This is a genomic window from Acidovorax sp. PRC11, assembly GCF_031844105.1.
Lineage (GTDB): Bacteria > Pseudomonadota > Gammaproteobacteria > Burkholderiales > Burkholderiaceae_C > Paracidovorax.
This window is the reverse complement of record NZ_JAUZUQ010000011.1, coordinates 1-54,702: the sequence shown is the minus strand read 5'-3', so window position 1 is coordinate 54,702 and position 54,702 is coordinate 1. Positions and strand designations below refer to the sequence as shown.

The 54,702-nt window shown below is 69.0% G+C and carries 54 protein-coding genes, 1 tRNA gene and 1 pseudogene (1 of these 56 only partly in view); 13 read left to right on the top strand and 43 right to left on the bottom strand.

The annotated features are described in order from the left end of the window. The 3 genes from Q9R47_RS14080 to Q9R47_RS14070 form a co-directional block, all read left to right on the top strand. A protein-coding gene (locus Q9R47_RS14080; RefSeq protein ID WP_311233922.1) for a glycosyltransferase crosses the window boundary here: on the top strand, positions 1-753 show its 3' portion. Its footprint begins 297 nt before the window's first position; 753 of the gene's 1,050 nt are visible here — the last part of the coding sequence; the start codon falls outside the window, past its left edge; its stop codon occupies positions 751-753. Between the two features lie 61 nt (positions 754-814). After that, positions 815-1,912: a PLP-dependent cysteine synthase family protein gene (locus Q9R47_RS14075; RefSeq protein WP_311233822.1), complete on the top strand. Its 1,098-nt coding sequence runs from the start codon at positions 815-817 to the stop codon at positions 1,910-1,912. 38 nt (positions 1,913-1,950) lie between these two features. Further along, entirely contained in the window at positions 1,951-3,090 is a 1,140-nt protein-coding gene (locus tag Q9R47_RS14070; protein ID WP_311233821.1) for a carotenoid 1,2-hydratase, read from the top strand. A gap of 13 nt (positions 3,091-3,103) precedes the next feature. Here Q9R47_RS14070 and Q9R47_RS14065 read toward each other — a convergent pair whose 3' ends face one another. The 6 genes from Q9R47_RS14065 to Q9R47_RS14040 all read right to left on the bottom strand — a co-directional run bounded on the left by Q9R47_RS14065 (position 3,104) and on the right by Q9R47_RS14040 (position 9,092). Then, entirely contained in the window at positions 3,104-4,084 is a 981-nt protein-coding gene (locus Q9R47_RS14065) for a branched-chain amino acid ABC transporter permease (RefSeq protein WP_311233820.1), read from the bottom strand. Between the two features lie 19 nt (positions 4,085-4,103). Beyond that, complete coding sequence (locus tag Q9R47_RS14060; protein ID WP_311233819.1) at positions 4,104-4,988, bottom strand: branched-chain amino acid ABC transporter permease; 885 nt, start codon at positions 4,986-4,988, stop codon at positions 4,104-4,106. Positions 4,989-5,038: 50 nt separating this feature from the next. Continuing rightward, on the bottom strand, positions 5,039-6,244 hold the full coding sequence (locus Q9R47_RS14055) for an ABC transporter substrate-binding protein (protein ID WP_311233818.1): 1,206 nt from the start codon (positions 6,242-6,244) through the stop codon (positions 5,039-5,041). Positions 6,245-6,307: 63 nt separating this feature from the next. Continuing rightward, a complete protein-coding gene (locus Q9R47_RS14050) occupies positions 6,308-7,528 on the bottom strand; it encodes an ABC transporter substrate-binding protein (RefSeq protein ID WP_311233817.1) in 1,221 nt (406 codons plus the stop codon). Positions 7,529-7,608: 80 nt separating this feature from the next. After that, a complete protein-coding gene (locus tag Q9R47_RS14045) occupies positions 7,609-8,319 on the bottom strand; it encodes an ABC transporter ATP-binding protein (RefSeq protein ID WP_311233816.1) in 711 nt (236 codons plus the stop codon). Continuing rightward, positions 8,319-9,092: an ABC transporter ATP-binding protein gene (locus tag Q9R47_RS14040; protein ID WP_013593748.1), complete on the bottom strand. Its 774-nt coding sequence runs from the start codon at positions 9,090-9,092 to the stop codon at positions 8,319-8,321. Before Q9R47_RS14040 ends, Q9R47_RS14045 begins: the two co-directional genes overlap by 1 nt. Positions 9,093-9,452: 360 nt before the next feature. Here Q9R47_RS14040 and Q9R47_RS14035 point away from each other — a divergent pair, with 360 nt between their 5' ends. After that, the gene (locus tag Q9R47_RS14035) at positions 9,453-11,288 is read left to right on the top strand and encodes an ABC transporter transmembrane domain-containing protein (RefSeq protein ID WP_311233815.1); all 1,836 of its coding nucleotides are present in this window, start codon (positions 9,453-9,455) and stop codon (positions 11,286-11,288) included. A gap of 104 nt (positions 11,289-11,392) precedes the next feature. On the opposite strand, the gene Q9R47_RS14030 is transcribed toward Q9R47_RS14035, so the two are convergent. The 23 genes from Q9R47_RS14030 to Q9R47_RS13920 all read right to left on the bottom strand — a co-directional run bounded on the left by Q9R47_RS14030 (position 11,393) and on the right by Q9R47_RS13920 (position 33,517). Then, positions 11,393-11,902: a DUF1178 family protein gene (locus Q9R47_RS14030; RefSeq protein ID WP_311233814.1), complete on the bottom strand. Its 510-nt coding sequence runs from the start codon at positions 11,900-11,902 to the stop codon at positions 11,393-11,395. Positions 11,903-11,954: 52 nt separating this feature from the next. Continuing rightward, positions 11,955-12,260, bottom strand: a complete 306-nt coding sequence (locus Q9R47_RS14025; protein ID WP_160046475.1) for a DUF2818 family protein — start codon at positions 12,258-12,260, stop codon at positions 11,955-11,957. Between the two features lie 93 nt (positions 12,261-12,353). Beyond that, on the bottom strand, positions 12,354-13,847 hold the full coding sequence (gene nuoN, locus Q9R47_RS14020; RefSeq protein WP_311233813.1) for an NADH-quinone oxidoreductase subunit NuoN: 1,494 nt from the start codon (positions 13,845-13,847) through the stop codon (positions 12,354-12,356). Between the two features lie 24 nt (positions 13,848-13,871). Beyond that, positions 13,872-15,347, bottom strand: a complete 1,476-nt coding sequence (locus Q9R47_RS14015) for an NADH-quinone oxidoreductase subunit M (RefSeq protein WP_311233812.1) — start codon at positions 15,345-15,347, stop codon at positions 13,872-13,874. A 13-nt stretch (positions 15,348-15,360) separates the two neighbouring features. Continuing rightward, a complete protein-coding gene (gene nuoL / locus Q9R47_RS14010; protein ID WP_311233811.1) occupies positions 15,361-17,391 on the bottom strand; it encodes an NADH-quinone oxidoreductase subunit L in 2,031 nt (676 codons plus the stop codon). 28 nt (positions 17,392-17,419) lie between these two features. Next, on the bottom strand, positions 17,420-17,728 hold the full coding sequence (nuoK, locus tag Q9R47_RS14005) for an NADH-quinone oxidoreductase subunit NuoK (protein ID WP_011794416.1): 309 nt from the start codon (positions 17,726-17,728) through the stop codon (positions 17,420-17,422). Next, complete coding sequence (locus Q9R47_RS14000) at positions 17,725-18,396, bottom strand: NADH-quinone oxidoreductase subunit J (protein ID WP_311233810.1); 672 nt, start codon at positions 18,394-18,396, stop codon at positions 17,725-17,727. Before Q9R47_RS14000 ends, nuoK begins: the two co-directional genes overlap by 4 nt. Positions 18,397-18,434: 38 nt before the next feature. Continuing rightward, entirely contained in the window at positions 18,435-18,950 is a 516-nt protein-coding gene (gene nuoI / locus Q9R47_RS13995) for an NADH-quinone oxidoreductase subunit NuoI (protein WP_311233809.1), read from the bottom strand. Between the two features lie 12 nt (positions 18,951-18,962). Then, a complete protein-coding gene (gene nuoH / locus Q9R47_RS13990) occupies positions 18,963-20,039 on the bottom strand; it encodes an NADH-quinone oxidoreductase subunit NuoH (RefSeq protein WP_311233808.1) in 1,077 nt (358 codons plus the stop codon). Continuing rightward, entirely contained in the window at positions 20,036-22,201 is a 2,166-nt protein-coding gene (gene nuoG / locus Q9R47_RS13985) for an NADH-quinone oxidoreductase subunit NuoG (protein WP_311233807.1), read from the bottom strand. Before nuoG ends, nuoH begins: the two co-directional genes overlap by 4 nt. A gap of 17 nt (positions 22,202-22,218) precedes the next feature. Continuing rightward, positions 22,219-23,577 (bottom strand): NADH-quinone oxidoreductase subunit NuoF, encoded by a 1,359-nt coding sequence (gene nuoF / locus Q9R47_RS13980; protein WP_311233806.1) that lies wholly within the window; start codon positions 23,575-23,577, stop codon positions 22,219-22,221. Next, positions 23,574-24,101: an NADH-quinone oxidoreductase subunit NuoE gene (gene nuoE, locus Q9R47_RS13975; protein WP_311233805.1), complete on the bottom strand. Its 528-nt coding sequence runs from the start codon at positions 24,099-24,101 to the stop codon at positions 23,574-23,576. Before nuoE ends, nuoF begins: the two co-directional genes overlap by 4 nt. Further along, a complete protein-coding gene (locus tag Q9R47_RS13970) occupies positions 24,098-25,351 on the bottom strand; it encodes an NADH-quinone oxidoreductase subunit D (protein ID WP_311233804.1) in 1,254 nt (417 codons plus the stop codon). Before Q9R47_RS13970 ends, nuoE begins: the two co-directional genes overlap by 4 nt. Positions 25,352-25,379: 28 nt before the next feature. Further along, complete coding sequence (locus tag Q9R47_RS13965) at positions 25,380-25,988, bottom strand: NADH-quinone oxidoreductase subunit C (RefSeq protein WP_311233803.1); 609 nt, start codon at positions 25,986-25,988, stop codon at positions 25,380-25,382. 11 nt (positions 25,989-25,999) lie between these two features. After that, entirely contained in the window at positions 26,000-26,479 is a 480-nt protein-coding gene (locus Q9R47_RS13960) for an NADH-quinone oxidoreductase subunit B family protein (protein WP_311233802.1), read from the bottom strand. 24 nt (positions 26,480-26,503) lie between these two features. Then, on the bottom strand, positions 26,504-26,863 hold the full coding sequence (locus Q9R47_RS13955) for an NADH-quinone oxidoreductase subunit A (protein ID WP_011794406.1): 360 nt from the start codon (positions 26,861-26,863) through the stop codon (positions 26,504-26,506). A gap of 78 nt (positions 26,864-26,941) precedes the next feature. Then, positions 26,942-27,026 (bottom strand) — tRNA-Leu (locus tag Q9R47_RS13950). A gap of 116 nt (positions 27,027-27,142) precedes the next feature. After that, a complete protein-coding gene (gene secG, locus Q9R47_RS13945; protein WP_295986935.1) occupies positions 27,143-27,532 on the bottom strand; it encodes a preprotein translocase subunit SecG in 390 nt (129 codons plus the stop codon). Between the two features lie 35 nt (positions 27,533-27,567). Continuing rightward, positions 27,568-28,323 (bottom strand): triose-phosphate isomerase, encoded by a 756-nt coding sequence (gene tpiA, locus Q9R47_RS13940; RefSeq protein WP_311233801.1) that lies wholly within the window; start codon positions 28,321-28,323, stop codon positions 27,568-27,570. After that, complete coding sequence (locus Q9R47_RS13935; RefSeq protein WP_311233800.1) at positions 28,320-29,324, bottom strand: NAD(P)H-quinone oxidoreductase; 1,005 nt, start codon at positions 29,322-29,324, stop codon at positions 28,320-28,322. The genes tpiA and Q9R47_RS13935 overlap by 4 nt, the downstream gene beginning before the upstream one ends. A 91-nt stretch (positions 29,325-29,415) precedes the next feature. Further along, positions 29,416-31,683 carry a polyribonucleotide nucleotidyltransferase gene (gene pnp / locus Q9R47_RS13930; protein ID WP_311233799.1) on the bottom strand — a complete coding sequence of 756 codons (2,268 nt, stop codon included), beginning with the start codon at positions 31,681-31,683 and terminating at the stop codon, positions 29,416-29,418. Positions 31,684-31,899: 216 nt separating this feature from the next. Next, positions 31,900-32,166 (bottom strand): 30S ribosomal protein S15, encoded by a 267-nt coding sequence (gene rpsO, locus Q9R47_RS13925; RefSeq protein WP_019703748.1) that lies wholly within the window; start codon positions 32,164-32,166, stop codon positions 31,900-31,902. Positions 32,167-32,293: 127 nt separating this feature from the next. Further along, positions 32,294-33,517 (bottom strand): pyridoxal phosphate-dependent aminotransferase, encoded by a 1,224-nt coding sequence (locus Q9R47_RS13920; protein WP_404977150.1) that lies wholly within the window; start codon positions 33,515-33,517, stop codon positions 32,294-32,296. Positions 33,518-33,559: 42 nt separating this feature from the next. On the opposite strand from Q9R47_RS13920, the gene Q9R47_RS13915 reads away from it, so the two are divergent. Together Q9R47_RS13915 and Q9R47_RS13910 are read left to right on the top strand one after the other, a co-directional pair. Next, positions 33,560-33,871: a hypothetical protein gene (locus tag Q9R47_RS13915; RefSeq protein ID WP_311233797.1), complete on the top strand. Its 312-nt coding sequence runs from the start codon at positions 33,560-33,562 to the stop codon at positions 33,869-33,871. A gap of 176 nt (positions 33,872-34,047) precedes the next feature. Beyond that, positions 34,048-35,892, top strand: a complete 1,845-nt coding sequence (locus Q9R47_RS13910) for a phospholipase D-like domain-containing protein (RefSeq protein ID WP_311233796.1) — start codon at positions 34,048-34,050, stop codon at positions 35,890-35,892. 121 nt (positions 35,893-36,013) lie between these two features. On the opposite strand, the gene Q9R47_RS13905 is transcribed toward Q9R47_RS13910, so the two are convergent. After that, positions 36,014-36,985 carry a tRNA-dihydrouridine synthase gene (locus Q9R47_RS13905; protein ID WP_311233795.1) on the bottom strand — a complete coding sequence of 324 codons (972 nt, stop codon included), beginning with the start codon at positions 36,983-36,985 and terminating at the stop codon, positions 36,014-36,016. Positions 36,986-37,150: 165 nt separating this feature from the next. Between Q9R47_RS13905 and Q9R47_RS13900 the strand changes: the two genes are divergently transcribed. Continuing rightward, positions 37,151-37,720, top strand: a complete 570-nt coding sequence (locus Q9R47_RS13900; RefSeq protein WP_311233794.1) for a hypothetical protein — start codon at positions 37,151-37,153, stop codon at positions 37,718-37,720. 45 nt (positions 37,721-37,765) lie between these two features. On the opposite strand, the gene Q9R47_RS13895 is transcribed toward Q9R47_RS13900, so the two are convergent. The 7 genes from Q9R47_RS13895 to Q9R47_RS13865 all read right to left on the bottom strand — a co-directional run bounded on the left by Q9R47_RS13895 (position 37,766) and on the right by Q9R47_RS13865 (position 45,142). Then, positions 37,766-38,947 (bottom strand): class I SAM-dependent methyltransferase, encoded by a 1,182-nt coding sequence (locus tag Q9R47_RS13895; protein WP_311233793.1) that lies wholly within the window; start codon positions 38,945-38,947, stop codon positions 37,766-37,768. Positions 38,948-38,957: 10 nt separating this feature from the next. Continuing rightward, a complete protein-coding gene (locus Q9R47_RS13890) occupies positions 38,958-39,491 on the bottom strand; it encodes a GNAT family N-acetyltransferase (protein WP_107171861.1) in 534 nt (177 codons plus the stop codon). A 206-nt stretch (positions 39,492-39,697) separates the two neighbouring features. After that, on the bottom strand, positions 39,698-41,134 hold the full coding sequence (locus tag Q9R47_RS13885) for a coniferyl aldehyde dehydrogenase (RefSeq protein WP_311233792.1): 1,437 nt from the start codon (positions 41,132-41,134) through the stop codon (positions 39,698-39,700). A 121-nt stretch (positions 41,135-41,255) separates the two neighbouring features. After that, a complete protein-coding gene (locus tag Q9R47_RS13880) occupies positions 41,256-41,609 on the bottom strand; it encodes a hypothetical protein (protein WP_311233791.1) in 354 nt (117 codons plus the stop codon). Between the two features lie 66 nt (positions 41,610-41,675). Next, positions 41,676-44,285: an ATP-dependent chaperone ClpB gene (gene clpB / locus Q9R47_RS13875; protein ID WP_311233790.1), complete on the bottom strand. Its 2,610-nt coding sequence runs from the start codon at positions 44,283-44,285 to the stop codon at positions 41,676-41,678. A 90-nt stretch (positions 44,286-44,375) separates the two neighbouring features. Continuing rightward, the gene (locus Q9R47_RS13870) at positions 44,376-44,891 is read right to left on the bottom strand and encodes a molybdenum cofactor biosynthesis protein MoaE (protein WP_311233789.1); all 516 of its coding nucleotides are present in this window, start codon (positions 44,889-44,891) and stop codon (positions 44,376-44,378) included. Positions 44,892-44,905: 14 nt separating this feature from the next. Continuing rightward, positions 44,906-45,142: a hypothetical protein gene (locus Q9R47_RS13865; RefSeq protein ID WP_311233788.1), complete on the bottom strand. Its 237-nt coding sequence runs from the start codon at positions 45,140-45,142 to the stop codon at positions 44,906-44,908. A 156-nt stretch (positions 45,143-45,298) separates the two neighbouring features. Here Q9R47_RS13865 and Q9R47_RS13860 point away from each other — a divergent pair, with 156 nt between their 5' ends. The 3 genes from Q9R47_RS13860 (at position 45,299) to Q9R47_RS13850 (ending at position 46,670) form a co-directional block, all read left to right on the top strand. After that, complete coding sequence (locus tag Q9R47_RS13860; protein WP_311233787.1) at positions 45,299-45,553, top strand: hypothetical protein; 255 nt, start codon at positions 45,299-45,301, stop codon at positions 45,551-45,553. Positions 45,554-45,611: 58 nt separating this feature from the next. Continuing rightward, positions 45,612-45,938, top strand: a complete 327-nt coding sequence (locus tag Q9R47_RS13855) for a hypothetical protein (RefSeq protein ID WP_311233786.1) — start codon at positions 45,612-45,614, stop codon at positions 45,936-45,938. Positions 45,939-46,094: 156 nt separating this feature from the next. After that, positions 46,095-46,670, top strand: a complete 576-nt coding sequence (locus Q9R47_RS13850; protein ID WP_311233785.1) for a hypothetical protein — start codon at positions 46,095-46,097, stop codon at positions 46,668-46,670. Between the two features lie 15 nt (positions 46,671-46,685). Here Q9R47_RS13850 and Q9R47_RS13845 read toward each other — a convergent pair whose 3' ends face one another. From Q9R47_RS13845 to Q9R47_RS13820, 6 genes are all read right to left on the bottom strand, one after another. Then, entirely contained in the window at positions 46,686-46,979 is a 294-nt protein-coding gene (locus Q9R47_RS13845; RefSeq protein WP_311233784.1) for a MoaD/ThiS family protein, read from the bottom strand. Beyond that, a complete protein-coding gene (glp, locus tag Q9R47_RS13840) occupies positions 46,976-48,238 on the bottom strand; it encodes a gephyrin-like molybdotransferase Glp (protein ID WP_404977147.1) in 1,263 nt (420 codons plus the stop codon). The genes Q9R47_RS13845 and glp overlap by 4 nt, the downstream gene beginning before the upstream one ends. After that, on the bottom strand, positions 48,235-48,789 hold the full coding sequence (gene mobB, locus Q9R47_RS13835; protein ID WP_311233782.1) for a molybdopterin-guanine dinucleotide biosynthesis protein B: 555 nt from the start codon (positions 48,787-48,789) through the stop codon (positions 48,235-48,237). The genes glp and mobB overlap by 4 nt, the downstream gene beginning before the upstream one ends. A gap of 94 nt (positions 48,790-48,883) precedes the next feature. Then, positions 48,884-50,329, bottom strand: a complete 1,446-nt coding sequence (thrC, locus tag Q9R47_RS13830) for a threonine synthase (RefSeq protein ID WP_311233781.1) — start codon at positions 50,327-50,329, stop codon at positions 48,884-48,886. After that, on the bottom strand, positions 50,329-51,663 hold the full coding sequence (locus Q9R47_RS13825) for a homoserine dehydrogenase (RefSeq protein WP_311233780.1): 1,335 nt from the start codon (positions 51,661-51,663) through the stop codon (positions 50,329-50,331). Before Q9R47_RS13825 ends, thrC begins: the two co-directional genes overlap by 1 nt. A 102-nt stretch (positions 51,664-51,765) precedes the next feature. After that, positions 51,766-53,007, bottom strand: a complete 1,242-nt coding sequence (locus Q9R47_RS13820; RefSeq protein WP_311233921.1) for a pyridoxal phosphate-dependent aminotransferase — start codon at positions 53,005-53,007, stop codon at positions 51,766-51,768. 203 nt (positions 53,008-53,210) lie between these two features. Between Q9R47_RS13820 and Q9R47_RS13815 the strand changes: the two genes are divergently transcribed. The 3 genes and pseudogenes from Q9R47_RS13815 to Q9R47_RS13805 all read left to right on the top strand — a co-directional run. Continuing rightward, positions 53,211-53,588, top strand: coding sequence for an Mth938-like domain-containing protein (locus Q9R47_RS13815; RefSeq protein WP_311233779.1), 378 nt, complete (start codon positions 53,211-53,213; stop codon positions 53,586-53,588). Positions 53,589-53,760: 172 nt separating this feature from the next. Beyond that, the gene (locus tag Q9R47_RS13810; RefSeq protein ID WP_311233778.1) at positions 53,761-54,246 is read left to right on the top strand and encodes a peroxiredoxin; all 486 of its coding nucleotides are present in this window, start codon (positions 53,761-53,763) and stop codon (positions 54,244-54,246) included. A 173-nt stretch (positions 54,247-54,419) separates the two neighbouring features. Next, a pseudogene (locus Q9R47_RS13805) lies at positions 54,420-54,702 on the top strand (PhoH family protein); the annotation flags it as partial.

The window sequence follows — 54,702 nt, the reverse complement described above, 5'->3', positions numbered from 1 at the left end:
GGCTACATGTTCACCTGCCGCATGAACGATTGCGAGTACCAGCGCAACGCCATGGTGGCCGCGCGCGTGCCGTGGCGCTGGGAGGGCGTGCTGCATGAATACCTGTCCGCGCCCGCGCACGGCGCCTGGCAGTCGCTGCCGGGCCCGCTGATCGACGTCTCCCACGACGGCGCCCGCGCCCGCGATCCGCAGACCTACCAGCGCGACATCGCCGTGCTCGAAGCGGCCCTGCGGGACGAGCCCGGCAACACGCGGTACGCGTTCTACCTCGCCCAGAGCCTGCGCGACGCAGGCCGCCTGCAGGAGTCGCGCGAGGCCTACCGCCGGCGCGCGGCGATGGGCGGCTGGGACGAGGAGTGCTGGTACGCGGTGCTGCAGGTGGCGATGCTCACGGAGCGCCTGCAGGACCCGCCGCAGGAGGTGCGCGAGACCTACCTCGCCGCCTATGCGCAGCGCCCGGCCCGCGCCGAGCCGCTGTGCGAACTGGCCCGCTACCACCGGCTGCGCTCGGAGTTCGCGCTCGCGCACCTCTATGCGCAGCAGGCCGCCCGCATACCGCGTCCCGCGGACATCCTCTTCGTCGATGCGGCCGTGTACGAGTGGCGCGCGCTCGACGAACTCACCGTGAGCGCGTTCTACGTGCGGGCCTTCGACCAGGGGCGCGAGGCCCTGCAGCGGCTGCTGCGCGAACGGCGCTTCCCGGCCTCGGAAGCCTCGCGCATCGAGTCGAACCGGCCCTTCTTCGGGCTGTAGCGCAGGCTGCGGCAGGCACGGTGCCGGCGGTACCGGTACCCGTGCCTGCGATACTTCCCGCATGACTGCCCCCTCCTCCAGCGGCGCCGCCGCCCCCTCGCCCGCGTCCGCGGGCGGCTGGCTGCACGAAGCCATCGCCCGGATCGAAGCCGACTACCACCGCAGCGCCGACACGCACCTCATCCCGCTCAACCTGCCCGCCTACGCGGCCCACGGCATCGACCTCTACCTGAAGGACGAATCCACCCACCCCACGGGCAGCCTCAAGCACCGCCTCGCGCGCTCGCTGTTCCTCTACGCGCTGTGCAACGGCTGGCTGCACGAGGGCTCGACCATCGTCGAATCCTCCAGCGGTTCCACCGCGGTGAGCGAGGCGTATTTCGCGCGCCTGCTCGGCCTGCCGTTCGTGGCCGTCATGCCGCGCGGCACCTCCGCTGAAAAGGTGGCGCTGATCGAGTTCCACGGCGGCCGCTGCCATTTCGTGGACAGCGCGGCCGAGGTGTACGACGCGGCGCGCGCGATCGCCGCCGATACCGGCGGGCACTACATGGACCAGTTCACCTATGCCGAACGGGCGACGGACTGGCGCGGCAACAACAACATCGCCGAGAGCATGTTCCTGCAAATGCAGCGCGAGCGCCATCCCGTGCCGCGCTGGATCGTGGTGGGCGCCGGCACGGGCGGCACCAGCGCCACCATCGGCCGCTACATCCGCTTCCAGCGGCACGCCACGCAGGTCTGTGTCGCGGACCCGGCGGGATCGGTGTTCGCCGCCTACTGGCGCACGGGGGACGGCACGCTCACGGCGACGGGCTCGCGCATCGAAGGCATCGGCCGCCCGCGCGTGGAGCCCAGCTTCGTGCGCACGCTCGTGGACCGGATGGAGGAAGTGGCGGATGCCGAATCGGTGGCCGCGATGCAGGTGCTCTCCACCCTGCTCGGGCGGCGCGTGGGCCCCTCCACCGGCACGAATTTCGCGGCCATGCTGCGCCTGGCGAGCGGCATGCGCAAGCGCGGCGAACGGGGCTCGCTGCTGTCGCTGCTCTGCGACTCGGGCGAGCGCTACCTGCCCACCTACTTCGACGACGCGTGGGTGGCCGGCACCATCGGCGACTGCAACGCGGCCCGTGCCGGCATCCAGGCCCGCATGGACGCCTGAGACGCAGGCCGCGCCACGCCCGCCCACCCGCCCGCGCGATGCCCCCGCGACCGATTCCCTCCCCCTTCGCCACGCGCCGCGCCTGGCTCGCCGCGGCGCTCGGCGCCGGTGCGCTCGGTGCATGGCCGCTGGCCGCCAGGGCCCTGCCCGCACGCACCCTCGTCTTTCCGCGCGACCACGGCAGCCATCCGGAGCTGCGCACGGAATGGTGGTACATCACCGGCCACGCGCATGCGGACGGGCAGGACTGGGGCTTCCAGGTCACCTTCTTCCGCTCGCGCGTGGACGAAACCCGCACGCTGCGCTCGGCGTTCGCGGCGCGCCAGCTGCTGTTCGCGCATGCCGCCGTGACCGACGTGCGGGGCCGCACGCTGCTGCACGACCAGCGCATCGCGCGCGCGGGCTTCGGCATCGCGCGGGCTGATGAAGCCGACACGGCGGTCCGGATCGGTGACTGGTCCCTGGTGCGGGAAGGCACCCCGCAGGGTGGCGGCCGCTACACGGCCCGCATCCCGGCCGGGCCGTTCAGCCTCGACCTGCAGTTCGACACCACCCAGCCGATGATCCTGCAGGGCCGGCACGGCCTGTCGCGCAAGGGCCCGCAGCCGGAGCAGGCCAGCTACTACTACAGCCAGCCCCAGCTGGACGTGCGCGGCACCATCGCCCTGCCGGACCGCCGCATCGCCATCGCGCCGGCGGGCGCCACGGGCAGCCCTGCGGCCCGCGCCTGGCTCGACCACGAATGGAGCGAGGCCCTGATGCACCCGGAGGCCGTGGGCTGGGACTGGATCGGCATGAACCTCGACGGCGGCGGCGCCCTCACCGCCTTCCGGCTGCGCCGCCGGGACGGCAGCACGCTCTGGGCCAGCGGCTCGTTCCGCGCGGGCGCGGCCGCCGCACTGCAGGTCTTCGAGCAGGCCGAGGCCATGGCCTTCACGCCCCTGCGCCACTGGACCAGCCCGCGCACCGGCACGCGCTATCCCGTAGCCTGGCGCATCGACACGCCCGCCGGCCGCTTCGAGGTCGACGCCCTGATTGACGACCAGGAACTGGACAGCCGCGGCTCCACCGGCGCGATCTACTGGGAGGGCCTCAGCACGCTGCGCGACGCCGCCGGCCAGGGCGTCGGCCGCGGCTACCTCGAACTCACCGGCTACGCGGGCGCGCTGCGCCTGTGACGGCGCGGCAGGCTCAGCGGGTCTTCCTGAGCTTTTCGATGATTTCCCCCATGATCCCGCGGCGGAAGGCCAGCACGCAGACCACGAAGATCAGGCCGGTGACGATGGTCACCGACTCGCCCAGGGTGCGGAACCAGTCCACGCCCGTGAGGGACGCGAGCAGGTTGCCGAATTCGCCGATCTTGTTCTCCAGCAGCACCACCACGGCGGAGCCGACCAGCGGGCCGGACAAGGTGCCCAGGCCGCCGACCAGCGTCATCAGGATCACCTGGCCCGACGCCGTCCAGTGCACGTCCGACAGGGTGGCGAAACCCAGCACCAGCGTCTTGAGCGAGCCGGCCAGGCCCGCGATGGCGGCCGAGATCACGAAGGCCAGCAGCTTGAAGCGCTGCGTGTCGTAGCCCAGCGAGATCGCGCGCGGCTCGTTCTCCTTGATGCCCTTGAGCACCTGGCCGAACGGCGAATGGATGGTGCGCACGATCAGCAGGAAGGCCGCGACCACCACGGCCAGCGCCACGTAGTACATCGTCACGTCGCTGGAGAGATCGATCACGCCGAACAGCTTGCCGCGCGGCACGCCCTGCAGCCCATCCTCGCCGCCCGTGAACGGTGCCTGCAGGCAGGCGAAGAACAGCATCTGCGCGAGCGCCAGCGTGATCATCGAGAAATAGATGCCCTGGCGGCGGATGGCCAGCCAGCCGAACAGCAGGCCCAGCAGCGCGCCGCCGGCCGTGCCCAGCAGCAGCCCGACCTCGGGCGTGAGCCCCCAGACCTTGATCGCATGGCCCGCGACGTAGGCCGCGCCGCCGAGAAACGCCGCGTGGCCGAAGGACAGCAGCCCCGTGTAGCCCAGCAGCAGGTTGAAGGCGGAAGCGAACAGTGCGAAGCACAGCAGCTTCATCACGAACACGGGATAGGCGCCGAGGAACGGCGCGGCGATCAGGCCCAGCAGCAGCAGGCCATAGCCGAAGGTGGCGAGATTCTTGTGGTGCATGTGCGCGGCCCCGTCCTGGTCACTTTTCCTTGCCGAACAGGCCGGCGGGGCGGATGAGCAGCACCACCACCATGATGACGAACACCACGGTGGACGATGCCTCGGGATAGAACACCTTGGTGAAGCCCTCGACGACGCCCAGGCCCAGGCCGGTGAGGATGGAGCCCATGATCGAGCCCATGCCGCCGATCACCACCACCGCGAACACCACGATGATGAGGTTCTGGCCCATGAGCGGCGTGACCTGGTAGACCGGTGCGGCCAGCACGCCCGCGAAGGCCGCCAGCGCCGCGCCGAAGGCGTAGGTGAGCGTGATCATCACCGGCACGTTGATGCCGAAGGCTTCCACGAGGCGCGGGTTCTCGGTGCCCGCGCGCAGGTAGGCGCCGAGCTTGGTCTTCTCGATGACGTACCAGGTGCCGATGCAGACCACCACCGAGGCCACCACCACCCAGGCGCGGTAGTTGGGCAGGATCATGAAGCCGAGGTTGGTGGCGCCCTCCAGCAGCTCCGGCGTGTCGTACCCCAGGCCCGAGACGCCGTAGATGGAGCGGAACACGCCCTCGATCAGCAGCGTGAGCCCGAGCGTGAGCAGCAGGCCGTAGAGGTGGTCGAGCTTGTAGATCCAGCGCAGCAGCAGCCGCTCGATCACCACGCCGAAGAGGCCGACGACGAGCGGCGCCGCGATGAGCATCACCCAGTAGTTGATGCCGAAATACGCCCCCGCCATCCAGGTGAGCAGCGCCCCCAGCATGAACAGCGCCCCATGCGCGAAGTTGATCACGTTGAGCAGGCCGAAGATCACCGCCAGCCCCAGGCTGAGGATGGCGTAGAACGAGCCGTTGACCAGCCCCAGCAGGAGCTGGCTCAGCAGGGCCGGCAGAGAGACACCGAAGATTTCCATGGGAAGGCGGCTAGGGATGCGGGTGGGTGGCGCTCAGGCGGTGCGGCTCGTCATTTCCAGAGCGCGCACTTGCTCTCGGCCTTGGTGGCGAAGACCTGGTCGCCCGGCAGCTTCTTCACGAGCTTGTAGTAGTCCCAGGTGCCCTTGGATTCCGCGGGCGTCTTCACCTGCATGAGGTACATGTCGTGCACGTAGCGGCCGTCCGGGCGCAGCGTGCCGCTGTTGAAGAAGTCGTTCATCTTCATGCCGCGCCAGGCCTCCATCACCTGGTCGGCCTCGATGCTCTTGGCGGCTTCCACGGCCTTGAGGTAATTCATGGTGGCCGAATAGTCGGCCGCCTGGATCTCGGTCGGCCGGCGCTTGGTCTTCTCCATGAAGCGGTCGGCGAACTTGCGGGTCTCGTCGTTCAGGTCCCAGTACCAGCTGGTGGTGAACTGCAGGCCCTCGGTCGTCTTCAGGCCCAGGCTGTGGATGTCGCTGAAGAAGATCAGCAGCCCGGCGAGCTTCATGTTCTTGCCGATGCCGAACTCCTTGGCCGCCTTGATCGAGTTGATCGTGTCGCCGCCCGCGTTCGCCAGGCCCAGGATCTGCGCCTTGGAGTTCTGCGCCTGCAGCAGGAAGGAGGAGAAGTCCGAGGCGTTGAGCGGGTGCCGCACCGAGCCCACCACGGTGCCGCCCTTCTCCTTCACCACGCGCGAGGTGTCGGCCTCCAGCGCATGGCCGAAGGCATAGTCGGCCGTGAGGAAGAACCAGCTCTTGCCGCCCGCGTCCACGATGGCCGCGCCCGTGCCCTTGGCGAGCGCCACGGTGTCGTAGGCGTAGTGCACGGTGTAGGGACTGCACTGCTCGTTGGTCAGCGCCGAGGTCGCCGCGCCGTTGTTGATGAAGACGCGCTTCTTCTCCTGCGCCACCTTCGCCATGGCCAGCGCCGTGCCGGAGTTGGTGCCGCCGAAGACCATGGTCAGGCCCTGCGTGTCGATCCACTCGCGTGCCTTGCTGGCCGCGATGTCCGCCTTGTTCTGGTGGTCCGCCGTGAGCAGCTCGATCGGCCGGCCCAGCACCTTGCCGCCGAAATCGTCGATCGCCATCTGGATCGCCACCGCGCCGTTCTTGCCCTCCACGTCGGCGTACAGGCTCGACATGTCGGTGATGAAGCCGATCTTCACCGGCGCGTCCTGCTGCGCATGCGCGGCCGAGGCCGCGAAGAGCCCGGCGGCGCCGAGCGCCATTGCCAGTTTCGTGATTCCGTGTGCCATGGTGCTTGTCTCCTGGTGTTGTCGTTCGTCCATCGCGGGAAAGCGGCTGTCAGGCGCGGCGCGTCACTTCCAGAGCGCGCACTTGCTCTCGGCCTTGGTGGTCCACACCTGGTCGGCGGGGAGCTTGGCGACCACCTTGTAGTAGTCCCACGGCTCCTTGGATTCGGCGGGCGACTTCACCTGCATCAGGTACATGTCGTGCGCGAAGCGGCCGTCCGGGCGGATGCTGCCCTTGGCGTAGAAGTCGTCGATGGGCGTGGACTTGAGCTTCTCCATCACCTTGTCGGCATCGGTGCTGTTGGCCGCCTGCACGGCCTTCAGGTAGTTCATCGTGGCGGAGTAATCGGCCGCCTGGATGTCGGTGGGCATGCGCTTGGTCTTGGCGAAGAACTTGCGGCCGAAGGCGCGCGTCTTGTCGTCGAGGTTCCAGTCCCAGCTGGTGGTCAGCAGCAGGCCCTCGGTGTTCTTCAGGCCCAGGCTGTGGATGTCCGTCAGGAACACCAGCAGGCCCGCCATCTTCATGCTCTTGTTGATGCCGAACTCGCGCGCGGCCTTGATCGCGTTGATCGTGTCGCCGCCCGCGTTCGCCAGGCCCAGGATCTGCGCCTTGGAGTTCTGCGCCTGCAGCAGGAACGAGGAGAAGTCCGAGGCGTTGAGCGGGTGCTTCACGCTGCCGAGCACGCGGCCGCCCTTCTCCTTCACCACCTTGGCCGTGTCGGCCTCCAGCGCCGCGCCGAAGGCATAGTCGGCCGTCAGGAAGAACCAGTCCTTGCCGCCCTGCTGCACCACCGCGCCGCCGGTGCCCTTGGCGAGCGCCACGGTGTCGTAGGCGTACTGCACGGTGTAGGGGCTGCACTGCTCGTTGGTCAGCGCCGAGGTGCCCGCCCCGTTCACGATGAAGACGCGCTTCTTCTCCTGCGCCACCTTCGCCATCGCCAGGGCCGTGCCCGAGTTGGTGCCGCCGAAGAGCATCGTCAGGCCCTGCGTGTCGATCCACTCGCGCGCCTTGCTGGCGGCGATGTCGGCCTTGTTCTGGTGGTCGGCCGAGACCAGCTCGATCGGCATGCCCAGCACCTTGCCGCCGAAATCGTCGATCGCCATCTGGATCGCCACCGCGCCGTTCTTGCCCTCCACGTCGGCGTACAGGCTCGACATGTCGGTGATGAAGCCGATCTTCACCTTGCCGTCCTGCGCCTGCACGGCCGAGGCGGCGCACAGGCCCGCGAGGCCGAGCGCCACGGCCAGTGTCTTGAAGGTCGCGGTGGTGCGTGAATGTTTCGTCATGTCGTCGTCTCCTGAGGCTGGATGGTCGTTTGTTCGTTCGATTCGGTTTCGGCGTGGCACGGGCGGGCGAGGCCGGCGGCTCACACGCCCAGCAATTCGTTCAGCACGGGCATGCGCTGCTCCAGTTCGTCGGCGCCGAACTGCAGCGCGATGCGCCCGTGCTCCATCACGTAGAAGCGGTCGGCGAGCGGCGCGGCGAAGCGGAAGTTCTGCTCCACCATCACCACCGTGTAGCCCTTCTGGCGCAGCGTGGTGATCATGCGCGCCAGGGCCTGCACGATGACGGGCGCGAGCCCCTCCGAGATTTCGTCGAGCAGCAGCAGCTGCGCGCCCGTGCGCAGGATGCGCGCCACGGCCAGCATCTGCTGCTCTCCGCCCGACAGGCGCGTGCCCTGGCTGTGGCGGCGCTCCGCGAGGTTGGGGAACATCGCGTAGATCTCGTCCACCGGCATCCCGGCGCGGCCCGTCTTCAGCACGGGCGGCAGCAGCAGGTTCTCCTCGCACGACAGGCTGGAGAAGATGCCGCGTTCCTCCGGGCAGTAACCCACGCCCAGGTGCGCGATGCGGTGCGTCGGCATCTGGATGGTTTCCTGCCCGTTGATCTTCACCGAGCCCTTGCGGGCGCCGGTCAGGCCCATCACCGCGCGCAGCGTGGAGGTGCGGCCCGCGCCGTTGCGGCCCAGCAGCGTGACCACCTCGCCGGGCTGCACGACCATGTCCACGCCGTGCAGCACGTGCGATTCGCCGTACCAGGCCTCCAGGCCGCGGATTTCGAGAGCGGGGGCGGCCATCAGTGGGCCCCTTGCAATTGGCCGTCGGTCGTGCCCATGTAGGCCTCCATGACCTGCGGATTGCGCGAGACCTCCTCGTACGGCCCCTCGGCCAGCACGGCGCCGCGCTGCAGCACCGTGATGCGGTCGGCGATGGTGGAGATGACTTTCATGTTGTGCTCGACCATGAGGATCGTGCGGCCCGCCGACACCTTCTTGATGAGCTGCGTGACGCGGTCCACGTCCTCGTGGCCCATGCCCTGCGTGGGCTCGTCGAGCAGCATCAGCTCGGGCTCCATCGCCAGCGTCGTGGCGATCTCCAGCGCGCGCTTGCGGCCGTAGGGCAGGTTGACGGTGACCTCGTCGGCCAGGTCGGCAAGGCCCACCTCCGCGAGCAGTTCGCGCGCCCGGCTGTCGAGGTGCGCCAGGCTGCGCTCGCTCTTCCAGAAATGGAACGACGTGCCCAGCCGGCGCTGCAGGCCGAGGCGCACGTTCTCGGTGAGCGTCAGGTGCGGGAACACGGCCGAGATCTGGAACGAGCGGATCACCCCGCGCCGGGCGATCTGCGCAGGGGCCTCGCGGGTGATGTCCGCGCCGTTGAAGGTGATGGTGCCGGACGTGGGTTCGAGGAACTTGGTCAGCAGGTTGAAGCAGGTGGTCTTGCCCGCGCCGTTGGGGCCGATCAACGCATGGATGGAACCGCGGCGCACCGACAGGTTCACATCGCTCACCGCGGTGAAGCCCTTGAATTCCTTGGTGAGATGGCGGGTTTCGAGAATGACGTCGTCGCTCATGGGGCAGGTTGCCGCTTCCTGTGGGGTGGTCCATCGGCACGCCGCCCGGGAAGGGTCGGCAGCTGCCGCGGTCAAGGGGCTTGCGGCGCATCGTATGCCGCCCCCCCGAAGGCCAGGAACTGGGACAAATGCCTATGTATAAACGCCTAAGCAAACACCCCCCGCACCCGCCCGGCCCGGCATGGAAGCAGCCCCGGAGAGGCCCCGGCACCGGGAAGCGCGCACCTCGGCGGACCACCCTCTGCTGCCCGCATGGCCATGACCCGCCGCCCTTTAGCGCTCCTTAAACCATAGCAACAACATCATGGACGGCCCGGCCCCGGGCACTGGCTCTCCGAGCCCGCCTACACTGGCCGCACCATGCCTTCCGCCCCTGCCGACGCACGCCCCGAGGCACCGCCTCCGGGAAATCCCTCCCGCGTTCCGCCGCGCGCACTGGCCGGGCTGCTGCCCTTCCTGCGGCCCTACGCCGGGCGCATCGCCCTCGCGCTCGTGTTCCTGGTGCTCGCGGCCGGCGCGACGCTCGCCTTCCCCATGGCGCTGCGGGCGCTGATCGACGGCGGCCTCCTGCCCGGAGATCGCGGCGCCCAGGCGCTGGCGCTGCGCGAGCACTTCGGCCTGCTGTTCCTCGTGGCGGTGGCGCTCGGGGTGTTCTCGGCCGCGCGGTTCTATCTGGTCAGCTGGCTCGGCGAGCGCGTCACGGCCGATCTGCGCAACGCCGTCTATGCACGCGTGCTGCAGCAGAGCCCGGCCTTCTTCGAGACCACGCAGACCGGCGAGGTGCTGTCGCGCCTGACCACCGACACCACGCTGGTGCAGACCGTCGTGGGATCGTCCCTGTCCATGGGCCTGCGCAACGCGGTGATGGGCATCGGCGCGCTCGGCATGCTGGTCTGGAGCCATCCGCGGCTGATGGCCGTGGTCCTGCTGGGCATCGTCGCCGTCGTGGCGCCGACCGCCTGGATCGGGCGGCGCGTGCGCCGGCTCTCGCGCGACAGCCAGGACCGCGTGGCCGATGCGAGCGCGCTGGCCGGCGAGGTGCTGAACGCGGTCCCGGTGGTGCAGAGCCACACGGCCGAGGCGCGCGAGAGCGCCCGGTTCCGCGCGGCCACCGCCAGCGCCTTCGATGCGGCCGTGCGCCGCAGCCGGGCGCGCGCGGCGCTGGTGGCGTTCGTCATCGTCACCAACGCCGCCCTGCTGCTCTGGGGGCTGTACCGCGGCACGCAGGCGGTGCTCTCGGGCGACATGTCGGCCGGGCAGCTCGGCGAGACCGTCATCTACGTCATGCTGCTCGCCGGCGCCGTGGCGGTGCTCGGCGAGGTCTATGGCGACCTGCTGCGCGCCGCCGGTGCCACCGAGCGGCTGATGGAACTGCTGGCTGCGCCCGCGGCGATCGTCTCTCCCCCCGGTGCCGCGCCGTTCGGACCCGCCGGGCAGGGCCTGCGGGTGGATTTCGAGCAGGTGCGGTTCCACTACCCGTCGCGCCCGGCGCAGGCCGCGCTCGACGGGTTCGACCTGCACATCGCGCCCGGCGAAACCGTGGCGCTGGTGGGTGCGAGCGGCGCGGGCAAGACGACGGTGTTCCAGCTGCTGCAGCGGTTCTACGACGTGGACGGCGGCACGTCCGGCGGACGCATCCTGCTGGACGGGCGCGACCTGCGCACGCTGGCGCTCGGGGATTTCCGCTCACGCATCGCCGTGGTGCCGCAGGACGCCGTCGTCTTCTCCGCTTCCGCGCGGGAGAACATCCGCTATGGCCGCCCCGACGCGACCGACGCCGAGGTGGAAGCCGCCGCGCGCGCCGCCTTCGCCCACGACTTCCTCGCCGCCCTGCCCGAGGGCTACGGCACCTTCCTGGGCGAGCGCGGCGTGCGGCTGTCCGGCGGACAGCGCCAGCGCATCGCGATCGCCCGCGCACTGCTCAAGGACGCCCCGCTGCTGCTGCTGGACGAGGCCACCAGCGCGCTCGACGCGGAAAGCGAACGCATGGTGCAGGCCGCCCTCGACGCCGCGCTGCACCCGCGGGGCCGGCGCCGCACCACCCTGGTCATCGCCCACCGGCTGGCCACCGTCCAGAATGCGGACCGCATCGCCGTCCTGGAGCACGGCCGCGTGATCGAACAGGGCCGGCACGCGGAACTGCTGCGGCAAGGCGGAGCTTATGCCCGCCTGGCCGCGCTGCAGTTCACGGCCTGAGCGGGAAAGGGGCCAGAAGTCCGGATGACCCGCATCCGGCGACCCGCCAGAGCACCGCCACCTGAGGCATGGCCGCCAAAGGCACTCCCCGGCGGCGCGGCCAGCTACTGCAGCGTTTCCTTGGCGGCCGCCGGCAGGGGCAGCGGCAGCACGGCGATGCCTTCTTCCAGCAACTGCACCGTGTCCTTCACGCTCGCCTGGCCGCGGATCGGCCGCTCCTCGGCTTCACCATGGTGGATGCGGCGGGCCTCCTCGGCGAAGCGCGGGCCGACGTCCTCGGTATGGGCCATCACCTGGCGTGCCATGCGCAGCCAGGCGGCCTGCAGCTCCTGGGGCGCCAGCGACCGGGATGGCGATGGCGGCGGCGGAGATGCAGGAGAAGGCCCGGCATCCGCCGGCCCGGTGCCTGCGGAGGAAGCGTGCCGTGCAGGCGGCCCGGAGGCCGTGGAGCGCAGATTCAGGCGCGGTGCACTCAGCACCTTGCGGACGCCGCGGCTGCCGCACATCGGACACTCCAGCAGCCCGCGCGCGAGCTGGTCCTGGAAATCGTCTTCGGAAGCGAACCAGCCTTCGAAGGCATGGTCGTGCTCGCAGTGCAGATCCAGCACTTTCATTCTGGAGACTCCGCAGCGTCCATGGCGCTGAAGGGGTGGAGCGTGGCCGGGCTCACCCGCGCCGGCGCAGCAGGTAGCGGTAGACGAAACCCGGGAACGCCAGCGTCGCGAACAGCGCGGCCGTGATCGCGTAGAACTCCCAGCCCTGGGGAGCGATCTGGCCGGCACGGCGCTCCAGCAGCAGCGCGAGCGCCCCCACCAGGAAGTAGCACAGCACGAGTTCGCCGAGGCGGGCCGCCAGCGGCTTGGCCGCGGCCGCGCGGGGGCCCACCACCAGCCAGCGCTGGTTGCAGAACGGCAGGTTGGCAGCGGCGAAGGCCACCACGATCACCAGCCAGATGGATGCGGAGGACGACAAGGGGCGATCGATCCGGATGGCGCACCGCCCTTCCCTCCTGCCTGCCGTTCACTGACGCAACGGCGGGCCGGGAAAGGCCGTGGGCCGTTCAGGTCAGGTGGCCAGCGCGCGCACCACGGCGTCGGCGCAGAGAGCCATCAGGCCGCCCGGCACCAGGCCGAGGATCAGCACGAGCGCACCGTTCAGCGTGAGCACCATGCGCACGTCGAGCGGGGCCGACACGCTGGTGGCCGTCAGCGGTGCGTCGAAGTACATCACCTTCACGACGCGCAGGTAGTAGAACGCGCCGATCAGCGACATCACGACGGCGAACACGGCCAGCGCGATGTAGGGAGCCTGGCCGGAAGCCACCAGGGCCTGCAGCACGGCCAGCTTGGCGTAGAAGCCCACCATCGGCGGGATGCCCGCCAGCGAGAACAGGCAGACGGCCATCACGCCGGCGTACAGCGGGCTGCGCTGGTTGAGGCCTGCCAGGTCGGAGATCTCTTCGCTCTCAAAGCCCTCGCGCGCCAGCAGCAGGATGATGCCGAAGCTCGCGAGCGTGGTCAGCACGTAGGTCAGGATGTAGAACATCGCAGAGCTGTAGGCGTTCTCGACCGCGTTCGCGTCCACGTTGCCGTTGATGACGCCCGACAGCAGCCCCAGCAGCACGAAGCCCATCTGCGCGATGGTCGAGTAGGCCAGCATGCGCTTCAGGTTGGTCTGCGCGATGGCCGCCAGGTTGCCCACGAGCAGCGAGCCGATCGCCAGCACCGCGAGCATCTGCTGCCAGTCGATGGCCAGCGGCAGCAGGCCGTCCACCAGCAGGCGGATCATGATCGCGAACGCCGCCAGCTTGGGCGCGCTGCCGATGATGATCGTCACGGCCGTGGGAGCGCCGTGGTAGACGTCCGGAATCCACATGTGGAACGGCACGGCGCCGATCTTGAACGCGAGGCCGGCCACGACGAACACGAGGCCGAACACCAGCACCTGGTGGCGGATCTGGCCCGAGTTCACGGCCTTGAAGACCTGGCCGATGTCCAGCGAGCCGGTGGCGCCGTACAGCATCGAGAGGCCGTAGAGCAGGAAGCCGCTGGCCATCGCGCCGAGCACGAAGTACTTCATGGCGGCTTCGGTGGCCGTCGTGTGGTCTCGGCGCAGCGCCACCAGCGCGTAGCTGGAGAGCGTGAGCAGTTCCAGGCCCAGGTAGATCACGAGGAAGTTGTTGCCCGACACCATGACGAACACGCCGAGCAGCATGAACATCGACAGCGTGAACAGCTCGCCGCCGCGCAGCATGCCGCGGTCCGCCGCGTAGGGGCGGCCGTAGACCAGCGTCACCATCACGGTGATGGTGGCGAAGCACTTGAGCCAGTTGCCCATCGCGTCGCTCACGACCATGTTGCCGAAGCCGTAGAACGTGTTGCCGCTGCTCGCGTACATGCCCTGCAGCACGGCCACCACGGCCAGGGTGAGCATGGTGAGCACGTAGGTGCCGGTGCGCCGGGCGCTCTTCACGCCCAGGTCCACCAGGGCGATCACGCAGGCCATCACCAGGAGCACGATCTCCGGGTACACCGCCAGCCAGCTGATGTTGTCAATCATCTCGGTCTCTCGTTGTCAGTCGGTTCATTGGAGCTTGGTCTGCGCCACGTGCTTCAGCAGCTCCGCCACCGACACGTCCATCACGTCGGTGAAGGGGCGCGGATACAGGCCCATGTACAGCACGGCCACGGCGAGCACGCCCAGCACCAGGAATTCGCGGGCGCTGATGTCCAGCAGGCCGCGCACGTTGTCGTTGCCCACCGGGCCGAGATAGACGCGCTTGAACATCCACAGGGTGTAGGCGGCGCCGAAGATCAGCGCGGTGGCGGCAGCGAAGCCGATCCAGAAGTTCGCCTTCACGGCGCCCAGGATCACCATCCACTCGCCTACGAAACCGGCGGTGCCCGGCAGGCCGCAGTTGGCCATCGCGAACAGCAGCGCGAACGCCGCGAACTTGGGCATGGTGTTGACCACGCCGCCGTAGGCCGCGATCTCCCGCGAATGCACGCGGTCGTACAGCACGCCGATCGAGAGGAACATCGCGCCCGACACGAAGCCGTGGGCGATCATCTGCACCAGGCCGCCGGAGACGCCCAGGTCGTTGAAGATGAAGAAGCCCAGCGTCACGAAGCCCATGTGCGCCACGGACGAATACGCCACCAGCTTCTTCATGTCCTTCTGCACCATGGCCACCAGGCCCACGTAGATCACCGCGACCAGCGACAGCGCGATCATCAGCCACGCCCACTGGCGCGCCGCGTCGGGAGCGATCGGCATCGAGAAGCGCAGGAAGCCGTAGGCGCCGAGCTTCAGCATGATGGCCGCCAGCACGGCGGAGCCGCCGGTGGGCGCTTCCACGTGCACGTCGGGCAGCCAGGTATGCACCGGCCACATCGGCACCTTCACGGCGAAGGCCGCGAAGAACGCGAAGAACAGCAGCGTCTGGGCACGCGCCGACAGCGGCAGCTGGTGCCAGGTGGCGATGTCGAAGCTGCCGCCGGACTGGTTGTACAGGTACACCAGGGCGATCAGCATCAGGAGCGAGCCGAGCAGCGTGTAGAGGAAGAACTTGAACGCCGCGTAGATCTTGTTCGGGCCGCCCCAGATGCCGATGATCAGGTACATCGGGATCAGCGTGGCTTCGAAGAACACGTAGAACAGCAGGCCGTCGGCCGCGCTGAACACGCCGATCATGAGGCCCGAGAGGATCAGGAACGCGCCCATGTACTGGTTCACGCGCTCGGTGATCGACTCCCACGACGCGATCACCACGATCACCGTGATGAAGGCCGTGAGCGGCACGAACCAGAACGAGATCCCGTCCAGGCCCAGGTGGTAGTGCACGTTGAAGCGCTCGATCCAGAGCATCTTCTCGACGAACTGCGCGGCGGCCGTGCCGTTGTCGAAGCTGCCGAGCAGCGGCAGCGTGGCGGCGAGGCCGATCAGCGAGCCGATCAGCGCGATCCAGCGGACCATGCGCGCCTGATCGTCGCGCCCGAAGGCCAGCAGCAGGGCACCGAAGGCGATCGGCGTCCAGATGGCAAGACTCAACAAACCCATTTTTCTTCTTCCTCTACTTGTTGAGCCACACGAAGTACGTCATGAGCCCGAACACGCCCAGGATCATCACCAGCGCATAGTGGTAGATGTAGCCCGACTGCACCCAGCGCACGATGCCGGCGACCCAGCCGACGACCTTCCAGGAGCCGTTCACCACGGCGCCGTCGATCAAGGCCTGGTCGCCGCCCTTCCAGAGACCCATGCCCAGCGCGCGGGCGCCGCGGGCGATGATGTTCTCGTTGATCCAGTCGAGGTAGTACTTGTTCTCGAACAGGACGTAGATCGGCATGCAGATGCGCTTGATCGCCGCCGGCAGCGCCGGGTTGACCATGTACATGTAGTAGGAGAGCGCGACACCGGCCAGCGCCAGCCAGAACGGCGCGGTCTGCAGGCCGTGCAGGGCCATGGCCACCGGGCCGTGGAACATCTCGGACAGCTCGGCCATCGCGGGGTGCTTGGCGGCATCCACGAAGATCACGTCCTTGAAGAAGTCGCCGAACAGCATCGGCTGGATCGCCAGGAAGCCGATCACCACCGAGGGGATGGCCAGCAGCACCAGGGGCACCGTCACCACCCAGGGCGACTCGTGCGGCTTGGCGTCGTGGCCATGGCCATGGTCGTCGTGGGCATGGTGGTCGTCGTGGTGCGCGTCCGGGTTCTGGTCGTAGCGCTCCTTGCCGTGGAAGACCAGGAAGTACATGCGGAACGAATAGAACGCGGTGACGAACACGCCGGCCAGCACCGCGAAATGCGCGAAGCCTGCGGCGGGCAGCGTGCTGGCGTGCACGGCCTCGATGATGCTGTCCTTGGAGTAGAAGCCCGAGAACAGCGGCGTGCCGATCAGCGCCAGGGAGCCCAGCAGCGAGGTGATCCAGGTGATGGGCATGTACTTGCGCACGGCGCCCATCCAGCGGATGTCCTGGTTGTGGTGCATGCCCATGATCACCGAGCCCGCGCCGAGGAACAGCAGCGCCTTGAAGAACGCGTGCGTCATCAGGTGGAACACGGCCACCGAGTAGGCGGAAGCGCCCAGCGCCACGGTCATGTAGCCCAGCTGCGACAGCGTGGAATAGGCCACCACGCGCTTGATATCGTTCTGGATCATGCCCAGGAAGCCCATGAACAGGGCCGTGATGGCGCCGATCACCAGGATGAAGTTGAGGGCCGTGTCCGAGAGCTCGAACAGCGGCGACATCCGCGACACCATGAAGATGCCGGCGGTCACCATGGTGGCCGCGTGGATCAGCGCGGAGATCGGGGTCGGGCCTTCCATCGAGTCGGGCAGCCACACGTGCAGCGGGAACTGCGCGCTCTTGCCCATCGCTCCGATGAACAGGCAGATGCAGATCACGGTGATCAGCATCCAGTCGGTGCCCGGAAAGCCGATGGCGCCCAGCTCGCCCGACTTGGCGAAGATCTCGCCGTAGTTGAGCGTGCCGGTGTAGGCGGCGATCAGGCCGATGCCCAGGATGAAGCCGAAGTCGCCCACGCGGTTCACGAGGAACGCCTTCATGTTGGCGAAGATGGCCGTGGGCTTGTTGAACCAGAAGCCGATCAGCAGGTACGACACCAGGCCCACCGCTTCCCAGCCGAAGAACAGCTGCAGCAGGTTGTTGCTCATGACCAGCATGAGCATCGAGAACGTGAACAGCGAGATGTACGAGAAGAAGCGGTTGTAGCCGTCGTCCTCTTCCATGTAGCCGATCGTGTAGATGTGCACCATCAGCGACACAAAGGTCACCACGCACATCATCATGGCGGTGAGCGTGTCGATGAGGAAGCCGACCTCCATCTTGAGGCCGCCCACCACCATCCAGGTGTAGAGCGTCTCGTTGAAGCGGGCGCCGTCGAGCGCCACGCTCTTGAACGTCAGGGCCGAGAGCACGAACGCGACGAACACGCCGAGGATCGTGAGGGTGTGGCTCGCGCGGCGTCCGATGCGGTTGCCGCCGAAGGCCGTGCCGAGGATGCCGGCGAGCGCGGAGCCCGCCAGCGGCGCCAGCGGCACCGCGAGGAGCATCGAAGCGGAGAGGGTTTGACTCATTCTTGAAGACCTTGCAAGTACCGGCGGATCAACCCTTGAGGGTGTTGAGATCTTCCGCGTCGATGCTGGACTTGTTGCGGAACAGCAGCACCAGGATCGCGAGGCCGATGGCGGATTCGGCCGCGGCCACCGTCAGGATGAAGAACACGAACACCTGCCCGTGCATGTCGCCCAGGTAGTGGGAGAACGCGACGAAGTTCATGTTCACGGCCAGGAGCATCAGCTCGATGGCCATGAGCAGCACGATGAGGTTCTTGCGGTTCAGGAAGATGCCGATCACCGACAGCGCGAACAGCATCGCGCCCAGCGACAGGAAATGGCCCAGGGTCAACGTCATGCCTTCTTCTCCTCGGCGGCCGCAGCGGGCGCCGCCGGTTCTTCCGCGGGCTTCTGCGTCGCGGCGACCTTCACCAGCGCGACGCGGTCGGCGGCACGCACACGCACCTGTTCCGAGACCTTGGTCACCTTGGTGTCCTTGCGCTGGCGCAGGGTCAGGGCGATGGCGGCGATCATCGCCACCAGCAGGATCACGGCGGCGATCTCCACCGGGTACAGGTATTCGGTGTAGAGCAGCTTGCCGAGTGCCTTGGTGTTGGAGTAGGGCACCACGTTGCCGGCCACGTCCACCATGGCCGCCACGGCCTTGGGTTCATCCATGCCGCGGAAGCCGCCCATCAGCACCGCCGCCATTTCCAGCGCGATCAGCGCGCCGATGAAGGCCGCGAGCGGGAAATGACGCCAGAACCCCTGCCGCACGGTGTCGATGTGGATGTCCAGCATCATCACCACGAACAGGAACAGCACCATGACGGCGCCCAGGTAGACCAGCACGAGCGCGATGGCCAGGAACTCGGCCTTCAGGATCAGCCAGATGGCGGCGGCCTGCGAGAACGCGAGGATCAGGTGGAGCACCGCATGCACGGGGTTGCGCGCGGTGATGACCCGGAAGGCCGCATACAGCAGCACGACCGAGAACAGATAGAAGAAACCAGTCTTGGCGTCCATGAATCGGATCTTGTGAAAAGTGGTTCAGGAGCCGCGGGTCAGCGGTACTTGGCGTCGGCCGCCTTGGCAGCGGCGATCTCGGCCTCGTAGCGGTCGCCGACCGCCAGGAGCATGTCCTTGGTGAAGTACAGGTCGCCCCGCTTCTCGCCGTGGTATTCCAGGATCTGCGTCTCGACGATCGAATCGACCGGGCAGCTTTCTTCGCAGAAGCCGCAGAAGATGCACTTCGTGAGGTCGATGTCGTAGCGCGTCGTGCGGCGCGAGCCGTCGGCCCGCACGTCGGACTCGATCGTGATCGCGAGCGCCGGACAGACCGCTTCGCAGAGCTTGCAGGCGATGCAGCGCTCTTCGCCGTTCTCGTAGCGGCGCAGCGCGTGCAGCCCGCGGAAGCGCGGCGACAGCGGCGTCTTCTCTTCGGGGAACTGCACCGTCACCTTGCGGCGGAACGCGTAGCGGCCGGTCAGGGCCATGCCCTTGACCAGTTCCACGAGCATGAAGCTCTTGAAAAAGTCCTTGAAGGAAAAAGATCTCGTATCAGCAGCAACAGCAGCCATGATGTGTCCCGCTTATTTCCAGATGTTCCAGGGCGACAGCAGCCATCCGCCCACGATCAGCAGCCACACCAGGGTGACCGGAATGAAGATCTTCCAGCCCAGGCGCATGATCTGGTCGTACCGGAAGCGCGGGAAGGTCGCGCGGATCCAGATGAACATGGACACCACGAGGAAGGTCTTGAGCCCCAGCCAGATCCAGCCCGGGATGAAGTCCAGGGCCGCCACCGGCGACAGCCAGCCGCCCAGGAACATGGTCACCCCCAGGATGGACACGAGCCACATGCTGGCGTACTCGGCCAGGAAGAAGATCGCGAAGCCCATGCCCGAGTATTCGACCATGTGGCCGGCCACGATTTCCGCCTCGCCTTCCACCACGTCGAACGGGTGGCGGTTGGTCTCCGCCACGCCGGAGATCAGGTAGACGATGAAGATCGGCAGCAGCGGCAGCCAGTTCCACGACAGGAACGACAGGCCGGCGCCCGCCATGGTGCCCTGGCCCTGGCTCAGCACGATCTGCGTGAGGTTCATGCTGCCCGAGACCATGATGACCACCAGGAAGCAGAAGCCCATGGCGATTTCGTAGCTCACCATCTGGGCCGACGCGCGCAGCGCGCCCAGGAAGGCGTACTTCGAGTTCGAGGCCCAGCCGGCGATGATCACGCCGTACACCTCGATCGAGGTGATCGCCATGATCAGCAGCAGGCCGGCGTTCACGTTGGCCAGCGCCACGTCGGGGCCGAAGGGGATCGCCACCCAGGCCGCGAGCGCGGGCATGATGGCCATCACCGGGCCCAGCACGAACAGGCCCTTGCTGGCCGCCGCGGGCTGGATGATTTCCTTGGTGAGCAGCTTCAGGCCGTCGGCCAGCGGCTGCAGCAGGCCGAACGGGCCCACGCGGTTGGGGCCGTGGCGCACCTGCATGAAGCCCAGCAGCTTGCGCTCCCAGAGCGTGAGGTAGGCCACCGCGCCCATGAGCGGCGCCACGATGGCGACGATCTTGAGCAGGTTCCAGAGCACGGGCCACACGGCGCCCGTCCACCAGGATTGGGCGACGAGGTTCAGCCCGCCGTTGTAGAGCGCGTCGATCATGCTGCGGCTCCTTCCACGGCGGCGGGGGCGGCCGCGGCAGCCTGGCGGCCGTCGGCCGTCAGCTGCAGCGAGGGCGCACGGCGCACGAGGCTGTCGAGCTGGTAGATGGCGGCGACCACGGGCTCCGTCGCACCGGCCGCGATGGCCGGCACGGCGGCTGCCGCGGACGTCGTGTTGGACAGGCGGGCGGCCGGCAGGTGCGTCGGCAGCTCGGCGCCGGTGGCGCCCACGGCGTGGGCCAGCACCTCCTGCGAGGTCTCGAAGCCGATGCCCTGCACACCCAGCAGGTTGCCGAGCACGCGCAGCACCTTCCAGGCCGGACGCGCATCGCCCAGGGGCTTGACCACGGCGTGGAAGCCCTGCAGGCGCCCTTCGGCATTCACGAAGCTGCCGGAGGTTTCGGTGAACGGAGCGATGGGCAGCAGCACGTCGCTGAATTCCAGGTTGGTCTTGAACGGGCTGAGCGTCACGACCATCTCGGCCTGTGCGAGCGCCTCTGCGGCGCGCGCACCGGCGGCGGAGTCGTGCACCGGCTCGGTATTGAGCAGCAGCGCGGCCTTCAGGCCGCCGGCCAGCATGCGGCCGGCGTCGAGCCCGCCCTGGCGGGGCTGTGCGCCCACGAACTGCGCGCCGACGGTGTTGGCCGCTTCGGTCAGGTAGCCGACCACGGCGCCGGTCTGCGCGCCGATCCACTGGGCCAGCGCCAGCAGCGACGACGCCTGGGCATGGTGCGCGGCGGCATTGCCGAGCAGCACGGCGTGGCCTTCGCCGGACGCGAGCGAACGCGCCACGGCCAGTGCCGCATCGGTCGCACGGCCGGAGGCCACGGGCGCGGCCACGCCACGCTCCTGGGCCACGGCGGCCGCGATGTCGGCCAGGGCGGCGGCCCACTCACCGGCGGGTGCCACGATGGATTGCGCCATCGGCATGGCCCAGTCGTAGGCGGCGGAGTTCAGCGCGCTCACCGCGCAGCCCTTGCGGGCCGCCTGGCGGATGCGCTGCGCGAACAGCGGATGTTCCTTGCGCAGGTTGGAGCCCACGACCAGCACCGACTGCAGCGTGGAGAGCGCCGCGATCGGCATGCCCAGCCAGCGCACGCCTTCGGACGCCGGGAATTCGGCATTGCGCAGGCGGTAGTCGATGTTGTCGCTGCCCAGGCCGCGCACCAGCAGCGTGGCGAGGTGCAGCTCTTCCAGCGTGCTGTGCGGGCTGACCAGCGCGCCGATGCTCTGGGCACCGTGCTCGGACTGGACGCCGCGCAGGCCGTTGGCCACGTATTCGAGCGCCGTCTGCCAGTCCACTTCCTTCCACTGGCCGCCCTGCTTGAGCATGGGCTTGGTGAGGCGGTCGGGACCGTTCAGCGCTTCGTACGAGAAGCGGTCGCGGTCGGCGATCCAGCACTCGTTCACGTCCTCGTTCTCGAACGGGACGACGCGCATGACCTTGTGGTTCTTGACCTGGACGATCAGGTTGGCGCCGGTGGAGTCGTGCGGGCTGACCGACTTGCGGCGCGACAGCTCCCAGGTGCGGGCGCTGTAGCGGAACGGCTTGCTCGTGAGCGCGCCCACGGGGCAGATGTCGATCATGTTGCCCGACAGCTCGGAGTCCACGGTATCGCCCACCACGGTGGTGATCTCGGAATGCTCGCCGCGGTGGATCATGCCCAGCTCCATCACGCCGGCCACTTCCTGGCCGAAGCGCACGCAGCGGGTGCAGTGGATGCAGCGGGTCATCTCCTCCATGGAGATCAGCGGGCCGACGTCCTTGTGGAACACCACGCGCTTCTCTTCCTCGTAGCGCGAGGAAGAGCCGCCATAGCCCACGGCCAGATCCTGCAGCTGGCACTCGCCGCCCTGGTCGCAGATCGGGCAGTCCAGCGGGTGGTTGATCAGCAGGAATTCCATGACCGACTGCTGGGCCTTGATGGCCTTGTCGCTCTTGGTGCGCACGATCATGCCCTGCGTCACGGGCGTGGCGCAGGCCGGCATCGGCTTGGGAGCCTTCTCCACGTCCACCAGGCACATGCGGCAGTTGGCGGCGATGGAGAGCTTCTTGTGATAGCAGAAATGAGGGATGTAGGTGCCCGCCTTCTCGGCCGCATGCATCACCATGCAGCCTTCGGCGACTTCCACCTTCTTCCCGTCGAGTTCGATTTCAACCATATGCGTTCTTCTCGCGATCAGGCGGAGGCCGGAGCCTGGGGGCTCGTCTTGTTGCGGATCAGCGCCTCGAATTCCGGACGGAAGTGCTTGATCATGGCGCGCACCGGCATCGCCGCCGCGTCGCCCAGGGCGCAGATGGTGCGCCCCTGGATGTTGTCCGCCACCGAGTTAAGCAGGTCCAGGTCGCCTTCGCGGCCCAGGCCGTGCTGGATGCGGTCGATCACGCGCCACATCCAGCCCGTGCCCTCGCGGCAGGGCGTGCACTGGCCGCAGGACTCGTGCGAATAGAAGTACGACAGGCGGAGCAGGCTCTCGACCATGCTGCGCGAGTCGTCCATGACGATCACGGCGCCCGAGCCCAGCATCGAGCCGGCCTTGGCGATGGAGTCGTAGTCCATCGTGCATTCCATGATGATGGACGCGGGCAGCACCGGTGCGGACGAACCGCCCGGGATCACGGCCTTCAGCTGGCGGCCCTTGCGCACGCCGCCGGCGAGTTCCAGCAGCTTGGCGAACGGCGTGCCCATGGGCACTTCGTAGTTGCCGGGCTTCTCCACGTCGCCGGACACCGAGAAGATCTTGGTGCCGCCGTTGTTCGGCTTGCCGCAGGCCAGGTAGGCCGCGCCGCCGTTGCGGATGATCCAGGGCACCGCCGCGAAGGTCTCGGTGTTGTTGATCGTGGTGGGCTTGCCGTACAGGCCGAAGCTGGCCGGGAACGGCGGCTTGAAGCGCGGCTGGCCCTTCTTGCCTTCCAGCGATTCGAGCAGCGCGGTTTCTTCGCCGCAGATGTAGGCACCGAAGCCGTGGGCGGCGTGCAGCTGGAAGCTGAAGCCGCTGCCCAGGATCCTGTCGCCCAGGTAGCCGGCCGCGCGCGCCTCTTCCAGCGCTTCCTCGAAGCGGTCGTAGGTCTGGAAGATCTCGCCGTGGATGTAGTTGTAGCCCACCGAGATGCCCATCGCGAAGGCCGCGATGATCATGCCCTCGATGACGATGTGCGGGTTGAACTGCAGGATGTCGCGGTCCTTGCAGGTGCCCGGCTCGCCCTCGTCGGAATTGCAGACGAGGTATTTCTGGCCCGGGAACGAGCGGGGCATGAAGCTCCACTTCAGGCCCGTCGGGAAGCCCGCGCCGCCGCGGCCGCGCAGGCCGGATTCCTTGACGGTGGCGATGACCTGGTCCTGCGTCATCGGCTCGCCGCCGTCGGTGCCGAGGATCTTGCGCAGGGCCTGGTAGCCGCCGCGCGCCTCGTAGTCCTTGATGCTCCAGTTCGTGCCGTCGAGGCCCGCGTAGATCTGCGGCTCGATGTGGCGGTCGTGGAAGCAGGTCTGGACGCCCGTGGCCTGGAACTGCGAGAGGATCTGTGCTGCGGTGGTCATGCCTGTCCCTCCGCCTGGCGCAGGCCGTCCACGAGCTGGTCGAGCTTTTCGTTGTCCATGAAGCTGCACATCGTGCGGTCGTTCACCAGCATCACGGGCGCATCGGCGCATGCGCCCAGGCATTCGCACTGCTGCAGCGTGAACAGGCCGTCGGGCGTGGTCTCGCCCATGGTGATGCCGAGCTTCTTCTCGAGGTGGTGCAGCGCCTTCTGCCCGTCGCGCAGCTGGCACGGCAGGTTGGTGCAGACGTTCAGCTTGTACTTGCCCAGCGGCTGCTGGTTGTACATGTTGTAGAAGGTCGTGACTTCGTGCACGGCGATCTGGGGCATGCCCAGGACCTCGGCGATCACAGCCTCGCTCTCGGCGCTGACCCAGCCCTGCTCCTGCTGCACGATGGCCAGGCAGGCCATCACGGCGGACTGCTTCTGCTCCGGCGGGTACTTGGCCACTTCGCGGGCGAAGCGCGCACGCGTCGCCTCGGTCACCGGCGAAGCGCCGGCGGCTTGGTTCGATACGGTACTCATCGGTCAATCTCTCCGAACACGATGTCCATCGTGCCAATGATGGCCACGGCATCGGCAATCATGTGCCCGCGCGCCATCTCGTCGAGGGTCGCGAGGTGGGCGAAGCCCGGCGCGCGGATCTTGAGCCGGTACGGCTTGTTGGCGCCGTCGCTCACCAGGTAGATGCCGAACTCGCCCTTCGGGTGCTCGACGGCGGCATAGGCCTCGCCCTCGGGCACGCGGAAACCTTCGGTGAAGAGCTTGAAATGGTGGATCAGCTCTTCCATGTTCGATTTCATCGACTCGCGCGACGGCGGCGCCACCTTGTGGTTGTCGGTGATGACGGGGCCGGGGTTGGCGCGCAGCCAGTCCACGCACTGCTTGATGATGCGGTTGGACTGGCGCATCTCCTGCACGCGCACGAGGTAGCGGTCGTAGCAGTCGCCGGTCTTGCCCACGGGAATGTCGAATTCCATGCGGTCGTAGGCGTCGTAGGGCTGCTTCTTGCGCAGGTCCCAGGCGATGCCCGAGCCGCGCAGCATCGGGCCCGTCATGCCGAGGTTCAGCGCACGCTCCTGCGTGACGATGCCGATGTCGACGGTGCGCTGCTTCCAGATGCGGTTGTCCGTCAGCAGGGTCTCGTACTCGTCCACGCACTTGGGGAAGCGCTGCGTGAAGTCGTCGATGAAGTCCAGCAGCGAGCCGCGGCGGTTCTGGTTCAGCACCTCGATCGCCTTGGCGTTGCGGATCTTGTTCGCCGTGTACTGGGGCATCGTGTCCGGCAGGTCGCGGTACACGCCGCCCGGACGGAAGTAGGCCGCGTGCATGCGCGCGCCCGACACCGCCTCGTACATGTCGAACAGGTCTTCCCGCTCGCGGAACGTGTAGATCAGGATGGTGGAGCTGCCGCAATCGTTTCCGTGCGAGCCGAGCCACATCAGGTGGTTCAGCAGGCGCGTGATCTCGGAGAACATCACGCGGATGTACTGCGCGCGCAGCGGCACGTCGATGCCCAGCAGCTTCTCGATGGCCAGGCAGTACGCGTGCTCGTTGCACATCATCGAGACGTAGTCCAGCCGGTCCATGTAGGGCAGCGACTGGATGAAGGTCTTGTGCTCGGCGAGCTTCTCGGTGGCGCGGTGCAGCAGGCCGATGTGGGGGTCGGCGCGCTGGACGACTTCGCCGTCGAGCTCGAGCACCAGCCGCAGCACGCCGTGCGCGGCCGGGTGCTGCGGACCAAAGTTCAGGGAGTAGTTCTTGATTTCAGCCATCGTGGATTGCCCGAGAGCGCGGAGCGCCTCAGTGCAGGCCTCCATACTTTTCTTCGCGGATGATGCGGGGCGTGATCTCGCGCGGCTCGATCGACACCGGCTCGTACACCACGCGGCGCGCCTCGGTGTCGTAGCGCATCTCGACGTGGCCCGACAGCGGGAAGTCCTTGCGGAACGGATGGCCGATGAAGCCGTAGTCGGTCAGGATGCGGCGCAGGTCGTCGTGGCCGTCGAACACGATGCCGTAGAGGTCGAAGGCCTCGCGCTCGTACCAGTTGGCGGAGTTCCAGATGCCGGACACCGACGCCACGACGGGGAAGTCGTCGTCGGGGCAGAACACCTTCACGCGCACGCGCTGGTTGAGGCTCACCGACAGCAGATGCGACACCACGGCATAGCGCGGGCCTTCCGTGCCCACGTCGCCGTAGGTGGAGTAATCGACGCCGCACAGGTCCATGAGCTGCTCGAACCGGCAGCCGGGCGCGTCGCGCAGCAGCTGCATCGCAGCCACGTAGTCGGCGGCCGAGACGGTCACCGTGAGTTCGTCGAGCGCGAGCACGATGTCGCGCGCCTTGTCGCCGAGCGCAGCGGCGACCGCATCCCGCAGAGCCTCGGGTCGGATGGCAATGGCTGTCATGCTGGAACCCTTCAGACGCGGGCGATGGTTTGGGTGCGGCGGATCTTCTGCTGGAGCTGGATGATCCCGTAGATGAGCGCTTCCGCGGTCGGCGGGCAGCCCGGCACGTACACGTCCACCGGCACGATGCGGTCGCAGCCGCGCACCACCGAGTAGCTGTAGTGGTAGTAGCCGCCGCCGTTGGCGCAGGAGCCCATGGAGATCACCCAGCGCGGCTCCGACATCTGGTCGTACACCTTGCGCAGGGCCGGGGCCATCTTGTTGCAGAGCGTGCCGGCCACGATCATCAGATCGGACTGCCGGGGGCTCGCACGGAACACCTCGGCGCCGAAGCGGCCGATGTCGTAGCGCGCCGCGGCGGCATGCATCATCTCGACGGCGCAGCAGGCCAGACCGAAGGTCATGGGCCACAGCGATCCGGTCTTGGCCCAGTTCACCACGGAGTCATAGCTCGTGGTGATGAAGCCTTCCTTCATCACGCCTTCAATCATCGTGTCGTTCCTTGTGAAGCCCGGTCATTCCCAATCCAGGGCACCCTTTTTCCACTCGTAGGCGAAGCCCACGACCAGGATGGCCAGGAAGACGATGACCGCGACGAAACCCGTCATTCCCACCTCGTGCAGCGCGACCGCCCACGGGAAGAGGAATGCGATTTCCAGATCGAAAAGAATGAAGAGGATGGCGACGAGGTAGTAGCGCACGTCGAACTTCATGCGCGCGTCTTCGAACGCCTCGAAGCCACACTCGTAGGGAGAGTTCTTGGCCGCATCGGGCCGGTTGGGGCCCAGCACGTAGCCGAGGACCAGGGGCACCACCCCCACTCCGATGCCGACCAGGATGAACAGAAGAACGGGGAGGTATTGATCGAGGTTCATCTGGAGGGGTACCCACCGCTGGGGCCGCACCCCCCATTCCCGCGAAAGAGGAATGGCCGGGCGGGCTTGCTTGTGTGTTGGTGCCGTCGGCGAGACTCGAACTCGCACAGCTTTCGCCACTACCCCCTCAAGATAGCGTGTCTACCAATTTCACCACGACGGCTGATGTCTGCATCTGGATGGCATGAGGAACCCGAAGGGTTGTTTGGCTTTCCAGACAATCCGGAATTCTACTCCGGAAAAACCCGACTCCTTATGAATCGGTAACTTTTCCGACAATTATTTTGTCGGGATCTGCGCTGCGCCAGAAGCCGGTGCTGCGGGCACCGGAGCGGGCACGGCAGCGGCCGGATTCGACGCGGGCGCCAGGGGCTGCACGGCCGCAGGAGCGGCGGCCGGCGACTCCAGCACGCTGCCCACGCCTGCGGGGCGCACATTGCCGAAGTATGCCAGAGCGAGCGTCGCGACGAAGAACACGCCGGCCAGCACGGCCGTCGAGCGCGACAGGAAGTTCGCGCTGCCGCTGGCACCGAACAGGCTGCCGGAGCTGCCGCTGCCGAAGGCCGCCCCCATGTCGGCACCCTTGCCGTGCTGGATGAGCACGAGGCCGATCATCGCCAGCGCGGCCAGCATCTGCACGGCCAGGATCACATTCACGAGCACATTCATTTCTTCTCTACTCCGGTTGGTTCGCGCGGCGCCGCTCAGGCGGCCGCTGCGATGATCTGCAAAAAGTCCTGGGCCTTGAGCGACGCACCGCCCACGAGGCCGCCGTCGATGTCGGGCTGGGCCAGCAGGGCGGCCGCGTTCGCGGCGTTCATGCTGCCGCCGTAGAGCAGGCGGATGCGGTCCGCATGCTCGCTGGCCGCGGCCAGCTGGGCGCGCAGCACCGCGTGCACCTGCTGCGCCTGCTCGGGCGTGGCGGTGCGGCCCGTGCCGATGGCCCAGACGGGCTCGTAGGCCACCACGGTCTCGCTGATGCAATGGCCGTTCAGGTGGATGACCGCGGCCAGCTGGCGCTTGACCACGGCCTCGGTCTGACCGGCCTCGCGCTCGGCCAGCGTCTCGCCCACGCACACCACCGGCGTGATGCCGGCAGCGAGCGCGCGCTGGGCCTTCTCGGCCACCTGCTCGTCGGTCTCGCCGTGGTACTGGCGGCGCTCGGAATGGCCGACCAGCACGTAGCGCACGCCGAATTCCTGCAGCATCGCCGCGGAGACCTCGCCCGTGTAGGCACCCGCTTCGTGCCGCGACACGTCCTGCGCCGCCAGCGCGATGGCCGAGCCCTCGGCCAGGCCCTGCACCTGCGCGAGGTAGGCCGCCGGCACCGCCACGGCCACGTCCACGTTCTGGTGGGCGCCCGCCTCCAGGCCGCCGCGCAGCGCCTGCAGCAGCGCGGCATTGGCGCCCAGGGCGCCGTTCATCTTCCAGTTGCCCGCGATGAGTTTCTTCTTTGTCATGCTGTCCACGTCAAAACGATCTTGCCGGCATGCTGGCTCGACTCCATGAGTTCGTGGGCGCGGGACGCCTCGGCCGCCGGGAAGGTGCTGTGCACCACGGGCCGCACGGTGCCTGCCGACAGCAGCGGCCACACCCGCTCGCGCAGGGCCGCCGCGATGGCGCCCTTGAACGCGACCGGACGGGGACGCAGCGTCGAGCCCGTCACGGTGAGGCGGCGGCGCAGCACCAGCCCCGCGTTGAAGGACGACTGCACGCCGCCCTGCACCGCGATGATCACGAGCCGGCCGTCCTCGGCGAGGCACTCGACCTCGCGCGCCACGTAGTCGCCCGCCACCATGTCGAGCACCACGTCCACGCCGCGGCCCTCGGTGATGCGCCGGACCTCGGCCACGAAGTCCTGGGTCTTGTAGTTGATGGCGTGGTGGGCGCCGAGCTCCAGGCAGGTGCGGCACTTCTCGTCCGAGCCCGCCGTCACGATCACCGTGGCGCCGAAGGCGCGGCCGAGCTGGATGGCCGTCACGCCGATGCCGCTGCTGCCGCCCTGCACCAGCAGGGTTTCGCCGGATGCGAGGCGGCCGCGGTCGAACACGTTGCTCCAGACAGTGAAGAAGGTCTCGGGGAGCGAGGCGGCCTCCACGTCGCTCCAGCCTTCCGGCGCGGGCAGGCACTGCGCGACGGGTGCCACGCACCATTCGGCATAGCCGCCGCCGGCCAGGAGCGCGCACACGCGGTCGCCGACCTTCAGGCCGGCCGCGGCCATGGCCGACGCATCGCCTTGCGCGATGGTGCCCGCCACTTCGAGCCCGGGCAGGTCGGACGCGCCGGGCGGGGGCGCGTACTGCCCCTTGCGCTGCAGCACGTCGGGCCGGTTGATGCCGCTGGCCGCGATGCGGATCAGCAGCTCGCCGGCGCCGGCCTGCGGCACGGGCCGCTCGGCGAGGCGCAGCACTTCCGGGCCGCCGGGGCCCGTGATTTCCACGGCACGCATGGTGGTCGCCATACTGGATTCCCAGGAATGTCAGGTTTCAGAGGGGCCGGCCGGCGCAGGGCCGGGCCGGCCGGTCGCCGCCGCGGTGCGGCGGCGCGGGCGCTCAGGCATCCAGCTGGCCGGGCTGCTCGCCCGTGCCGGTGGACTGCTGCTGTTGCTGCTGCTGGTCGGCGCCGGCGGGTTCGCGGCGCTCACGGCGTTCGCCGCGCTCCGGACGGTCGCCACGGTCACCGCGATCACCCCGCTCGGCGGGTGCCGGACGGCCGCTGTCGCCCATGGGGCGGTCCAGCAGTGCGCGCATGGACAGCTTCACGCGGCCCTTCTCGTCGGTCTCGAGCACCTTGACCTTCACGACCTGGCCTTCGGTCAGGTAGTCGGTGACCTTTTCCACGCGCTCATGGGCGATCTGGCTGATGTGCAGCAGGCCGTCCTTGCCGGGCAGCAGGTTGATCAGCGCGCCGAAGTCGAGGATCTTGACCACGGGGCCTTCGTAGATCTTGCCGATCTCGACCTCGGCCGTGATCTGCTCGATGCGCTTCTTGGCGACGTCGGCCTTCTCGGCATCGGTCGCGGCGATGGTGATCGTGCCATCTTCCTCGATGTTGATCTGGCAACCGGTCTCTTCCGTCAGCGCGCGGATCACGGCGCCGCCCTTGCCGATCACGTCGCGGATCTTCTCGGGGTTGATCTTCATCGTGTAGAGCTTGGGCGCGAAGCTGGAGACCTCGGTCTTGGCCTCGCCCATCGCTTCCTGCATCTTGCCGAGGATGTGCAGGCGGGCTTCCTTGGCCTGGGCCAGGGCGACCTGCATGATTTCCTTGGTGATGCCCTGGATCTTGATGTCCATCTGCAGGGCGGTGATGCCGGCCGTGGTGCCGGCCACCTTGAAGTCCATGTCGCCGAGGTGGTCCTCGTCGCCCAGGATGTCGGTCAGCACCGCGAAGCGGTTGTCTTCCTTGATCAGGCCCATGGCGATGCCGGCCACGTGGGCCTTCATCGGCACGCCGGCGTCCATCATCGACAGGCAGCCGCCGCACACCGATGCCATCGAGGACGAGCCGTTGGACTCGGTGATCTCGGACACCACGCGGATCGTGTAGGGGAATTCTTCCTTGTTCGGCAGCACGGCGACCAGCGCGCGCTTGGCCAGGCGGCCGTGGCCGATCTCGCGGCGCTTCGTGGAGCCCATGCGGCCCACTTCACCCGTGGCGAAGGGAGGCATGTTGTAGTGGAACATGAAGCGGTCTTCGAACTCGCCGGCCAGCGCGTCGATGCGCTGCGCGTCGCGCTCGGTGCCCAGCGTGGAGACCACCAGCGCCTGCGTCTCGCCGCGCGTGAACAGCGCGGAGCCGTGCGTGCGGGGCAGCACGGAGCTGCGGATCTCGATGGGGCGCACGGTGCGCGTATCGCGGCCGTCGATGCGGGGCTCGCCGGCCAGGATCTGGCTGCGGACGATCTTCGACTCGATGGCGAACAGCAGGTCGCCCACCTTGCCGGCGTCGAACGGCTCGCCGCTGGCCTTGAGCGCTTCCATCACGCTGGCGTTGGCTTCGCGCAGGGCCTGCGTGCGGGCCTGCTTGCTGCGGATCTGGTAGACGGCGCGCAGCTTCTCTTCGGCCAGGCCCTTGACCTTGGCGACGAAGGCTTCGTCTTCGGCGGGCGCCTGCCAGTCCCACACGGGCTTGCCGGCGTCGCGCACCAGCTCATGGATGGCGTTGATGGCGATGTTGGCCTGCTCGTGGCCGAACACCACGCCGCCCAGCATGATTTCCTCGCTGAGCTGCTGGGCTTCGGACTCGACCATCAGCACGGCGGCTTCGGTGCCGGCGACGACCAGGTCCATCTGCGAATTCTTGCGGGCGGTCTGGCCCGGGTTCAGCACGTATTCGCCGTTGATGTAGCCCACGCGCGCGGCACCGATCGGGCCGGCGAACGGGATGCCGGAGATCGCCAGCGCAGCGCTCACGCCGATCATGGCGGCGATGTCGGCATCGACTTCCGGGTTGAGCGACACGGTGTGGATGACCACGTGCACTTCGTTCAGGAAGCCTTCGGGGAACAGCGGGCGGATCGGGCGGTCGATCAGGCGGCTGGTCAGCGTTTCGTGCTCGCTGGGCTTGGCTTCGCGCTTGAAGAAGCTGCCGGGGATCTTGCCGGCGGCATAGGTCTTCTCGATGTAGTCCACCGTCAGGGGGAAGAAGTCCTGGCCGGGCTTGGCCGACTTGGAGGCCGCCACGGTGGCGAGGATGACGGTGCCGTCGATCTCGACCAGCACGGCGCCGTTGGCCTGGCGGGCGATTTCGCCGGTTTCCATGACGACGGTCTTGTCGCCCCACTGGAAGGACTTGGTGACTTTGTTGAAGATGGTCATGCGTGTTTCCTATGCTTCGGTGTGGATGCCGGCCAACGAGGCCGGCGGGGGCCGGAGGGCAATTCAGAACACGATGCCATTCCAGTGGACCTGAAGCCCCGGGTGGTCAGCCCCAGGGCCATTGGAATGACACAGCTTCGCTCTGCTATTGCGGCTCCGAAGTAGAAAACGCCTGAGTCAGCGTGCTAACCCAGGCGTTCCTGCATGCGAATGCGCTTACTTGCGCAGGCCGAGCTTGGCGATCAGGGCCGTGTAGCGGTCGGCGTCCTTGGCCTTGAGGTAGTCCAGCAGCTTGCGGCGGCGGCTCACCATGCGCAGCAGGCCGCGGCGGCCGTGGTGGTCCTTGGCGTGCTGCTTGAAGTGGGGGGTCAGCTCGTTGATGCGGGCCGTGAGCAGGGCCACCTGGACTTCCGGGCTGCCGGTGTCGTTGGCGGCGCGGGCGTTGTCCTTGATGACTTCGGCCTTGATGGAGGATGCGATCATTGTTTTTCCTTGAGTGTCGGGGCCGTGCGGCGTGCGCGTGGCGCAGCTGCGAAGCCCCAGGTTTTGACTTGCGCCGCCGGCTGGAACGGCCTGCGGCGTGCGTCTTGCACCATGCAAAACCCTGGGATTATACCGCGCCGCCCTTTTCGAGCCATGTGCGCAGCCGATCCACCCCTTCGGCCAGCCGGCCGGGGTCGCGCGAGGCGAAGCACCAGCGCAGCCAGCCCTCCCCTTCCGGCCCGAAGGCATTGCCGGGCGCCAGGCCCAGGCCGGCCTCCGCCACGAGGCGCTTGGCGGTGGCCATCGCGTCGCCGTGGCCGTCGATGCGGAAGAAGGCGTACATCCCGCCGCTGGCCGCATGCGCATGCACGCCGGGCACCGCCTGCAGCAGGGGCAAGAGGGTGTCGCGGCACCGCCGCATGTGGCCGGTGACGCGCGGCACGATCTCCCCGGCGTGCTCGAGCGCCGCCACGCCGCCGCGCTGCGTGAACACGCTCGTGCACGAGGTGTTGAACTCGATGAGCTTGCCCATGGGGTGGGTGAGCGCGGGCGGCATGACGAGCCAGCCCAGCCGCCAGCCCGTCATCAGGAAGCTCTTGGAGAAGCTGTGCACCACCACCAGCCGGTCGTCCGGCGCGGCGATGTCGAGGAAGCTCGGCGCGCACCCGTGGGGCGTGGGCTCGTAGTAGAGGCGCTCGTACACCTCGTCGGCGAGGATCCAGGTGCCGGTGGCCCGGCAGTGGCCGAGGATCTCGCGCTGCTCGGCGGCCGACAGCGTCCAGCCCGTGGGATTGTTCGGCGCGTTCACCACCAGGAGCCGCGTGGCCGGCGTCACGGCGCTCTTCAGGGCCTGCATGTCGAGTTCCCAGGCGCCGTCCGCGCGCGGTCGCAGCGGCACGCTGCGCAGGCGGGCGCCCATGACCTGCGGCTGCGCCACCAGGTTGGGCCATACCGGCGTCACGGCGACCACCTCGTCGCCCGCATCGACCAGGGCCTGGGCGGCCAGCATCAGGCCGTTGACGCCGCCGGAGGTGACGGCGATGCGCCCGGCATCGATCGCGGGGCCGTGCAGGCCGGCCATGTAGGCGGCGATGCGCTCGCGCAGCACGGGCAGGCCGAGGTTGTGCGCATAGAAGGTCTCGCCCGCGCGCAGCGAGGCGACGGCGGCCTCGGTCACCACCTCCGGCGTGGTCTCGTCGCTCTCGCCGAACCAGAAGGGGAGCACGTCCCCCCGGCCCATGCCGGCGTTGGCGACTTCGCGGATCTTGGATTCTTCGAGGGTGGCAAGGGTATGGCGCATGGCGTGTGGCAACGGGCGGGGACGGCGTGAAAGGCATGGAGCCCTCCGCAGAGGGCGCCATGGGAGTACATTGTCGAGCTGGAGGACTTCCCCATGCAAGCCAACAAGAGCACTGTACGCGCTGCCCTGCTCCTCGCGGGCGCGCTGCTCGCCGGCGCGGCGGCCGCTGCGCCCGGCGAGGGCGCCACGCCCGGAAACGGGCCTGCCGCTTCGCAAGCCGCAGACCAGGCCCGGCCCCAGCCCCGGGCCCAAGCGAAGGCCCGGGCCCGCAACAAGCCACCGCGCGTCCGCAACAGCCCGGTGTACTCGTCCGGAGAAACGCCCGCCCAGCGGGAGCGCCGGCTGCTGCGGGAATGCAAGGGACTGCCCAACGCGGGCGCCTGCCTGGGCTACGCGCGGCGCTGACCGGCAGCCTCGCCGACGCGGCACGCGGACCGTGCGCATGCGGGGCCGCGCCGCAGCGTGGAACAGCGCCCGAATGCCGCGCTCCCGTCCCCTGCCCCGGCGCGTTGTCCGACAACTCGTCGGCAGCGGCCGCGCTATACCTCAGGCACCCCGCATCCGCGCTCCGCAGGATTCCCATGCCTGAAGGCTTCGTCCTCTCCCTTCGCTCCCGGGCCGCCTTCGGCCGCTGGCTCGCCGCCCTGGCGATCGTGCTCGCCACCGCCGCCTGCTCGGGCCTTCCGCAGAACGTGGAGCGGCCCGAATCCCGTGCCCTGCCCGCCTCCGACGTGGCCGACACCCCGCTCGCCCGCATCGCGCAGGAACGCCGGCAGGCCGCCGGCGCCCGCACCACCTCGGGCTTCGTGCTGCTGAGCGGGCCGCAGGATGCCTACGGCAGCCGCCTCGCGCTGGTGGATGCCGCGCAGAAGACGCTGGACCTGCAGTACTACGCCATCCATGCGGACGCCAGCAGCGAACGGCTGCTGCGCGGCGTGGTGGCGGCGGCGCAGCGCGGCGTGCGCGTGCGCGTGCTGCTGGACGATTTCCACAGCACCGGGCGCAATGCGCTGGTCATGGGCCTGGCCTTCCAGCCGAACATCGAGATGCGCATGTTCAATCCCGTGGCGGGATCGCGCGCCTCCATGGTGGGGCGGCTCTGGGGATCGATCACCGATTTCTCGCGGGTGCAGCAGCGCATGCACAACAAACTGTTCATCGCCGACAACGTGATGGGCGTGACGGGCGGGCGCAACCTGGGCGACGCCTATTTCGGCCAGGCAGATTCGGGCAACTTCGTGGACCTGGACGTGCTGGCCGCGGGCCCGATCGTGGCGGAGATGTCGCGCAGCTTCGACACCTACTGGAACAATCCGCGCGCCTATCCCGTGCAGTCGCTCATCACCCGCGAGGAACTCGCACGCCTGCGGGAGCAGACCGTGGGCCGATACCAGCGCGCGGGGCCGCAAGGCGATGGCCCCGGCACGCAGGCGCCGGACGACGGCCCCTCCGAAGCGGGAGGCCCCAGGCCGCCGGACGGCGAACCGCGCCCCGCGGGCAGCGGCCCTACCGCGGAGCAGCGGGCGCGCGTCTGGAACGAGCAGGCGATGGACCTCGGCTCGGCGGCCTTCGTCTGGGCGCCAGCGGTTCTCCTGGCGGACCGCCCGGCCAAGATCGCCGCCGAGGGGGAGCCCGCCAGCATCCGCAGCACCCCGCCGGGCACCGCGCTGGACGTGCGCGGTCCCTCCACGAGAAGTTCCACTCCCGGCGAGGGCCCACGCCGGGCCGCATCCGCCGCGCCACCAGCAGCGCCGCTGCAGCCATCGGCCGAGAGCGCCGCCGCGGGCGACACCGTGGTGGACGGACTGCTCCACCTGCTGGGCCAGGCCCGTCAGGACCTGCTCGTGATCTCGCCCTACTTCGTGCCCGGCGACGACATGAAGCGCGCGTTCGCGGATGCCCGCGCCCGGGGCGTGCGCATCCGGGTGCTCACCAATTCGCTCGCCTCCAACGACGCGCCCATCGCGCACGTGGGCTATGCGCGGCACCGCGAGGAACTGCTATCGATGGGGATCGAACTCTACGAGCTGCGCAGCGAGCAGGCCGGCGTGAAATCCGCCTTCGGCAGCTCCGGCGCCAGCGCCGCGGGCAGCTCGCGCGCGATGCTGCATTCGAAGGTACTGGTGCTGGACGGGAAGCTGCTCGTCGTGGGTTCGATGAACCTGGATCTTCGCTCGCAGTTGCAGAACACCGAGATCGCGCTGCTGATCCAGAGCCGCACGCTCTCGCGCAAGGCCTCGGACCAGATCGAGGCCGCCATGCGCGAGGCTTCCTGGCGCGTGGAGCGTGCCGAGGACGGCGGCCTGGTGTGGCGCGCCCCCGAGGGCAGCGGCCTGCAGGATGCGCGCCACGACCCCGATGCCAGCGCCGGACTGCGGTTGCTGCTGCAGCTGCTGGGCCCGCTGGCGCCGGACCACCTGCTGTAGAGCAGCTAACACGACCCTTCTGGCGTCGTTGCCGCACCTTGTCGTACTGCTCGTACTGCCTGCGATGCGGCGCCTCGCCAGAACCGCTTCGCTGGGCCGTGTTAACGGCTCTCAGAGCCGCTCACGCGGCGCCGGCCTGCGCCTGCACCCATGCGGTGATCGTGCGCTGGTCGGTTTCCGTGCGCACATGCTGGTAGGCGGCCTCGGCCTCGGGAAAGCGCCGGCGCAGCAGGTTGAGCCACTGCTTGAGCCGCCCCGCGCGCTGGCGGGGTTCGAGGTCTTCGCAGACCGTGCGCCAGAACACGCCCAGTTGCGGAAGCAGCGCCTCCCAGGCCAGGGCGGGCGCATCGGGCCGGCCCGCATCGGCCGCGCGGATGGCGAGCGCCAGGCCGGGATCGGCCACGATGCCCCGGCCCAGCATCAGCGCGTCGCCGCCCGACCGATCGCGGCAGCGCATCGCATCGGCCACGGTCCAGATCTCGCCGTTCGCGATCACCGGAATGCGCACGGCCGAGCGCAGCGGCGCGATCAGCTCCCAGTAGGCCGGAGGCCGGTAGCCGTCGGCCTTGGTGCGGGCGTGCACCACCAGTTCGCAGGCACCGCCCGCCTCGGCCGCCTGCGCGCATTCGCGGGCGAGCGAGGTGTCGTCGTAGCCGAGCCGCATCTTGGCCGACACCGGCAGGTGCGGCGGCACCGCGCGGCGCACGGCCGCCACCACCGCGGCGATGCGCTCGGGCTCGCGCAGCAGCGCCGCGCCGCCGCCGTGGCGGTTCACCACCTTGGCCGGGCAACCGAAATTCAGGTCGATGCCCTCGGGACCTAAAGCAGCGAGCCGCGCGGCGTTCTCGGCCATGCTGACCGGATCGGACCCGAGCAGTTGCGCGCGCACCGGCACGCCCGCCGCCGTGCGGCCGCCGTTGCGCAGCTCCGGGATGTAGCGCAGGAACACCTTGTCCGGCAGCAGCGTGCCGGTGATGCGGATGAACTCGGAGACGCAGCGGTCCACCCCGCCCACGCGCGTGAGCACGTCGCGCAGCACGAAATCGAGAAGCCCCTCCATGGGGGCGAGCAGCAGCAGGGGCGCAGGGGACATCGGCGGAGAACGGAGAAAGACAGAGAGACCGGCACGCAGGCGGACGGGCGGCGCGCGGGATGGCATCGCGGCGTCATCGCGGCGTCATCGGAGTGCGGTGGAATGCGGCCAGCCGTCCATTGTCCGCCAATGTCCGCCCTCACCTTCCCCCTCTCCTTCCCGTCCATGCTGCTCCTGAAGACCGACAAGGCCCGGCTGGAACTGTCCCCGGGCGTGCGCACCCTGAGCCTGCGCGAACGCTCCCTGCTGCTGCTGGCGGAAGGGCGGCCGGCGCGGGAACTGGAGGCGCTCTACCACGGTGCCGGCAAGGACATCGTGGGCCGGCTGTTGGCCGATGGGTATCTGGCGCCTGCGGGCGATGCCGAGGACGGACCGGCATCCGGCGACGCGCCGGGAGGCATGCCGCTGTCGCCGTCCATCCCTCGCGGAGCGCCGGCGGGCCCGGCCACCGCGCAGCCGGCAGCCCAGGCCGAAACCACGCCGGCGCCGTCGAACGCGCTGCGGTCGCTGGCCGGCGCACGCATGTACCTCTTCGACATCTGCGAGCGCATGTTCGCGCGCCGCAACCCTACACTCTCCCACCACTTCCTGGAATCCCTGCGCGCCGCGCGGGACCGCGACAGCATGCTCGACGTGAGCGCGGTCATCCTGGAGGAAATCGAACTGCTGGCCGGCCCCGAGCGTGCAGCGACCGTGCGCCAGCGCATGGAACAGCTGCTGCCGCTGCAGGACTGAAGCGCCGCGCCGCAGCGAGACCGCGCACGGGGCCCGCAGGGCCGGTCAGGCGGCCGCGCCGAGCCGCCAGAGCGACGTGACTTCCGCCGCTCGGGCGGCGTGCAGCGGATCGGCCGGATCGGCCGCCTTGCCGTGGCGGGGCCGCGTGTCGTGGCGACCCAGCACGCGGAGCCCGGCCTCTTCGATCCAGGCGAGCAGCTGCGCGCGCGAACGCAGCCCCAGGTGCTCGGCCAGGTCCGACAGGATCAGCCAGCCTTCGCCGCCGGTTTCCAGGTGCGCACCCAGGCCGCCGAGGAAGCCGCGCAGCATGCGGCTGTCCTCGTCGTACACGGCGCGCTCGATCGGAGCGGCGGCCCGGGCAGGCACCCAGGGCGGATTGCAGACCACGAGCGGTGCGCGGCCTGCGGGAAAAAGATCGGCCTCCTGCACATCCACCTGCGGCAGCACGGACAGGCGCTGCAGGTTCTCCCGGGCGCACTGCAGGGCGCGCGGGTCCTGGTCGGTCGCGACCACGCGGCGCACGCCGCGCCGCGCCAGCACGGCCGCGAGCACGCCGGTGCCGGTGCCGATGTCGAACGCCAGCGCCTTCGCGCCCGCCGGCAGCGGCACCTGCGCCACGAGTTCGACGTACTCGCCGCGCACGGGCGAGAACACGCCGTAGTGCGGATGGATGCGGTTGCCCGGCGGCGTGCCGAGCGCCGGCACCTCCACGCCCTTCTTGCGCCACTCGTGCGCGCCGACGATGCCCAGCAGCTCGCGCAGCGCCACCACGCGCGGCGTGCCGTCCGGGGCGCCCCAGGCTTCGGCGAGCGCGGGACGCCAGTCGGGTGCACGGCGCAATGCGATGGTGTGGTCGCCCTGCACGGGGATGAGCAGCATGCCGAGCACCCGGGCGCGCTGTGCCTGGGCCTGCCGGTGCAGGTGGAACGCCTGGGCCGGTCCGGATCCGTCCGGTGCGGGTGTGGATGCGGATGCCTTCGCACGTCCGCGCGCGCCACCCGGCTTCCTGCCGCGTCCGTCGGCCCGGCGCATGAGCGCCTGCAGCAGGTGGCGGGCGTTCTGGAAGTCGCCCTGCCAGAGCAGCCCCGTGCCCTCGCAGGCCATGCGGTAGGCCGCATCCGCGGGCAGCGTGTCGTCGGCCGGCACCACGCGGCGCGGCGCGGCGGCGCCGGCCTCGGAGTGCCAGCGCGCGCTGCGGTCCTCGCCGCCGTGGGTCCAGTGGATCATGGAAAGCGCCTCAGTTGATCGGGCGCTGCAGGCGCACTTCCTCGATCTTCACGCCGCCGATGACGGCAGTCTTGGCGGTGGACATCTCGCGCTTGAAGCCCGCGAGCTCGTGGAAGCGCAGGGCGCGCTCGTTGCGCATGGGCACCCATGCGGTCACGTTGGTGCAGCCTTCCTGCTGCAGGCCTTCGCGCGCAGCATCCCAGAGGGCCACGCCGACGCCCTGGTCCCAGTGGGAGGGCGCCGCGTAGATGGCCCAGATCTCGCCGGTGGTGGGGCGCGACTTGGCATCGCGCGAACGGTCGAAGCCGACGAAGCCGACGATCTTGTCGCCTTCCACGGCCACCTGGACCTGCGGCTCGCAGTACTCGATGGCCTCGCGCCAGTAGGCCTGGCGTTTCTCGACCGACGACATGGCTTTCAATTGGTCGTCGGGAACAAGGCCGCGGTACGCTTCCATCGCGGACTGCGTGTGGATCTGGGCAATGGCTTTGGCATCGCGGAGCGTGGCGGGACGAACCTGAATACTGGCCTGGATACTGGACATGGGGAGCGACGAAACAAAAAAAGGAAAGGGGGTGCGGAACGCAAAACCCGCGATTGTCGCGCAATTGGTTTTGAAGCTCCAGACCATGGATGTTCGCCCCCGGCGCGCGCGGGGCCTGCAGGCCCGCCCGGGCACGGGGAAACGGTCGTGAAAAACGGTCGTGAAAGCGCGCCCTGGAAAGCGCCCTGCCGGGCGCGGGAGGCCCGTCAGAGCCAGCGCCGCAACAGGCCGAGCACGCGGTCGAAACGCGCGCCGTAGGGAGGGTGCAGCAGATGGCCCATCGACCAGCGGGACTGCACCAGCACCGGCTTCTGGTGGCAAAAGCGCAGGAAGCCGGTCTCGCCATGGTAGGCCCCCCAGCCGCTGTCGCCCACGCCGCCGAAAGGCAGATTGTCGTGCACGACGTGCAGCAGCGTGTCGTTGACCGTGACGCCGCCGCTCACCGTGCGCCGCAGCACGTCGTCGCGCGTCGCCTCGCTGCGGCCGAACCAGTAGAGCGCCAGGGGGCGCGGGCCGGAGTTGATGTGGTCGATCGCGTCCTGCAGGCGGTCGTAGCCGAGCACCGGCAGCACCGGCCCGAAGATCTCCTCCTGCATGATCTGCATCTGCAGCGTGGCGTTGAACACCAGCACCGGCGGCATCTGCCGCGCCACCCCGTCGCCGATGCCCTGGGGCGGCGGCGGGGGCGATCCCGGCACGGGTTCGAGCACGATCACTTCCGCGCCCTGGGTCTGCGCCTGCTGCAGCATGGTGCGCAGGCGCGCCAGATGGCGCGAATGGATGATGGAGGCGTAGTCCGGGTTGCCCTCGAAGTACGGGAACAGCTTCGCCACCGCCGCGCGGTAGGCCTCCGCGAACGCCGCCTCGCTGCCGCGCGGCAGCAGCACGTAGTCGGGCGCCACGCAGGTCTGGCCGGCGTTCAGCAGCTTGCCGTGCGCGATCTTGAGCGCGGCATCCTGCAGGTCGCAGTCGGCATCCAGGATGCAGGGCGACTTGCCGCCCAGCTCCAGCGTGGTGGGCGTCAGGTGCGCGGCGGCGGCCATCGCCACCTTGCGCCCGACGGCGGTGGAGCCCGTGAACACCAGGTGGTCGAACGGCAGCGACGCCACCAGCTGCGCCACGGCGGCATCGCCCTGCACCACGCAGAATTCATCGGGCGAGAAGAACTGCGCCACCAGCGCCGCGAGCTGGGCGGAGGTGTGCGGCGTGAGCTCGCTGGGCTTGAGCATGACCCGGTTGCCCGCCGCGAGCGCGCAGATCGCGGGCCCGAGCGCGAGCTGCACGGGGTAGTTCCAGGGAGCGATCACGCCCACCACGCCGAGCGGCTGGCGCTGCACGAAGGCATGCGCGGGCTGCAGGTGCAGCGGCGTGTGCACGCGGCGCGGCTTGCTCCAGCGCGCCAGGTGCCGCAGCGTGTGGGCGACCTGGGTGCGCAGCACGAACAGGTCGGCCACTTCGGTGAGGCGCGGCGACCGGATGCCGAAATCGGCCTGCACGGCCGCCGCGAGGGCCGGCCCGTGTTCGTCCAGCAACTTGCGCATGCGCAGCAGGCGCTCCCGCCGCACCAGCAGCGGCGTCTCGGGCTGTTCCCGGCTGGCCTGCCGCTGGAGCTGGAATCGGTGGCGGATGTCGTCGGGCGTCATGCAGGCATCATAGGTAGCGGCCTCGCAACGCCATGTAAATGGACGTCTCCAAAAGCCAGCACGCGCGCGTGCGGAACGGATGCCGGCCTGCCGCGGCGGTGCCAGCCGGTCACACCCCGCCTCACGCCTTTCCGGACAGCTCGCGCGGCTGCACGTCGACCACGTCCGCGCGGGCGCCGGGCAGCTCGGCCGAGCGCAGCGCGCCGGGCTCGCCGTCGGCCGCCTGCGCTCGCCGGCCGGCAGCCGACCAGCGCGCGGTGCTGCGGTATACCGTGCTCCAGCCCTCGCGCGGGTCCATGCGCATCGTCCAGGGCGTGGCGGGCTGGCCGGTGAGGCGGGCCCAGAGCGACCGGGCGCCCCACACCACCGCCAGCAGCGCCACCACGATCAGCAGGCTCAGGAACAACACCGCGCCCGCGGCCACGACCGCCAGGCGCACGATCCACCGGACCAGGCCGGCAAGGAATTCATTCAAAACACGTCCTTTCCTTCAGGGCCGGCCGGGGCGCCCGATGGACGGCCCGGCCGTGAACTGCCGAACTTACCCCACCGCGGCCGGTTCGCCGAAGTGGAAGACCCCAGGCTCCTGTACGGGATCGACGCTCACCGGGATCACGCTCTTGGGTGGAAAGCGGCCTTCCAGCAGCAGTTTCGAGAGCGGGTTCTCGATGCGCTGCTGGATCGCGCGCTTCAGCGGCCGGGCGCCGAACACCGGATCGAAGCCGACCTTGGCGAGCTCCGCGAGCGCACCGGGCGACACCTGCAGGTGCAGGTCCATCCGGGCCAGGCGCGCCTCCAGCAATTGCAATTGGATACGCGCGATCGCTTCGATGTTCTTCGCGTCGAGCGCATGGAACACCACCGTCTCGTCGATCCGGTTGAGGAATTCGGGTCGGAAATGGTTCTTGAGTTCCCCCCAGACCGCTTCCTTTACATCGTCCGCGTCCTGGCCGACCATCGCCTGGATCAGGTGCGAGCCGATGTTGCTCGTCATCACGATCACCGTGTTCTTGAAGTCCACGGTACGGCCCTGGCCATCGGTCAGGCGGCCATCGTCGAGCACCTGGAGCAGCACGTTGAACACGTCCGGGTGCGCCTTCTCGACCTCGTCGAGCAGCAGCACGCTGTAGGGCTTGCGGCGCACGGCCTCCGTCAGGTAGCCGCCCTCTTCATAGCCCACGTAGCCGGGCGGCGCGCCGATCAGGCGGGCCACGGAGTGCTTCTCCATGAACTCGCTCATGTCGATGCGCACGAGATGCTCCTCGCTGTCGAACAGGAAGCCCGCCAGCGCCTTGCACAGCTCGGTCTTGCCCACGCCCGTGGGGCCGAGGAACAGGAACGAGCCCATGGGCCGGTTCGGATCGGCGAGGCCCGAGCGCGAGCGGCGGATGGCGTTGGCCACGGCGGCGATGGCCTCGTCCTGGCCCACCACGCGCTCGTGCAGCTTGTCTTCCATCTGGAGCAGCTTGTCCTTCTCGCCCTGCATCATCTTCGAGACGGGAATGCCCGTGGCGCGGCTCACGACCTCGGCGATCTCCTCCGCGCCCACCTGGGTGCGCAGCAGCCGGTTGGGCGTGGCGGCGCCGTCGGTGCCCTCTTCCTTGGCCTGCGCTTCCTTGAGCTGGCGCTCCAGGTCGGGGAGCTTGCCGTACTGCAGCTCGGCGACCTTGTTGAAATCGCCCTTGCGCTTCAGTTCCTCGATCTGCAGCTTCACCTTCTCGACCTGCTCGCGCACCTGCTGGCTGCCCTGGGCCTGGGCCTTCTCGGCGGTCCAGATGTCTTCCAGGTCGGCGATTTCCTTCTGCAGCTTGCCGATCTCTTCCTCCAGCAGGCCCAGGCGCTTCTGCGAGGCCTCGTCCTTTTCCTTGCGGACGGCTTCGCGCTCGATCTGCAGCTGGATCAGCCGGCGGTCGAGCTTGTCGATCGCCTCGGGCTTGGAGTCGATCTCGATCTTGATCTTGGCTGCGGCCTCGTCGATCAGGTCGATCGCCTTGTCGGGCAGGAAGCGGTCGGTGATGTAGCGGTGGGACAGCTCGGCCGCGGCCACGATGGCCGGGTCGGTGATCTCCACGCCATGGTGCAGCTCGTACTTCTCCTGCAGGCCGCGCAGGATGGCGATGGTCGCCTCCACGCTGGGCTCGCCCACGAGGATCTTCTGGAAGCGCCGCTCCAGCGCGGCGTCCTTCTCGATGTACTTGCGGTATTCGTCGAGCGTGGTGGCGCCCACGCAGTGCAGCTCGCCGCGCGCCAGGGCCGGCTTGAGCATGTTGCCCGCGTCCATCGCGCCCTCGGCCTTGCCGGCGCCCACCATGGTGTGCAGCTCGTCGATGAAGACGATGGTCTGGCCCTCGTCCTTGGCGAGTTCGTTCAGCACGGCCTTCAGCCGCTCCTCGAATTCGCCGCGGTACTTCGCGCCCGCCAGCAGCGCCGCCATGTCGAGCGACAGCACGCGCTTGCCCTTGAGGCTCTCGGGCACCTCGCCCGCGATGATGCGCTGCGCCAGGCCTTCGACGATGGCCGTCTTGCCCACGCCGGGCTCGCCGATCAGCACGGGGTTGTTCTTGCTGCGGCGCTGCAGCACCTGGATGGCGCGGCGGATCTCGTCGTCGCGGCCGATCACCGGATCGAGCTTGCCGGCCCGGGCGCGCTCGGTGAGGTCGAGCGTGTACTTCTTGAGCGCCTCGCGCTGGCCCTCGGCCTCGGCGCTGTCGACCCGCGCGCCGCCGCGCACCGCGTCGATCGCGGCTTCGAGGCTCTTGCGCGTCAGGCCGTGCTCGCGCGCCAGCTGGGCGGTATCGCCCTTGCCGTCCACGAGCGCGAGCAGGAAGAGTTCGCCCGCGATGAACTGGTCGCCGCGCTTGATCGCCTCCTTCTCGGTGGCCTGCAGCAGTCGGCCCAGCTCGGGTCCGACCTGCACCTGGTCCTGCCCCTGCACCTGGGGCAGGCGCTTGATGGCGTTCTCCGCCGCCGTCTGCAGGGCGGACACGTTGGCACCGGAGCGCTGCAGCAGCGCGCGCGGGCCTTCCTGCTGCCGCAGCATGGCGGCCAGCAGGTGGACGGGTTCGATGTAGGCGTTGTCATTGCCCAGCGCCAGCGATTGCGCGTCGCCGAGGGCTTCCTGGAACTTGGTGGTGAGTTTGTCGAGACGCATGGCCTGTGGTCCTCCGAATTGAGGGGCAAATGAGGCTCCCACCCGGAGTTTTCAAGCATGCGGCGCCACGCCGCCGCATGCCGGCCCGGCTCAGCCGTTGCGCGCCGCGATGCCCCAGCGGGCCAGCGCCGCGTCGTCGCTCACGCGCGCATCCACCCAGCGCGCGCCCTGCGGGGTGGCTTCCTTCTTCCAGAACGGCGCCTGCGTCTTGAGGTAGTCCATGAGGAACTCGCAGGCCTGGAAGCTCTGGCCGCGGTGGGCCGACGTCACGGCCACGAGCACGATCTGGTCCTGCGGCGCCAGCAGGCCCACGCGGTGCACCACCCGCGCGCCGAAGATGTCGAAGCGCCGCAGCGCCTCGTCCACCATCGCCTCGATGGATTTCTCCGTCATGCCGGGATAGTGCTCGAGTTCCATCGACGCCACGGAGTCGCCGTCGCTGCGGTCGCGCACCGTGCCCACGAAGCAGCAGACGGCGCCCACGCGCCCGTCCTGCGCGCGCAGCAACGCCAGCTCGGCCGAGACGTCGAAATCCTGCGCCTGGATGGCGACGCGGGGGCCGCCGCCTGGCGGAGCGGATGGGGTGGGGACAAGCGGCTCGGCCATGGGGGCTCCGGCGGTCACGGGGCCCGGTGCAGCCGGGGCGCGGCGAGCAGCGCGCGCTCTTCCTCGATGAACGCATCGAGCTGGCGCCGCGCGGGGTTGCCGGCTGGCACGGCCGCCAGCAGGGCCTGCAGCCGCGCGACGTCGCCGGCCGACGGGGCGACCTTGATCTGGGCCATGGCGGCCTGCGTCTGCCCGCCCTGGATGAGGGCGAGCACCTTCGCGGCCCATGCGTTCTTGTCCTGGCGTGCCATGCGGATGTCCTCGTGCGTCGTCGTCTGTACCTGCTGCGGCCCGATTGTCCACGGAACGGCGCGATCCGGGCCGGTTTGCTACAGTGGCCGCACGCGCTCCCCGCCGCCCCGCGCAGCACCTGCCCCGCCTTCCATCAGCCCCCTCCGTCCCCGTCCATGGCCACGCAGACCATCACCACCGAGTTCTACGTCCTGTTTCCCTCGCCGCGCAACGAACACCGCGGCGTGTTCACGCACCAGGTGTTCGTTCAGCACCCGTACGCGATCATCCACCTGCCGGACTACGGCCTGGCCGGCCCGGCGAGCCTGTTCGCCGCCTGCCGCCGCGAAGACAACAAGATGGGGCAGCTCGTCACGTTCGAACGGGCGGACGACGCCCGGCGTTTCGAGCGGCTCTTCACCCCCGATTGACCCGGCCGCGGCCGGCCCGCCCGCACCCAGGCCTGCCGCCGCCCCGATGCCAGCACCCATGCACGACGAGAACCAGATCCACGTCCCGCCCTCGTTCACCGCGCTCCACAGCGACGCGCGCCAGCGCCTGACGGCCCCCGCCGCCGAGATACGCGCGCGCTACGAGCTGTGCGAAGACCTCGCCAACCACCTCGTGGAGCAGGCGCAGACGCTCTACCACGTGCAGGCACCGTCGGAGACCGAGGTGCTGTCGCGCATCCATGCGGGACTCTCCACGGCCGGGTCCGGCGTGTCGCCGGCCGAGGCGCGCTGGATCACGCTGCGCCTGGCGGAACTGCTGTACTGGCGCGCCCCCGAACTGCCCGAGGCGCCGGCGGCATCCTGACGCGAAACGCTGGCACAGGCCGGCGCGGAGCAGCCGCCCGACGGCCTGCGGCAGACGGTTCGGACAGCCCTTCTTCGCCCTTCCTGGCGTAGCTTCGCGGCCAGGCGCCGCCGGCCTGCGCGGCGGGCCATCATGCCGGATTTGGGAGCCATCGCCATGGGCAACGCATGCACCGGAGGCATCGCCTCCACCAGCGCGCTGCCGTCCCGCTCGCGGACGGCCGGCCGGATACAGGAAACCCCGCCGCAGCGGGGCTCGAACGCCGACCCGGGCCGCGGGGGCCTGCTCGGCGGTTTGCGAAGCCGCAGGGCCTCCCGGCCCGACAGCGGAGCGGGTCTGCGGCAGGCCCACCGCCAGGTCAATGACCTGCTGGCGCGGGCCAGCAACCATCCCGACCGGCACGCCGAAGAGGCGGCCCTGCACCGGCTGGAAGGCCAGATCGCCCAGGCCCTTCGGGAAGGCACGTCCCTGCCCCATCTCGACGCGGAACTCCAGTATCTGGACTGGCGGATGCAGGGCGTGGAGCCCTTGCAGCAGCAGGAGGCCGTGCCCCAGCCGGCCCGGTATCTGCCCTCGCCCGGGCCGGACCTGGATACGATGTCCGCCGGCGAAACCCGCTCCGACGCTGATTCGGACGGGGAAAGCGTCGAATCGGACCGGGCCAGCATCGATTCGGATGGGAATGCGCAGATGCGCTTGCGGATGCACGCAGCCCATTGGCTGGCACGCTGACACGGCGCGCCGCGCTCAGCCGCCGGTCACGGGAGGAAAGAACGCCACCTCCGCGCCATCCGCCAGCGCGGCGTCCTCGCCGCACAGCACCTGGTCAAGCGCGGTGCGGACGGCGCGCCCGCGCGCCAGGCTCTCCGCCCACGCGCCACCGCGGGCGATCAGCGCATCGCGCAACGCACCGACCGTGCCGGCCTGCACGGAAACGGTCTCGCCGCCCTGTCCCACGGCCTCGCGGATGGACGCGAAATACCGCACGGTGACGGTGACGGCGGGAGGAAGGCGGGAGGCGGAAAGCGCGTCGGAGGTCATGCGAGCAGATCGGCGAAGGGAATGAAGCGCACCGCATCGCCCTGCGCGATGGTGCGGCCCGGCGGGTTGTCCACCACGCCGTCGCCCCAGGCCGCCGACGTGAGCACGCCGGAGCCCTGGTTCGGGAACAGTTCCAGCCCGCCGTCGGCAGCGCGGCGCACGCGCAGGAACTCGCGGCGCCTGTCGGCCCGCGGCCAATGGAAGTTCGCCCGCGCCTCCACGGCGCGCGGCGCGACATCCTGCACGCCCTGGAGACGCAGCAGGAAGGGCCGCACGAGGATCGCGAAGGTGACGAGGCTGGACACCGGGTTGCCCGGCAGCCCCATGAAATGGACATGCTCGCCGATGCGGCCGTAGGCGAAGGGCTTGCCCGGCTTGACCGCCACCTGCCAGAGGTCGATGCGCCCGAGCGCGGCCACGGCGGGCTTCACGTGGTCTTCCTCGCCCACCGAGACGCCGCCGCTCGTGAGCACCAGGTCGTGCGCCGCCGCGGCATCGGCGAGCGCCTGCTGCGTCGCGTCGCGCCGGTCGGGCACGATGCCGGCATCCGACACCTCGCAGCCCAGCCGCTGCAGCATCGCGCGCAGGAAGAAGCGGTTGCTGTTGTAGATGGCGCCCGGCGGCATGCGCTCGGGCGGCACCTCGCCCGGCATCACCAGCTCGTCGCCCGTGGAAAAAAGCGCCACGCGGGGACGCCGCGCCACGCGCAGGCGCGCGAGGCCGATGCTCGCCGCCAGTCCCAGCGCGGCGGGCGTGAGCCGCATGCCGGCCGCCAATACCGTCGCGCCGGTCTCGATGTCCTCGCCGGCACGGCGCACCCACTGGCCTGGCTGCGGCACGGCCTGGATGCGCACGCGCGCGCCACCCTCCAGCGCCTCGCAGTCCTCCTGCATGCACACGGCATCGGCCCCGGGCGGCAGGGGCGCGCCGGTGAAGATGCGCGCGGCCGTGCCCGGCTCCAGCGGCTGCGGCGCGGAGCCGGCCGCGATGCGCTGGGAGACGGGAAGCTCCGCGGCCACGGAGGCTCCCGCCGCGGCCACGTCCGCCCGGCGCACGGCATAGCCGTCCATGGCGCTGTTGTCGTGCGGCGGCACCCGCAGCGGCGACACGGCGTCAAACGCCAGCGCGCGGCCGTCGGCCTCGAAGGTGTCGACGTCCTCGGTGCCGTCCAGCGGACGGGCCTGCGCGAGCAGTTCCGCCAGCGCGTCGTCCAGCGGCTTGAGCGGCGGACGGGGGGAGGCAGTGCCCACGGCCTTCATGCCGGCACCCCCACGCCACGGTACGCCCAGCGCCCGCCGCTTTCGCGCAGCCAGTCGGCCAGCACGGCCGGCGCGTTCACGTCGAACACCGGCAGCGCACCCGGCGGCACCGGCAGGCGATCGCCCGGCACGTCGGCCGCCACGGCCACGATGCGCGGATCCTGGGGAAACCGCAGCGCCTGGGAGGGATAGTCGCCGGACGGTGACCGCCACACTTCGATCTTGGGCAGGTCGCTCTCCTTGAAGCCTTCCACGAACACCCAGTCCACCGCCGCATCCAGGCGGGCGATGAGGTCATGCACCACCGGCTCGGCCGGCTGCTCGTACTCGCGCATGAGCGCCATGCGCAGATCGGACGACGCCACCACCTCGTAGGCGCCCGCCGTGCGGTGCCGCCACGTGTCCTTGCCGGGCTGGTCGATGTCGAAGCGGTGGTGGGCATGCTTGACCACCGACACCCGCAGCCCGTGCGCGCGCATGAGCGGGATCAGGCGCTCCACGAGCGTGGTCTTGCCACTGTTGGAGAAACCGGCGAAACCGACGACGTTCATGGATGCCTTCCGTGGATGTGCCAGGGCCGGATGGGCGCCGCGCGCAACGCTCCCGGCGTCGTCCGCGCGGCGGCGCCCGGGCCGGGCCCGGCGATCAGGCCGCCGCGGCCGTGTCGCCGCAATGGCGCGTGATGTAGGCCTTGACCAGGTCCACGTCGGCCGGCATCACCTGCACGCGCTTGGGCAGGCTCTCGATGCCGTCGAACTTCGCGGGACGCTCGGGCGCATGGCCCAGTGCTTCATGGATCGTCTCGGCGAACTTGATCGGCAGGGCGGTTTCCAGCACCAGCATCGGCACGCCCGGCACGGTGTGCTCGCGCGCCACCTTCACCCCGTCGGCGGTGTGGGTGTCGATCGTGATGCCGAAGCGCTGGAAGGTGTCGCGGATGGTCGCGATGCGGTCCGCGTGCGTGCTGCGGCCGCTCACGAAGCCGTAGCGCGATGCGGCCTCGGCGAAGCGCGGATCGGCGCTCAGGTCGAAGCGGCCCTCGCGCACCACGGCCTCGCCGAACAGCTGGCGCGTGGCCTCGGCATCGCGGCCCAGCAGGTCGAACACGAAGCGCTCGAAATTGCTGGCCTTGCTGATGTCCATCGAGGGGCTCGACGTCTCGTGCGTGTCGGCGCTGCCGCGCACGCGGTAGATGCCCGTGCGGAAGAACTCGTCGAGCACATCGTTCTCGTTGGTCGCCACCACGAGCTTGTCGATGGGCAGGCCCATCATGCGCGCCACGTGGCCCGCGCAGACGTTGCCGAAGTTGCCCGACGGCACCGTGAAGCTAACCTTCTGGTCGTTCGACTCCGTGGCCTGCACGTAGCCCGCGAAGTAGTACACCACCTGGGCCAGCAGCCGCGCCCAGTTGATCGAATTCACCGTACCGATCTTGAAGCGGCGCTTGAATTCCAGGTCGCTGCTCACCGCCTTGACGATGTCCTGGCAGTCGTCGAACACGCCCTCGACGGCGATGTTGAAGATGTTGGCATCCTGCAGGCTGAACATCTGCGCCTGCTGGAAGGCGCTCATGCGGCCGTGCGGGCTGGTCATGAACACGCGGATGCCGCGCTTGCCGCGCATCGCGTACTCGGCCGCGCTGCCCGTGTCGCCGCTGGTCGCGCCCAGGATGTTGAGCTCTTCGCCGCGCCGGCCCAGTTCGTACTCGAACAGGTTGCCGAGCAGCTGCATCGCCATGTCCTTGAAGGCGAGCGTGGGGCCGTTGGAGAGGGCCTCCAGCCACAGGCTGTTCTCCAGGTGGCGCAGCGGCACGATCTCGCCCGTGCCGAACACTTCGGCCGTGTACGTCTTCTCGCACAGGCGCTTGAGGTCGGCCACGGGAATGTCGTCGATGTAGAGCGACAGGATCTGGAACGCCAGCTCCGCATAGCCCTGCTCGTGGTAGGCCGCGCGCAGCCGCGTGAGCGCGGCGTCGTCGATCTGCGGGTAGTGCTCGGGCAGGTACAGGCCGCCGTCGGGCGCCAGGCCTTCGAGCAGGATCTCGCAGAAGCGCTTGCGGTCTGCGTGGCCGCGGGTGGAGAGGTAGCGCATCAGTTCAGTTCCTCCTTGCGGATGCGCACGATCGACCCCAGCACCGTGGGCAGGGCCTCCATCTGCGCGATCGCTTCGTTCATCGTACCCTCGCGCGTGTCGTGCGTGAGGATGATCAGGTCGGTCTGCGTCGATCCCTCGCCGCCCACCTCGTCGGCCTCGCGCTGCAGCACCGCGTCGATGCTGATGCCGGCACCGGCCAGCAGACCCGTCACCTTGGCGAGCACGCCGGCCTCGTCGGCCACGCGCAGGCGCAGGTAGTAGCTGGTGACCACCTCGGCCATCGGCAGCACGGGCAGCGCCTCGCGCGCCTCGTCGAGCGTGTTCGGCTGGAAGGCCAGGTGCGGCACGCGGTGCTCGGGGTCGGCCGCGGCCAGGCGGGCGATGTCGACCAGGTCGGCGATCACGGCGCTGGCCGTGGGCTCGCTGCCCGCGCCCTTGCCGTAGTAGAGCGTGGTGCCCACCGCGTCGGCCTGCACCATCACGGCGTTCATCGCGCCCTCGACGTTGGCGATCAGGCGCTTGGACGGCACCAGGCTCGGGTGCACGCGCAACTCGACGCCGCCCTCGCGGCGCTTCGCGATGCCCAGCAGCTTGATGCGGTAGCCCAGCTGTTCAGCGTAGCGGATGTCGGAGGCCGACAGCCGCGTGATGCCTTCCACGTAGGCCTTGTCGAACTGCACCGGGATGCCGAAGGCGATCGCGCTCATGATCGTCGCCTTGTGCGCGGCGTCCACGCCTTCGATGTCGAAGGTCGGGTCGGCCTCGGCGTAGCCCAGGCGCTGCGCCTCCTTGAGCACCACGTCGAAGTCCAGGCCCTTGTCGCGCATCTCCGAGAGGATGAAGTTCGTCGTGCCGTTGATGATGCCGGCGATCCACTGGATGCGGTTGGCGGTGAGGCCTTCGCGCAGCGCCTTGATGATCGGGATGCCGCCGGCCACCGCGGCCTCGAAGGCCACCATCACGCCCTTGGCCGAGGCGGCCGCGAAGATCTCGGTGCCGTGCACGGCCAGCAGGGCCTTGTTGGCCGTCACCACGTGCTTGCCGGCCGCGATGGCTTCCAGCACCAGCGCCTTGGCCACGCCGTAGCCGCCGATGAGTTCCACCACGATGTCGATGTCGGGGTTGGCGATCACGGCGCGCGCGTCATTCACCACCTGCACGCCCTCGCCTGCGGCGGCGCGCGCACGCGCCACGTCGAGGTCCGCGACCATGGCGATCTCGATGCCGCGTCCGGCGCGGCGGCGGATTTCCTCCTGGTTGCGTTGCAGCACGTTGAACACGCCGCTGCCGACGGTGCCAATGCCCAGCAGGCCCACTTGGATCGGTTTCATGATCGGTATCTCAGTCAGTCAGATGGTGCCGCAGCGCGCGAGAGGGGATGAACGCTGCCGGCGATGGTTGGTTCGGAAGGGGAGGATGCCGCGCCCGGCCGCTCACTCGGCAGCAGCAGGGGCCGTGTGCTTGCGCCGGTACTGCTCGAGGAAGCCCGCGAGCCGGCCGATGGCCTCGCGCAGGTCGTCCTCGTGCGGGAGGAACACGATGCGGAAATGCTGCTGGTCCGGGTAGTTGAAGCCCGAGCCCTGCACCAGCATCACGCGCGTGGCGCGCAGCACCTCCATGAAGAACTGGCGGTCGTCGGCGATGGGATACATGGCCGGGTCGAGGCGGGGGAACATGTAGAGGGCCGCCTTGGGTTTCACGCAGCTCACGCCCGGGATCGCCGAGATGAGTTCGTAGGCCAGGTCGCGCTGGCGCCGCAGGCGCCCGCCTTCGCGGACCAGGTCGTTGATGCTCTGGTAGCCGCCCAGCGCGGTCTGGATCGCCCACTGGCCCGGCACGTTGGAGCCGAGCTTGATGTTGGCGAGCATGTTGATGCCCTCGATGTAGTCGCGGGCCACGGCCTTGTTGCCCGACACCACCATCCAGCCGGCGCGGTAGCCGCACGAGCGGTAGGCCTTGGAGAGCGAGTTGAAGGTGAGCGTGAGCACGTCGGTCGACAGGCTCGCCATGGCCGTGTGGCGCTCGCCGTCGTAGAGCACCTTGTCGTACACCTCGTCGGCCAGCAGCACGAGGCCGTGCTCGCGCGCGATCTGCACCAGCGCGCGCAGCAGTTCGTCGGAATAGAGCGCGCCCGTGGGATTGTTCGGGTTGATCACGACCAGGCCCTTGGTGCGCGGCGTGATCTTGGCGCGGATGTCGTCGAGGTTCGGCATCCAGCCGTTGGCCTCGTCGCACAGGTAGTGCACCGGCCGGCCGCCGGACAGGCTCGCGGCCGCCGTCCAGAGCGGATAGTCGGGCGCCGGCACCAGCAGCTCGTCGCCGTCGTCGAGCAGCGCGTTGGTGGCCATGGTGATCAGGTCGCTCGCGCCGTTGCCCAGGTAGATGTCGTCGAGCGTCACGCCCTTCACGCCCTGCTGCTGGCTGTAGTGCATCACGGCCTTGCGCGCCGCGAAGATGCCCTTGCTGTCCGAGTAGCCCGCCGAGTTCGGCAGGTTGCGGATCATGTCCTGCTGGATCTCTTCCGGCGCGTCGAACCCGAAAGGCGCGAGGTTGCCGATGTTGAGCTTGATGATCTTCTGGCCCTCGTCCTCCATCTGCTTGGCCGCATCCACGATCGGGCCCCGCACATCGTAGAGAACGTTATTGAGCTTCGCGGATTTGTGGATCGTCTTCATCATGCGGGGGCCCGCGCGCGCGCATGCCGCTGCGGGCCAAAGGAAGAGTGGCGGCCAGGGGCCGGATACCCCGCCAGCAGGCATAGCCTCTCTGGCGAAACCTATAATTTGACCACAGTTCCAAGACCCTTCCCCCACCCGCCCACGCCCCGGTGCGGCGCGCGTGCCGCGGCAGGAATTCCCCCTCGCACGAGCATTGCCCCATGAAATTCCAGCCCGACCGCTCCGACACCCAGACGATCAGTGCCTATGGGCCGGACTGGGTCGCGGTGGATGGGGAAAAGCTCACCGCCAGCATGGTGATCGGTTCGCGCGGTGAGCGCCGGGAGTGGCACTGCCGCAGCTTCGCGGACCTCACGGCCGAGCACTTCGCGCTGCTCGCCGAGTTCGATACCGAGGTCGTCATCTTCGGCAGCGGCCAACGCAACCGCTTCCCGCCGCCCGCCTGGCTGCGCCCGCTGATGGCCAAACGCATCGGGCTGGAGACGATGGACACGCAGGCCGCCTGCCGCACCTACAACATCCTCGCGGGCGAGGGCCGCAACGTCGTGGCCGCCCTGCTGCTCGAACCGGCTGCGTGAACGGCCGAGCACTCCACGGCGTGAAACGCGCGAGCATCTTGGTTACAGACCTGCGATTCGCGAAAGAGTCCGTTTCAAGGTAAAATCACGGGTTGCGGTCGGAGGCCTTCCCAAGAGCAATAACACACAACTCCTCCGGCTTTTCAACGACTACATCAAAGATTGAAGTGCCATGGCGATCGTTGTCAACAAACCCCTCCCCGAATTCGAAGCCAACGCGACCGGTGGCATCAAGGTCTCGAACACATCGCACCTCGGCCAGATCCTGATCCTGTACTTCTACCCCAAGGACAATACCCCCGGTTGCACCACCGAGGCCATGCAGTTCCGGGACAAGTACGAAGATTTCGCCAAGGCCGGCGCCGCCGTGTTCGGCGTGTCGCGCGACAACATGAAGTCGCACGACGACTTCAAGGAAAAGCTCGAGCTGCCCTTCGAACTCATCGCCGACACCGAAGAGAAAATGTGCCACATGTTCGGCGTGGTCAAGAACAAGATCATGTACGGCAAGAAGGTCAAGGGCATCGAGCGCAGCACCTTCCTGATCGGGCCCGATGGCGTGCTCGTGCAGGAATGGCGCGGCCTCAAGGTGCCCGGCCATGTGGACGAGGTCCTCAAGGCCGTGAAGTCCATCAAGGCCCTCAAGAAGGCGGCCTGACTGCCTACAGCGGCGCCCGGCGCGCCGTGCCGGGAGTGCCACGGCAACCGTGCATAATGGTTTCAATGCTGCTGCACGACGCAACGCTCCCCCACCCCCACCAAGCCGCCTCGGTCTCCAGGCGGCTTTTTGCTTTCTGATCGATCCCTTCCCGTCTTCCCGAGGCCCGCACCATGCCCCTGCCCCCCGCACCGACGAAACGCGCCGCCCTGCTTTCTCCGGACGCTTTCCGCGCTACGTCCAAGTCCCGCAGGGAAGATTCCGATACCGACGAAGCCCAGGGCATCGCGCCCGCAGGCGCCGCGCTGACCACTGACAACGCCGCCGCTCCGCGCAGGGCCGCCGCGAAAGCCGAGCGCGCCACGGCCGCCGGCAGCCGCCGCTCCCGCAGCCGGAGCACCGCGGCAGAGCCGGCCGCAGCCGCCGCACCCATGGCCGCACCGGCCCCCGCGCCCG

Bases quoted from the DNA above. Each gene is read 5' to 3' on its own strand.
- Q9R47_RS14075 (WP_311233822.1), top strand. From the start codon at position 815: ATGACTGCCCCCTCCTCCAGCGGCGCCGCCGCCCCCTCGCCCGCGTCC.
- Q9R47_RS14070 (WP_311233821.1), top strand. From the start codon at position 1,951: ATGCCCCCGCGACCGATTCCCTCCCCCTTCGCCACGCGCCGCGCCTGG.
- Q9R47_RS14065 (WP_311233820.1), bottom strand. From the start codon at position 4,084: ATGCACCACAAGAATCTCGCCACCTTCGGCTATGGCCTGCTGCTGCTG.
- Q9R47_RS14060 (WP_311233819.1), bottom strand. From the start codon at position 4,988: ATGGAAATCTTCGGTGTCTCTCTGCCGGCCCTGCTGAGCCAGCTCCTG.
- Q9R47_RS14055 (WP_311233818.1), bottom strand. From the start codon at position 6,244: ATGGCACACGGAATCACGAAACTGGCAATGGCGCTCGGCGCCGCCGGG.
- Q9R47_RS14050 (WP_311233817.1), bottom strand. From the start codon at position 7,528: ATGACGAAACATTCACGCACCACCGCGACCTTCAAGACACTGGCCGTG.
- Q9R47_RS14045 (WP_311233816.1), bottom strand. From the start codon at position 8,319: ATGGCCGCCCCCGCTCTCGAAATCCGCGGCCTGGAGGCCTGGTACGGC.
- Q9R47_RS14040 (WP_013593748.1), bottom strand. From the start codon at position 9,092: ATGAGCGACGACGTCATTCTCGAAACCCGCCATCTCACCAAGGAATTC.
- Q9R47_RS14035 (WP_311233815.1), top strand. From the start codon at position 9,453: ATGCCTTCCGCCCCTGCCGACGCACGCCCCGAGGCACCGCCTCCGGGA.
- Q9R47_RS14030 (WP_311233814.1), bottom strand. From the start codon at position 11,902: ATGAAAGTGCTGGATCTGCACTGCGAGCACGACCATGCCTTCGAAGGC.
- nuoN (WP_311233813.1), bottom strand. From the start codon at position 13,847: ATGATTGACAACATCAGCTGGCTGGCGGTGTACCCGGAGATCGTGCTC.
- Q9R47_RS14015 (WP_311233812.1), bottom strand. From the start codon at position 15,347: ATGGGTTTGTTGAGTCTTGCCATCTGGACGCCGATCGCCTTCGGTGCC.
- nuoL (WP_311233811.1), bottom strand. From the start codon at position 17,391: ATGAGTCAAACCCTCTCCGCTTCGATGCTCCTCGCGGTGCCGCTGGCG.
- nuoK (WP_011794416.1), bottom strand. From the start codon at position 17,728: ATGACGTTGACCCTGGGCCATTTCCTGTCGCTGGGCGCGATGCTGTTC.
- Q9R47_RS14000 (WP_311233810.1), bottom strand. From the start codon at position 18,396: ATGGACGCCAAGACTGGTTTCTTCTATCTGTTCTCGGTCGTGCTGCTG.
- nuoI (WP_311233809.1), bottom strand. From the start codon at position 18,950: ATGGCTGCTGTTGCTGCTGATACGAGATCTTTTTCCTTCAAGGACTTT.
- nuoH (WP_311233808.1), bottom strand. From the start codon at position 20,039: ATGATCGACGCGCTCTACAACGGCGGGCTGAACCTCGTCGCCCAATCC.
- nuoG (WP_311233807.1), bottom strand. From the start codon at position 22,201: ATGGTTGAAATCGAACTCGACGGGAAGAAGGTGGAAGTCGCCGAAGGC.
- nuoF (WP_311233806.1), bottom strand. From the start codon at position 23,577: ATGACCACCGCAGCACAGATCCTCTCGCAGTTCCAGGCCACGGGCGTC.
- nuoE (WP_311233805.1), bottom strand. From the start codon at position 24,101: ATGAGTACCGTATCGAACCAAGCCGCCGGCGCTTCGCCGGTGACCGAG.
- Q9R47_RS13970 (WP_311233804.1), bottom strand. From the start codon at position 25,351: ATGGCTGAAATCAAGAACTACTCCCTGAACTTTGGTCCGCAGCACCCG.
- Q9R47_RS13965 (WP_311233803.1), bottom strand. From the start codon at position 25,988: ATGACAGCCATTGCCATCCGACCCGAGGCTCTGCGGGATGCGGTCGCC.
- Q9R47_RS13960 (WP_311233802.1), bottom strand. From the start codon at position 26,479: ATGATTGAAGGCGTGATGAAGGAAGGCTTCATCACCACGAGCTATGAC.
- Q9R47_RS13955 (WP_011794406.1), bottom strand. From the start codon at position 26,863: ATGAACCTCGATCAATACCTCCCCGTTCTTCTGTTCATCCTGGTCGGC.
- secG (WP_295986935.1), bottom strand. From the start codon at position 27,532: ATGAATGTGCTCGTGAATGTGATCCTGGCCGTGCAGATGCTGGCCGCG.
- tpiA (WP_311233801.1), bottom strand. From the start codon at position 28,323: ATGACAAAGAAGAAACTCATCGCGGGCAACTGGAAGATGAACGGCGCC.
- Q9R47_RS13935 (WP_311233800.1), bottom strand. From the start codon at position 29,324: ATGGCGACCACCATGCGTGCCGTGGAAATCACGGGCCCCGGCGGCCCG.
- pnp (WP_311233799.1), bottom strand. From the start codon at position 31,683: ATGACCATCTTCAACAAAGTCACCAAGTCCTTCCAGTGGGGCGACAAG.
- rpsO (WP_019703748.1), bottom strand. From the start codon at position 32,166: ATGATCGCATCCTCCATCAAGGCCGAAGTCATCAAGGACAACGCCCGC.
- Q9R47_RS13915 (WP_311233797.1), top strand. From the start codon at position 33,560: ATGCAAGCCAACAAGAGCACTGTACGCGCTGCCCTGCTCCTCGCGGGC.
- Q9R47_RS13910 (WP_311233796.1), top strand. From the start codon at position 34,048: ATGCCTGAAGGCTTCGTCCTCTCCCTTCGCTCCCGGGCCGCCTTCGGC.
- Q9R47_RS13905 (WP_311233795.1), bottom strand. From the start codon at position 36,985: ATGTCCCCTGCGCCCCTGCTGCTGCTCGCCCCCATGGAGGGGCTTCTC.
- Q9R47_RS13900 (WP_311233794.1), top strand. From the start codon at position 37,151: ATGCTGCTCCTGAAGACCGACAAGGCCCGGCTGGAACTGTCCCCGGGC.
- Q9R47_RS13895 (WP_311233793.1), bottom strand. From the start codon at position 38,947: ATGATCCACTGGACCCACGGCGGCGAGGACCGCAGCGCGCGCTGGCAC.
- Q9R47_RS13890 (WP_107171861.1), bottom strand. From the start codon at position 39,491: ATGTCCAGTATCCAGGCCAGTATTCAGGTTCGTCCCGCCACGCTCCGC.
- Q9R47_RS13885 (WP_311233792.1), bottom strand. From the start codon at position 41,134: ATGACGCCCGACGACATCCGCCACCGATTCCAGCTCCAGCGGCAGGCC.
- clpB (WP_311233790.1), bottom strand. From the start codon at position 44,285: ATGCGTCTCGACAAACTCACCACCAAGTTCCAGGAAGCCCTCGGCGAC.
- Q9R47_RS13870 (WP_311233789.1), bottom strand. From the start codon at position 44,891: ATGGCCGAGCCGCTTGTCCCCACCCCATCCGCTCCGCCAGGCGGCGGC.
- Q9R47_RS13865 (WP_311233788.1), bottom strand. From the start codon at position 45,142: ATGGCACGCCAGGACAAGAACGCATGGGCCGCGAAGGTGCTCGCCCTC.
- Q9R47_RS13860 (WP_311233787.1), top strand. From the start codon at position 45,299: ATGGCCACGCAGACCATCACCACCGAGTTCTACGTCCTGTTTCCCTCG.
- Q9R47_RS13855 (WP_311233786.1), top strand. From the start codon at position 45,612: ATGCACGACGAGAACCAGATCCACGTCCCGCCCTCGTTCACCGCGCTC.
- Q9R47_RS13850 (WP_311233785.1), top strand. From the start codon at position 46,095: ATGGGCAACGCATGCACCGGAGGCATCGCCTCCACCAGCGCGCTGCCG.
- Q9R47_RS13845 (WP_311233784.1), bottom strand. From the start codon at position 46,979: ATGACCTCCGACGCGCTTTCCGCCTCCCGCCTTCCTCCCGCCGTCACC.
- glp (WP_404977147.1), bottom strand. From the start codon at position 48,238: ATGAAGGCCGTGGGCACTGCCTCCCCCCGTCCGCCGCTCAAGCCGCTG.
- mobB (WP_311233782.1), bottom strand. From the start codon at position 48,789: ATGAACGTCGTCGGTTTCGCCGGTTTCTCCAACAGTGGCAAGACCACG.
- thrC (WP_311233781.1), bottom strand. From the start codon at position 50,329: ATGCGCTACCTCTCCACCCGCGGCCACGCAGACCGCAAGCGCTTCTGC.
- Q9R47_RS13825 (WP_311233780.1), bottom strand. From the start codon at position 51,663: ATGAAACCGATCCAAGTGGGCCTGCTGGGCATTGGCACCGTCGGCAGC.
- Q9R47_RS13820 (WP_311233921.1), bottom strand. From the start codon at position 53,007: ATGAAGACGATCCACAAATCCGCGAAGCTCAATAACGTTCTCTACGAT.
- Q9R47_RS13815 (WP_311233779.1), top strand. From the start codon at position 53,211: ATGAAATTCCAGCCCGACCGCTCCGACACCCAGACGATCAGTGCCTAT.
- Q9R47_RS13810 (WP_311233778.1), top strand. From the start codon at position 53,761: ATGGCGATCGTTGTCAACAAACCCCTCCCCGAATTCGAAGCCAACGCG.